Origin of the sequence: Haloarcula sp. JP-L23 (genome assembly GCF_011602445.1) — an archaeon.
GTDB classification, from domain to species: Archaea; Halobacteriota; Halobacteria; order Halobacteriales; family Haloarculaceae; genus Haloarcula; species Haloarcula pellucida.
This window is the reverse complement of the sequence record NZ_CP050014.1, coordinates 1,895,580-1,949,863: the sequence shown is the minus strand read 5'-3', so window position 1 is coordinate 1,949,863 and position 54,284 is coordinate 1,895,580. Positions and strand designations below refer to the sequence as shown.

Below are 54,284 nucleotides of genomic sequence, written 5' to 3'. Positions count from 1 at the left end.
GCCACTCCGAAGACGAGTGCGGGGACGACCAGCACACCGAGCGCCACGAGGTTCCCCTGTGGCGACCCGCCGCTGAGCGCGAACCAGTGGAGGCCGGCGAAGATGACGCTCGGGATGAGGACGCCCGGAACGGGACTGAACACCTCACGGATACGGCCCTGAACGACGCCGCGGAACAGCATCTCCTCACCGGGGCCGATGACCAGAATCGACGCCGGTATCAACAGGAGCAGGACTTCGGGGTTTTCCATCCCTATCTGGGCAGCCTGATTCGTCCCGGTCTCTAACTCCGTGCCAGTGACTCGCTGGGCGAGCGTAATCGCGGCCGACCCCAGCAGCGCGCCGCCGATGGCGACGAGGTAGCCCGCGACGATTGTGGCCGCGTCTCTCATGCTCGGGACGGCGGCGGAGATGTCGAACCTCGGAACCGTCTCGGACAGTTGCAACAGATCACGAACCGGTCCCGCGAGATACGGTCTGACCTTGAGGTAGCTCAGGGCGACACCGGCACACCCGATTCCTTGCACGAAGACGAGGCTGAGGACGATACTCAGGGCCGGCGAGAGTTCGAGTCCGATACCGACGATGAGGAGTCCCGCCACCAGGAACGTCAGGGCGAAGCCGAGGAGCAAGCCGCCGGCACCGAGGACGAGTGCGGCGACCAACGCCACGACCGACTGGAGGAACGGTCGCTCGCGCGTCACGTGAGACATACCGGCTGGTAGCGGCGACAGCCTGAAAACAGTTCGCTCCGCGGCCAGTTCGTCAGCGGGTTCGCTCGCCGGCCTCGACGGTCGTCTCCAGCCAGTTCGTCTCGGGCGGGAGCGGGCAGGAGAAGGTGTCGCTGTACGCGCAAAACGGGGCGTACGCGAGATTGAAGTCCAGCGTGACGGCGTCGCCGTCGGTCAGTTCCTCGTCGGCCTCCAGTTCCATGTAGCGGCCTCGGTGGTAGGTCTGCTGGCCGCTGGTCTTGTCCCTGAAGGGGACGAAAAACGTCGCGGGGTCGTCGCCGGCCTGACGGTAGCCCGCGAGCTCGTAGGACTCGCCGTCCAGTTCGAAGGCGAAGGTGACGACGTGGAGATACCGGACTGTCCGGCCGTCGGTCGTGTCCATCTCGACGGGCTCAGGTTCGTCGTGTCGCGTCACCGTGGCTTCGACGCGGTAGTCGGGGTCCGGGTCGAAGTAGGCCAGACCGTCGAAGTCGTCTCGCTCGTCCGGCGGGATGGGTGACTGCGGGTGTTCCGCGAAGAACTCGTCTTTCTCGGCGCGGTTCTGTCGGAGACGGTCGTCCCAGGCGTCGCTCATGGGCTACGTAGCGAGGCGAGCAGTTTGAGTCCGGCGGTCCACCGACTCACTTCCACGACCGTCGTCACCGGAGTGACTGACGCCCCGAAACAGTTACAGCCAACGGTATCACCCCTCGAAGCCCGTTATCTCGAACCGTGCACCGCCGAGTTCGCTCTCGGTGACGCGTATCTCCCAGCCGTGGGCCTCGACGATCTGGTCGACGATTGCGAGACCGAAGCCGTTGCCGTCGTCCGAGTGAGTGTACCCCGAGGTGAACACCGCCTCGCGTTCGTCCTCAGGGATTCCCGGACCGTCGTCCTCGACGAAGACACCGGCCCCGTCGTCGAGGTCGCCGACGCGGATTGTCGAACCGTCGCCACCGTGTGAGACGGCGTCGTCGGACTGCGTCTGACTGCTCGTGGCGCCGTGCTCTACGGCGTTGCCGAGGAGGTTCTCGAACACACGTCGGAGACGGTCACGGTCGGCCTCTACCGTCTGGGCCGTCGTCACGGTGAGGTCAGCGTCCTCGGCCTGTATACCCAGCCAGCACTCCGCGACGAGGTCCGGGAGCGACACCGGTTCCGTCTCCTCGACGGTCACGCCCTCGCGGGCCCACGCGAGGACGTCGCTGACGAGGTCCGACATCCGGTCGTGTGCCGCTGCGACGCGGTCGAGATGCTCCCGGTCGACCTCGCCGTCGCCCTCCGTCGCCAGTTCGAGGTGGACGGCCGCGAGGTCGAGCGGCGTCCGAAGGTCGTGTGAGACGATAGAGGCGAACTCGTCCAGCCGTTCGTTCTGTCGAGCCAGGGCCTGTTCTCGGTTCCGGAGGGTCTGTTCTCGCGCCACCTGCTGGAGCGCAGACTGGATGTTCGCCGCGAGGACGCTCCCGAGTGAGCGGTCCGCATCGTCGAAGGCTCCCGGGTCAGTCGAGGCCGGCAACAGGACGCCGCGGTCGCCGAGCGGCACCACCATCTCCGACCGAATCGGGGTTTCGGGGCCCAGCACGCCCGCGCCCTCGCGCACGTCCTGTCTGACGATAGCTTCGCCACGTTCGAACGCTCGCCACGCGATGGAGTCGCCCTCGGTGAACGTCGGCAGTTCACCGAACAGTTCGTCCGTACACTCCGTCGTCGCCGCGGGGACCAGACCGCCGCGCTCGTCGTCGTAGAGGTGGATGGCGTTGATGTCGTGACCGAGGATGTCTCGGGCCGCAGCTAGTCCGATGTTCAGTACCTCGTCGGTCGACTCGGCGGCCATCAGGTCGCGTGCAGTCTCGTGGAGCGCCGCCAACCGTTCTTCGTAGGTCGTCCGTTCCGTGATGTCCGTGTAGACGCCGTAGGCGAGCACTTCGCCGTCTTCGTGTTCGATGGGGACGTTTCTGAACAGGAAGTCCCGCTGCTCGCCGTCGGCCGTCTCTCGGCGTACCTCCCGGGAGACGCACGCACCGTTCAGGACGGCGCGGTCGATTTCGGCGGCCCCGTCGGTGCGGTCAGCGGGCACGAGGAGGTCGTTTACCAACTCGCCCACCACGGCCTCGGTATCGTACCCGAACACCGCCTCGAAGGCGTCGTTGGCCCGCCGAATCCGCGGTTCGCCGTCCTCGAAGTCGGTGACGACCGTCGGGTCGGGGAGGTTGTCGAACAGCGCCCGGTATCGGTCTCTGGCACGCTGACGGTCACTGACGTCCCGGACGGTACCGGCGAACACCTGTTCGGGGCCGGGGAGCGTCTCCAGTCGCCCCTTGACCGGAATCGTCTCGCCGTCGACGTGTACTTCTCTCTCGTAGGTGAAGTGGTCGGCGTCCTCGCTCTCCGAGAGGCGCACGAACGGGTCGCAGTTGCCGACGGTATCGGCCGGGGGTGTCAACTCCGAGAAGTGCGCCCCGAGGATGTCGGTCGGGTCCCGCCCGACCAGTTCGCCCAGTCGCTCGTTGGCGAAGACGTACTCGCCGTCGTCGTCGAGCGCGAACACGGGGACAGAGAGCGCCTCGAGGAGTCGGTCCGCGGAGACGTGGTCGCCGCTGTGGTCCGATTCGCTGACTCGGCCGCCGTCGGCCGCTGGCAGCGACTCGTCGTCGAGCACTCGGAGGATGCCGACCGACCCACGGAACGACTCGCCCTCGTACGGCAGGACGCCCATGTGGTCGCGGCACTCGACCGTGTCCCCGTCCGCCGTCTCGATGGTGGCGCGGAACCGGGTCGTCTCCGGCCCGGAACTCGACAGCAACCGACCGAGTTCGGCTTCGGCGCGCTGGACGGTCTGGTCGGGCTTGACGAACGACGTGGGTCGGCCGAGTATCTCCGCCCGGTCGTACCCCGTCATCGCCGCGAACGGTTCGTTGACGAACTTGAACGTCCCCGTCTCGTCGACGACGTACACCGGGTAGGCGAGCGCGTCGATGACCGTCTCGTAGCGGTCGGCTTTCACCTGCGCGCGGTACTGATCGGTGGCGTTGTGGACGCGGTTCGCGAGCAGGTCGTACTGTTCGGGGCCGCCCTTCTGGAGGTAGCCGGTGACGCCGGCGTTCAGTGCGTCCGCGGCGACGGTCTCGCTCCCCCGACCGGTAAAGAGGATAAAGGGGAAGTCCGCGTGGTCGAACTGCTGGGAGAGCCGTTCGTACAGTTCCAACCCGTCCAGCCGCGGCATCTCGTAGTCGCTGACGACGCAGTCGAACTCGCCAGCATCGAACCGGTCGAGTACCGCCTCCGGGTCGTTGACCGTCGAGACGCGGATGTCCGAGTCCCGTTCGAGCATCGTCGCCGCGAGATCGGTGATGGAAGGGTCGTCGTCGACGTGGAGAACGTGAATATCACCGGCAGCCATTGGGATGTATTCGCGGACCAACCACTTCAACGCGACGGGTCCGTTATCAATTCAGAAACCGATGGCGGGCGAACGCGTGTCCATCCACGCCGACGGTTTGGTCAGTTCCCGCCGTCGTAGTCGTCGCCGTATATCTCACCGAGTTTCTGCTCGAACGCCTCGCGGATGTTCCGGCGTTTCTTCTTCATCGACGGTGTCAAGAGGTCGTTCTCGGCGGTCCAGTCACTCGGTACGAGTTCGAACCGCTTGATTCGCTCTAGTTTCTCCAGTTCGGCGTTGGTCTCGTCGACGGCGTCTTGCATCCACGCGCGGACCCTGTCGTCCTTACAGCGGGCGTCGTCGTCCGCCGGCAAGTCGATTCCCTCGGCGTCGGCCCACCGCTCTAGTTCCTCGAAGTTGGGGACGATGAGCGCGGCCACGAACTTCTGGTCGTCGCCGACTACCATTATCTGTTCGACCCTGTCGTTCGTCGAGAAGCGGTCCTCTATCGGCTGTGGCGCGACGTTTTTCCCCGTCGAGAGGACGAGCAACTCCTTCAGTCGGTCGTGATAGACGAGGAAGTCGTCGGCTCGCCGCTCGACGATATCTCCGGTCCGAAACCACTCCGTGCCGTCGATTTCGGTGAACGCCCGCTCCGTGGCCCCCGGTTCGTCCCAGTAGCCGTCCGTGACGTTCGGGCCGTCGACGAGGAGTTCGCCGAGAGTGCCGCTCACGTCCTCGAACTCCGAGTCGTCGACCACGTGGGTATCGAGGCGGACGTTCATCTCGTCGACCGGCACCCCGAGCGTCCCCGGTCGGACGTCCTCCGGTGGATTGACAGAGATGACCGGCGACGTCTCGGTGAGTCCGTACCCCTCGACGATGGTCAGACCCATCCCGAGGAACGTCTCACAGAGCCGCTTCGAGAGGCTCCCGCCGCCGCTGACCATGAACTCTATCTCCCCGCCCAGTTTCTCCGCGACGGTGCTGTAGACGAGTCGGTCGGCGAGTCCGTGTTTGAGTTCTAGGAGCGGTCCCGGGTTCTCGGCTCTGGCGTAGTCGCGGGCGACGTCCATCGCCCACTCGAAGATGCGCTTTTTCGCCGCCGAGTCGCTGGCCTGTTCGCGCATGTTGGCGAAGATGCGTTCGTACACTCGCGGGACGCTGGCCCCGGTGTTGGGTTGAATCTTCTGGATGTCGTCTGCAAGCGTGTCCGGGTGCTCGACGTAGCCGACGGTCGCACCCGACCCGAACATGAAGAAGTGCCCGGACAGGCGCTCGAAGACGTGCGCCAGCGGGAGAAACGCGATAGAGGTCGTCTCGGGCGTGATGGCCGGGACGTCGGGGTGTTTGTCGGGTCTTGGAGCGAGTCGTTTCCGCGTCTGGTTGACGTTCGACCGGAAGTTCTCGTGCGTGAGTCTGACGCCCTTCGGTTGGCCGGTGGTACCGGACGTGTAGATGAGACTCGCGAGGTCGTTCGGGTCCCGGTGGGCCAGCCACGACCGATATCTCTCCTCGTCGAACGTCTCTCGGCCCCGCCGGTACACGTCGTTGAGCGAGTGGACGTCCTCGCGGTCGGCGTTGTACTCGTCCATCACGACGACGAACGAGAGCGAGAGGTCGTCTTCGACGTCGAGGACTCGCTGGAGCAGTTCCTCGTTCTCGACGACGATTGCCTCGGCGTCCGGGTCGTCCAGCAGATACCGAACTTGCTTCGGCGACGACTCCGTGTACACCGTGGTCACGACGGCGCCAGCCGAGAGCAACGCGAAGTCGGAGAGCGCCCACTCCATCCGCGTACTCGAAAACAGGCCGACCCGCGTGTCGGCCTCGACGCCGAGGTCACGGAACCCCGCGGCGAGGTACTTCACGAGGTCGTGCATCTCCTTGTAGGTGATGCTCGCGTACTCACCCGGCGGCGCCTCGGGAATAGCGTCGGCAGTCAGCGAGCGGTCGTACACCCCACCCTTGTACAGCTGTGCCTCGCTGTCGGCGTTGCGTTCGGCGCTCGCGGCGAACAGTTCTCCCAGTGTGTCGTCGCCGATCACCTCGTCCGTGTACGACGCCTCTGCCGCACGCCAACCCGGTGTCCCTGCCATGGGACTCCGTTCAACAGCGGCCGTCAAATATGTCAGGGATGTTCACAGGTAACACGTTTGCAAAAGTTTCCGGACCGAACGCAACCAACTGGGGACCCGGGTGAATCACTCGATGTCGATGTTCGAGCCCGTTATCTCCTCGTCCTCGTCGACGGTGAAGCGGACTTCGAGGACGCCGTTGCGGTAGGTCGCGCTGGCGTCTTCGGGGTCGACGTGGGCCGGGAGCGTGATGGACTCCGTGACCGTTCTGCTGCGGTAGCCCATCCCGTCGCCCACCTCGTGTTCGCCGCTCAGGTGGAGTTCGTCGTCGTGGAGGCGCAGGGAGAGTTCGTCGCGTTCGAACCCCGGAAGGTCCGCGAGTACCACGAAGCCGTCGTCGGTCTCCTCGATGGAGACGCCGGCGTCCCACCCGCCCTCGTCTTCGAAGCCGGTTTCGTCTCCGAAGGCGGGTGTGTTCCACGAGCCGAACATGTCGCTTCGCATCTGGTCGAACAGTCGGTCCATGTTGTCGAAGGGGTATCGTCGTCCTCTCATAACACATCCTAATACGTCGGGCGAGATGATAAAGGAGTATGGACACGTGATAGCAAACGCCCGATAGAGGACGTGATACGCACGATATCGCTATTTTGCCGTCCGTTTCCGAGTCCTGCCCGCCCAACCGCGGGGCTTTTTCGCGTCGGGTGCACACCGGAGAGTATGACAGACGGGTGGTTCGCCGGCGTAGAGTCCGGTGACGAGGCGGCCGCGGCCGAGCGTATCAGAACAGGCCGGGCCGACGGGCCCGAGGTGTGGCCCCAGCAGGCCGTCGACGCCGGGTTCGCGAGCGACGAGGACGACTACTACGACCAGTTGCACGCGGCGACGATGACGGCGACGCGGGCCGCCGTCGCGGAGCGTGAGACCGCCGACGACCAGCAACTCGTCCACGCGATTCGGGCGATGGCCGACTGCGAGCGGACGGCCAACGAACTCGCCGAACGGGTCGCGGAGTGGGCGGGCAGTCGGTACGGCGAGGGCGGCAGCGGCGTCGACTTCGCACGGGACGTCGTCGAGCGCGAAACCGTAGACGAAGGTGACGTCGCCCTCCAGTCGCTCGCCGAACGGACCGTCGCCGTCGCCGACGAGGCCGACAACCTGCGGACGTACATCGAACAGACGGCGCCGGCCGTCGCGCCGAATCTCTCGGCGTTGGCCGGGCCAGTGCTTGCGGCCCGTCTCATCTCGCTGGCGGGTGGCCTCGAATCGCTCGCCAAACAGCCCAGCGGCACCGTACAGGTGCTCGGGGCGGAGGACGCCCTGTTTGCCCACCTCCGGGGCGGCGCGCCGTCGCCGAAGCACGGCATCATCTTCACACACGAGTACGTCAGCGGAACCCGTCCCGAGGAGCGGGGGTCGGCCGCGCGAGCGCTGGCCGGGAAGTTGAGCATCGCTGCGCGCGTCGACCACTACAGCGGTGACCTGCGGCCAGACCTCGAAGCGGAGCTCGACGAGCGCATCGAGCGTATCCGCACGCGCGGGGGTGACGGCGAATGAGCCTCCCCGACGGCGTCTCTCGACACGACTTCGACGGGACGACCAGCATCGCCACGCGTGGCCACCCCGAATACGGCGAGCGAACCGACGGGGAGTGGCGCCGCTGGGACCCACACCGCTCGAAACTCGGCGCGATGCTGGAACTCGGGATGGAGACGGGGCTGACCGCCGACCAGACCACGCTGTATCTGGGCGCCGCCGCCGGCACGACGGTCAGCCACGTCGCCGACTTCGGCGGCCCCACCTACGCCGTCGAGTTTGCTCCCCGACCGACGCGTGACCTCCTTGACGTAGCCGAGCGCCGCTCCAACCTCTTTCCCCTCCTGAAGGACGCCAGAAAGCCCGAGACGTACGCACACGTGGTCGAACCGGTCGACGTACTCGTACAGGACGTCGCCACCCGGGGACAGGGGCGCGTCGCGACGCTGAACCGGCAGTTCCTTGCCGACGACGGCTATCTACTGGCCGCCATCAAGGCCCGGAGCGAGGACGTGACCGCCGACCCCGAGGACGTGTTCGACGAGGTACTGGCAGACATCGACGCGGCCTACGACGTCGTGGCGACCGAACGACTCACGCCGTACCACGACGACCACCTCGGCGTCGTCGCTCGACCGGAGCGGTAGTGAGCGGTCGTCGGGCCCGGACGGAAGGCTTTAGCGCGTCGGTTGCCATGCACCAGTCGATGGATGAGACGGGGTCTCCCGAGAACTTCACCCGGATGAGTACGTTGGGCATCGAAGAGGAGTTCTACGTCGTCGACGACTACGGTCGGCCGACGTCCGGGACGGACGAACTCGTCTACGAGGCAGCGCCGCCGGAACTACTGGAGGGTCGCTTAGACCACGAGCTATTCAAGTGCGTCATCGAGACGCAGACGCCGCTCATCGAGGACCCGAGCGACGCCCGCGAGCAGTTACTCGCAGTACGGGAGGCACTGGCTGACCACGCCGACCGGAACGGGTTCGGCATCGCCGCCGCCGGCCTCCACCCGCTCGCGAAGTGGCGGGAACTCGAACACGCAGCGAAGCCCCGCTATCGGGCCCAACTGGACCGCATCCAGTACCCGCAACACCGGAACACGACGGCGGGCCTGCACGTCCACGTCGGCGTCGACGACCCGGACAAGGCGGTCTGGGTCGCGAACGAACTTCGGTGGTACGTGCCCGTCATGCTCGCGTTGTCCGCGAACTCACCGTACTGGAACGGGTTCGATACGGGTTTGCAGTCCGCCAGAGCGAAGATATTCGAAGCACTGCCCAACACCGGGATGCCGACGGCCTTCGAGGACTACGAGGCGTTCGAACGCTACGAGCGGTGGATGCTCGACAGCGACAGCATCGACGACCGGGGCGAACTCTGGTTCGACGTGCGACCCCACTCTGGCCACGGCACCGTCGAGGTCCGCGCACCCGACGGACAGGCCGACCCTGATACCGTCCTCGCGTTCGTCGAGTACGTCCACGCCCTCGTCGAAGACCTCACGGACCGCTACGAGGACGGCGAACCGTCGACGCGACTCCGTCGGGAACTCCTAGACGAGAACAAGTGGCGCGCCATTCGGCACGGCCAGTCGGCCTCTCTCCTCACGCGAAACCCCGGCGAAACGCTCCCGCTAGAGGACATCGTCGCACGCGAATGCGATAGACTAGACGTCGATGGCCTGTGGGAACTCCTCGACGGAGAGAGCGGGGCGACCCGGCAGCGGCGAATCCGTCGTGAGGAGGGTGTCGCCGCGCTCTGTGAGTCGCTGCTGCTCGACTATTGACGCCGTATCCGGTTGCTGTACCGGAACGCCACCGACACCGTGACGAAGGGCTTTGGCTGCCACCACTACTCCAGGTGCCCCCACACCCATCAGGAGTGGCATCCTCGACCGTGGCCTCGTCCCACAGCCCGATGTCCCGTTGTACACGCAGATATCGTTCGCGGGTCGCCGACGATAACGGTTACTCGGTCTTGCTGTGCGACGATGTATTCTATTGAGTACTGTACTAAAATAGTAGTGGGTCACTCTCACCGGCGATAGTCAGACCGTGTATTCGGTGTTGTTTAAGTGCGCTCCTCGTCGATCTGTAGAAACGCACATCGTTCCTGCACGTTTGAGATGAATGGTTCTGGTTGGTGCAGACTCGCGTCGCTCGACGACTCGTCCGGTCGTCGCCGTAGTGCAGTCGCCGCCGCTCACTACCCCGAGGCAAGGTTTTTATCCGAAAGTCACTTTCGTCCTCACAGAGACAACGCATGTCTGCAGACGACCCACACGAAGAAACCGAGGAGACAGGAGACGTGCGCGAACGAATCGAGCAGGAAGCCGACCGCGCAGTCGAGCAGTTCGACGAGGGCATCGTCGACTTGCTCGCCTGGCTACTGGACACCGAGACCCGCGCGCGGATTTACGTCAGTCTGCGTCAGAACCCCGAGAGTACGAGCGACGAAATATCCGAGGCGACCGGCCTCTATCCGAGTACCGTTCGAGAGGCGCTCGCGGCGCTGCACGAGGAGGGGACGGTCACCCGCCAGAAACGCGAGAGCGACGGCGCTGGCAACAACCCCTACGAGTACAGCGCGATTTCGCCGAGCGAACTCGTCAACACCGTCGTCGGGGACATCCAGTCGGAACTGAACACCGTGTTCAACTTAGACGACCACCTCGGGGGCGACGACGAACCGCTGTCCGGTGACGAACCGGTCACCATCTCCGTCGAAGACGCCGACGACGAAGACGACGAAGACGCCGACGAAGCGTAATCGGAGACTGGGTCGCTGTCTGGACCCGTGTGACGTTTTCTCGATGGTTGGGGAAGACGACACCACTAAATCGGACGACGCCGTTGCCGGGGATATGATGGTCGCACTGGGTGGGACGTTCGATCCCATTCACGATGGACACCGCGCGCTGTTCGAGCGTGCGTTCGAACTCGGTGACGTGACAGTCGGGCTCACCAGTGACGACCTCGCACCGAAGACCCGCCACGACGAGCGTCACGTCCGCTCGTTCGCCGACCGACGTGCCGACCTCGACGCGGAACTGTCGACGCTCGCCGAGGAGACGGGACAGGACTGGGAGATTCGCGAACTCTCCGAACCGACCGGTATCGCGACAGAACCCCAGTTCGACGTCCTCGTCGTCTCGCCGGAGACGGAGACCGGCGGCAAGCGTATCAACGAGATTCGACGCGAACGCGGCTACGACCCGCTCGAAATCGAGGTCGTCCCGCACGTCCACGCCGACGACGGCGACATCATCTCCTCTACTCGCATCGTCAACGGCGAAATCGACGAGCACGGGAACCTGACGCCCGAACGCGAAGGCCGCGGGCAACCCTCGTAGTTACCAGTCGGGCGCTTCCAGCCCAGCATGCTCTAGCAAGTCCTTCCAGCGCTGTTGTATCGTCAACCGGGAGACGTCGGTGGCGTCGGCGACGGCTGACTGGGACCGTTCCTCGCCGGCGACGAGTGCGCCGACGTAGACGCTGGCTGCCATCGTCGCTCGCTTCGAGCGGTCTTCGTCCGGAAGCGTCGATAGAAAGAGGTCGACGGCGTGGGACCGCGCCTGCGTCCCGAGGTCTAGCGTCTCTGCGGCCGTCTCGATCTCGGACAGCCACGCGTCCTGTTCGACTCGGTCGCTGGCGCGATACATGGCGTGGGGTTCTCGCTGAGCCTACCTAAATCTTCGTCGCCATCGGTCACGTCTCCGGTCGGGGCTACCGTTTTGCGACTCGGCGATTGGCTGCCGCCGAGCGCTCGTAGACTGTCCCGCACGATTTACACTCCCAGACGTACGCGCCGAGGTCTCTGAACGCGTCCTGTCCAGTCCGAGAATCGTCGCACCCGGTGCATGCTTCGGGACGGTACTTCGACTCCGTGACAGCGGATTCGATCGGTTCTCCATCAGCCTCGTCGACGAGCAAATCCAACACCTCACGACGCTCGTCGGCCGTCAGTTTGGCCCCCAGACCATTGACGACAGACGATAATGCCTCGGCAGCCGCTTCGATCTCGTCGCGGACATCGTCACTGACCGTGGAGTCGAGTCGTATCCCGGCGAGGTGTGTCGTCCGCCGATAGTATTCGGCCAGCGCCACCGAGTAAACAGCGATTCGTGCCTGTCCGAGGACGGCATCGCGTAACAGCTTTCTGTCGATGGGCTCTGACAGATGGACCTGCGCCGTCGGCGTCGTATTATACACGGGGAGGTGGCTGGACGTGGCAAACACCACACGACTCTGTGGAGCCAGCCGCCACAACAGCGTCGCTAGCCGCTCACGCAACTCCGTGGAGAGTTCGTGCCGGACGATAGCGACGGCCGTCGTCTCGCTGATGGCTTCTTTCGCCTCGGCACACGACGTAGGGGTATGGACGGATATCGTATCCGCGAGCCACTTCTCGTAAAGCTCCCGGCGGATGGACTCGTCGAATACCACGACCGACGGAGCGTCGATAATCGGGTGTAGTGACGACTGACCGTTTGGTTCGGACGGCGTCGTGCGGTGGCGAGTCGGGTGAGACATCCTCTTCGCTCTCGATACGGCATACACTCTCCTGTCGGGGTATAAATGTTATCCAACATACATCATATTTAATAATTTGGTTCGGTGCGCCACCAGCCGTCGGCTGACGGGAGCAACACGGGCGGCGTCCCGGTCATCGCTACCCTGACCCGGCAGCGAGAGAGAACGGACATCGCTATCGGAGTTGACCCGTCGCTGTTGGGACGCGACGGTAGCCGGGCACGGCGCGACGTCGGGATGGCCTCGCTAGCGTTCCCGACGGTCACGTCCCGGCCCGCAAACGAAGGGTTCTTGATGACCTCGCCGGAACGAGTGACTGCGCGCGGGTTGCCGAGCCAGGAAAAGGCGTAGCGCTTAGGACGCTATCCCGTAGGGGTCCGCCGGTTCAAATCCGGTCCCGCGCATGAGCGAACGATACCGTGAGCAGCACTCGTGACGAGCGGTGTCGAACGACGCGAGACGACCGGAGTGAGTCTCGCTGTCGAGTGCAACTCCGATCCCCACGTTCGGCCCCGGGTCCGTGTCGTGGTGTTTTCGCCGGAACGAGCGGCGTATCCGTGGTGTCGACGACGGGCAAACGAGCGGTCACTCGCGGACCCAACCACAGGGTTATGGTTGTCGGGCGACTAACATTGCGGATGGCTGACGATAAGCGCGGTCGAGACAAGCAAGCACGGGACGTCGAGAAACGCCAGCGCGAGCGGGCTATGGGCGTGGCACTGGAGCGCGCGGACGAGACGGAGCCACCGATCGAGGATCCAGAGCTCGACGAGATAGAGACGGAACTCGACGCGCTGTCGTTCCCCGCGACGGGGTCCGACGTCGTCTCAGCGATCGGTGACCGGGACGTCGAGGCAGACGACGGAACCTACACCGTCGAGGAACTGGTCGCGGACACGGAGACGGAGGTGTTCGACTCGCCCACTGCCGTCCGCGTGCTGGTCCAGCGCCCGACAGTCGCCACAGCGATAAAACGCATCGTAGAAGCGACCGACTCGCTGCAAGGCGTCGACCTCGATGGTTCACAGCGGGAGGCCTACGAGAAGACGTTCCGGGCGCTCAAGGGAATCGACGCCGACGACGAGGACGAGGGGGTAGAGGCCATCAGGGACTGGGTTCTCGAACAGATACGGGACGACGGGACGCTCCCGGGGTCCCGGGCAGTCCGCCGGCAGGCCGCGAAGTTCTGTCGTACCAACGGGTATCAGGTCCGGAACGACGAGTGGCTCGGGATATAAACCGCCGACGACCGGCAGACGGGATGCAGTCGACAGCGGGGACTACCCGGCGAACGTCGGCCGGGATCAGCTCTGCGTTCGACGGAGAAACTCGTCGAGTTCGTCCTCGATGAGTGTGGCGACGCGCTCGCTGTACCGCCAGAGGGCCGCGTTGAGCCGTTCTTCGGTCTCGTCGTCTAGCTCGTCGGTGCCACTGAGGACCGAGTCCTCGGTAATCTGAGGGTGATACACGCAGACGACGCCGAGTGCGGCGTCCGAACTCGTGGCCCCGCCCGTGTAGATTCCGTACTGGTCGGTCCCCCAGACGCCGTCGCCACCTTGTCTCTCCAGTGCCGAATCGAGCGAGTCGAGGAGTTGTCGTTCGTCAGCAGTGAGCAGCGGGTCCGCTCCCTCGAACAGTTCCGCGTATGCCTGTGCCCTGGCACTTGCTGTCCACTCTTCGAGGTGGGAGCGCGCTCTGAGGACGGTCTGTCTCTCGTCTGGAAGTTCGTCCATACATCTACGGGGTGCCGCAGACAAATCAACGTTGGTACAAGTTCCTGACGAGGACGCCCGCAGTCACCGTCCCTCGGTGGGCTACTTGTGCGTAAACAGCACGACGTTGTCGTCGTGGATGGCCGTACAGAGGTCCATCTCGAAGTCGAGGTTGAGGGACGTACGCTCCTGTTTGCAGACGACCATGTCGTCGAACGGTTTTTCGCAGGCCGGGCAGGCGACGGCGGTAGTGTTCTGGTACGACTTGATGGCCTCGTTGTCCTCGCGCGGCGTCAGCGACGACACGAGTTCTTCGAAGTCCTCCATACCGGGAGTCACGGCCCCCGTCGCTTAAATCATGCGCCGGGGAGGACGACACACGGCCCCGACGGCGGCACCGGTGGGATAAAGTGGGATTGCACTACTCCAAGCGAGTATGGAACGCTCGCCCGACGGAACGCGGTTCGTCCTCGTCGCGGGGACGACGGCGACAGCGGAGAGAGAGGGTATCAGCGCCGCCGGTGCCGACCCGGACCTGATGACGACGACGCCGGCAGCCGATTCGGAACTACTCGCGTACGGGCGGCCCGTGCGGACGGAGACGGTGCCCGTGAGTCCGAGTGGGTGTCCGACGCCGGCGTTGGTCACGCGCGCAGTGCGCGAGGTGCTTGGCTTCGAGGTGACTGTCGTCGACGGCGGCCTTGCGGAACCGACCGCCGCGCCGACGGTCACTGTCGGCGCCGGGCCGGGGCGAGATATCGCCGAACAGGACCCGGTGCCGACGGCCCACGGCGCCTTCGAGGCGGCCAGACAGTTCGGCCGGAAACTGCCCGCCGACGAACTGTGGCTGGCGGAGACGGTTCCCGGCGGGACGACGACTGCGCTGGGCGTGTTGCGAGCACTGGGTGAAGACGCGACGGTCTCCTCCTCACTGCCGGAGAACCCCGTCGAACAGAAAGAACGGGTCGTCGAGACCGGACTCGAAGCCAGTTCGCTCGCACCCGGCGACGCCGCTGGGCAACCGAAGCGGGCCGTCCGACGGATGGGCGACCCCGTGTTGGCGACGGTGGCGGGCCTCACCGCCGGTGCCGTCGAGACGGACACGGCAGTGACGCTGGCCGGCGGGACACAGCAACTCGCCGCTGCGGCACTGGTCCGTCACGGCGGCTACGAGGGGCGACTGGGGCTGGCGACGACGACCTACGTCGCCGACGACGGGACGGCGAATCTCCGGGAGAGCGCTGCCAGACTCGACCTCGGCCTGACCGTGACAGACCCCGGATTCGCGGGTTCGGACCACGTCGCGATGGAGCGGTTCGTCGCGGGCGAGGCCAAAGAGGGCGTCGGGATGGGCGGCGCGCTGGCGCTGGCAGACCGGGCCGGCGTCCCGATGGCCGACGTTCGCGAGCAGTTCGCCGCGGTGTACGACGACCTCGTGGACGAGGCGACCGTCGGCGGTGCGCCATGACCGGCGGTGACCGATCGTGAAGGGCGTCGTCCTCGCGGGCACGTCCTCGAACGTCGGGAAGACGGTGGCGACGCTGGCGACCCTCTCGGCGCTGGAGCAGGCGGGCTACGACCCACAACCCGCGAAGGCCGGGCCGGACTTCATCGACCCGAGCCACCACGAGGCGCTCGTCGGCAAACCCTCGCGGTCGCTGGACCCGTGGCTCGCCGGCGAGGAGGGGACGCGACGGACCTACTGGCGCGGCGAGGGCGACGTCTGCGTCGTCGAGGGGATGATGGGCCTCTACGACGGGACGAAGGCGTCGACGGCCCGCGTCGCCGAGGTGCTGGACCTGCCCGTCGTCCTCGTCGTCGACGCCAAAGCCGGGATGGAGAGCGTCGGCGCCACGGCGCTGGGCTTCCAGCAGTACGCCGAGCGTATCGGTCGAGACATCGACGTGGTCGGGGTGCTCGCGCAGCGTGCCCACGGCGGCCGACACGCCGAGGGCATCCGCGACGCACTCCCCGAGGAACTGCGGTATCTCGGTCGGATTCCGCCGACGCCGGACCTCGACATCCCCGACCGGCACCTCGGTCTCCAGATGGGGAGCGAGGCGGCCATCGACGAGGCGGCACTGGCCGAGGCCGGTGAGACTATCGACGCCGAAGGGTTCGCAGAGATAGCACGCGACCCACCGAGCGCCTCGCCCGCCGACCCGTCGACGACGGGCGCCACCGTCGCCGTCGCCCGCGACGCGGCGTTCTGCTTCGTCTATCCCAGCACCGTCGAGCGAGTCCGTGAACGGGGCACTGTCGCGACGTTCTCGCCGCTCGCGGGCGACCCGGTGCCGGAGGCCGACGCCGTCTATCTGCCGGGCGGCTACCCGGAACTGCACGCCGCCGACCTCGCCGAGTCGTCGACGCTCGACGAACTCGGGACGCTGGCGGCCGACGGCCTGCCGGTGTACGGCGAATGTGGCGGCCTGATGGCCCTCTCGGAGACGCTGACGACAGCCGACGGCGACACCTACGAGATGGCGGGCGTGTTGCCGGCCGACGTCGAGATGTGCGACCGGTATCAGGCGCTCGACCACGTCGAACTAGAGGCGTCTCTCGACACGCCAGTCGCCACCGCAGGCACCCGGCGCCGCGGCCACGAGTTCCACTACTCCTCGGCGACGGTCGACGCGGACGCACGGTTCGCGTTCGAGGTGGTTCGGGGCGACGGCATCGACGGCGACCACGACGGCCTGACGGAGTACCAGACGGTCGGGACGTACTGTCACGCCCACGCTGCGAGCGGGGCGTTCGACCGGCTACTGTCAGTCTGAATATACGACGGGCGACGACGAACGCGTCGTCCGAGTGGCAGACGACCGGCTGACAGCCCACAAACTTTTTTCCTGTCTGCAATCGTGATACGTACAATGAACGAGTTGCGCGACCTGTTGGGAGACGTGGTCGCAGACGCGAACGCGGTGTTCCTCTTCTCGCCGAGTTCGGCGGACTTCGAACGGTTCGCCGATGCCGAGGAAGCCGTCGTCGTGGTCGGTCCGGAGAACGCCGTCGAAGCGGAATCCTTCGTCGAACTCCCCATCGACTTCACCGACCTCGAAGGCCGAATCCGGTTCGGTATCGAGGGCGCTCTCGACAAGGAGTTCGTCGGGGAAGACGACGAAGTCGTCTGCGTGAGCGGATTCATGGGCGGGACGTCGAATACGATAGCGCGCATCCAGACGAGCGACTTCACGCCCTCGGGCGTCTACGACCTGTTCGTCAACTCCCGGGCCGAACCCGGCGTCGTCAGGGACGTCTTCGAGGTGGCCATCGAACTCGGGAAGAAAGGCCAGAAGGGCAAACCGGTCGGTGCGCTGTTCGTCGTCGGTGACGCCGGCAAGGTGATGAACAAGTCCCGACCGCTCTCGTACAACCCCTTCGAGAAGTCTCACGTCCACGTCGGCGACCCCATCGTCAACGTGATGCTAAAGGAGTTCTCGCGGCTTGACGGCGCGTTCGTCATCTCCGACGCCGGAAAGATAGTCTCGGCGTACCGCTACCTCGAACCATCCGCCGAGGGCGTTGACATCCCGAAGGGCCTCGGGGCCAGACACATGGCTGGCGGTGCCATCACCCGTGATACGAACGCGACGGCTATCGTCCTCTCGGAGAGCGACGGACTCGTACGAGCGTTCAAAGGCGGGGAACTCGTCCTCGAAATCGACCCCGAGGAGTACTGAGTATGCAGTTCGGATTCGACTGGCCGGACTTCATCCGGACCCTGTTCTCGCCCGAAGGGACACTCGTCATCTCCTTGCTCGTGTTGGGGCTTGGAATCCTCGTCGGGTTCCTCGTTTGGAGAGCGTCGCGGGAGTTCATGCGGGAACTCGGCGTGCCCGAGACCGTCGAAGGGACGCCGTTCGAGCGAACCGCCCGGAGTCTCGGGACGTCGACGGTTGGTATCGTCTCGAACCTCGCGGCGCTGTTCGTCTACATCCTCGCGATCACCATCGCGCTGAACATCGCCCAACTCGTCAATCCCGAGGCCTACTGGACCCGCTTTACCGGGTTCCTTCCGGACCTGTTCATCGCGGTCTTTGCCATCATCATCGGACTCATCGCCGGCGACAAGGCCAGACTCGTCGTCTCCGAGCGACTCCGGAGCGTGAAACTCCCGGAGGCCGGCGTCCTCCCGGAACTCGTCAAGTACAGCATCTTCTTCCTCGCCGTCCTCGTCGCGCTGGACCAACTCGGCGTCGAGACGATGGCCCTGCTCATCCTGCTCGCGGCGTACTCCTTCGGCATCGTCTTCCTCGCGGGACTGGCGTTGAAAGACCTGCTCGCGGCCAGCGCGGCCGGCCTCTATCTCCTGCTGACGGAACCCTACAGCATCGGCGACGAGGTGGTCATCGGCGACCAGCAGGGCATCGTACAGGAGGTCGACATGTTCGTCACGCACGTCGAGAGCGAGGGCAAGGAACACATCATCCCGAACCAGAAGGTCATGCAGTCCGGCATCGTCCGGGTCCGCGATTAGTCGGTCGCCTCGACCGGTTCCGCGGGAACGCCCGCGACGGTGGTCTCGGGCGGCACGTCCTCGGTGACCAGCGAGTTCGCCGCGACCTGCGCGTCGGCGCCGATCTCGACGCCCGGGAGGACGACGGCGCCGGCGCCAATCATCGCTCGCTCGCCGACGACGACTTCGCCGGTCCGGTACTCGTCCTGTAAGAACTCGTGACAGAGCAGCGTGGCGTCGTAGCCGACGATGGCGTCGTCACGCACGGTGATGAGTTCGGGCCAGAACACGTCCGGGGTCGACTCTAACCCCCACGCGACGCCGGTGCCGACGGTCGTACCGAGGCGTCGCAACAGCCAGTTCTTCAGTTGCAGACTGGGCGAGACTCGGCAGATCCAGATGACGACGTAGTTGACCATCACGCGGAGCGGGTGCTTCGCGCTCGGCCACGAGAACAGGGAGTTGCGGGGACCGGGCGTCGGATGGCGGTCGAGGTCGTCGTGTCTTGGGCCGCTCACGCCTGCCGGTTGCGTCCCGGTCGTAATCAAACCACTCGGAATCGGCGGCTCACGGTCGCCGCCAGAACGTCGGCGTCAGTAGGACCATCACCGGGATTATCTCGATTCGACCGACCCACATCAGGAGGACCATCAGGAGTTTACTCGACCGTGCGAACCCGTCGTAAGTGCCGTACGGCCCGGCCTGTCCGAACGCCGGGCCGATGTTGAAGAACATCGACGCCGCGGCGGAGAGCGCCTCGAACTCCGTGATGGGGTCGCCGACCCGTTCGGCGTCCGCCACCAGCAGGACGGTGCCGACGATGAAGATGACCAGCGCGACCAGCGTGTAGGCGTAGACGTCCCGAATCGTGCTCTCGCTGACGACGTCGCGACCGACTCGCACCGCGCGGACGCTCCGCGGGTGGGCCGAGACGTTCAGGTCCCGCCAGAAGGATTTCGTGACGATGAGCCACCGGAGCGTCTTGATAGAGCAGGTCGTAGAGCCGGCCATCCCGCCGCTGAACATCGCCACGAAGAGGACGTTCTTCGCGGCCGCGGACCACGTGTTGAAGTCCGTCGAGGCGTAGCCCGTCGTCGTCACGATGGAGGCGACTTGAAACGTCGCGTGCCGGGCCGTCGTCTCGGGGTCGGCCGTGAACCGGGGGTCAGCGACCAGCAACCCCCCGATGAGTAGCGTCCCGGCCCCGAGGATGCCGAGGTAGAAGCGAAACTCCTCGCTCCGCCGGAGCCTCGTGGCGTTGCCGCGCAGGAGCGCGTACAGCAACACGAAGTTCGTCGCACCGATTATCATGAACAGGGTGACGGCCCACTGGACCGCCGGCGAGAACGCGCCGACGCTCTCTGCTCGGGGCGAGAAGCCGGCAGTCGCGATGGCTGTCAGTGCGTGGGCGACGGCGTCGAAGGCGGTCATCTCCGGCGCGAGTCCGAGGAGGTGCAGGGAGAGGAGGACGAGCGTCGCACCGACAGTGAGCAGGAGGTAGACGAGCACCAGTAGCTTCGCCGTGTCCTCGATGCCCGGCGTGAGTTTCGTGACGTCCTTCGTCCGCGTCTCCGTCTCCATCAGCTGCGCGCCGGCGACCGAGAGGCGCGAGAGGACGGCCGTCGCCAGTAGCAGGACGCCGAGACCGCCGAGCCACTGGAGGACCTGCCGCCACATCAGCAGGGCCTGCGTGTGGGCGTCGAAGTCGCGGATGACCGTCGCGCCCGTGGTCGTGATGCCGCTCATTCCCTCGAACAGCGCGTTTACCGGACTCGCGAACACGCCCGTCCCCTCGACGTACAGCGGGATGGCGCCGACGACGGCGATTCCGAGCCACACCAGCGAGACGGTGAGGAACGCCTCCCGGTCGTGGATGCGGTCCCGTTCGAACTGCACGAGCGCGGTGCCGACCACCAGCGTCACGCCGATGGCGACGAGATACGGGACGGGCGACTCGCCGTAGGCGAGCGCGACCAGTACCGGTACCGCCAACGGGACGACGAGCAACTGGAGTATCCGGCCGAGGACGTTCAGCGACGACCGGACGTCGACCGTGGTCAGCGCCACCGGCGATCACATCCCGTCACTCCGACTGTCTCGACGCACACGGCGTTACAGAGAACGGCTGTCGGCTTCAATCCTCCGCGAAGTCCGGCGAGAGAAAGCGGTTCGCGAGCCTCAGTCCGTGCCGCTGCGAATCTCGTCCATGTGGTCGATGCGCTGCTGGACGAGGTCGGCCGTGCCGATGTCGTGGCGGACGCGCAGGCCCTCGGTTCCGGCCCGCTCTAGCGCGCCCTCGGCTATCTCCTCGGCCTCGCTGATGGTGTCGGCGACGCCGACGACGGCGTACGAGCGAGAGGTGGTCGTGTAGATGCCGTCCTCGCGCTGGTCGACGCTGGCGTAGTAGAGGATGGCCTCTCCGGCGTTGTCCTCGTCGATGGTCACCTTCGCGCCGGACTCCGGTTCGGTCGGGTAGCCGTCGGGGACGGCGTACTTACAGACGGTGGCCTTCGGGCGGAAGGACAGTTGCGGTAAGGAGAGGTCGTCCCGGGCCGCCGTCAGCACGTCGAGGAAGTCCGTGTTCAGGACCGGGAGCGTGTTCATCGCCTCGGGGTCGCCAAAGCGGGCGTTGAACTCGACCACGCGCGGCCCCGTCTCGGTCAGCATGAACTGGCCGTAGAGGACGCCCTTGTAGCCGTCCAGTGCGTCCACCGTCGCGCGGAGGACGTCGACGGCGTCGTTGTAGTCGTCCTCGGTCATGAACGGGAGTTCGAGGCTGGCGTCGGTGTAACTCCCCATCCCGCCGGTGTTCGGTCCCTCGTCGCCCTCGTAGGCGCGTTTGTGGTCCTGCACGGCCGGCGTGACGCGGAGCTGGCCGTTGGCGACGAACGCCTGCACGGTGAACTCCTCGCCGACGAGGCGCTCTTCGAGGACGACGCGGTCGTAGTCCGAGTCGCGGAGGTACGCCTTGGCTTCCTCGGCGGTACACTGGTCGCCGATGACGCGGACGCCCTTGCCGCCGGTGAGGCCGGCGGGCTTGACCGCGAGGTCGCCGTCGTACTCGTCGATGTACTCGCAGGCGGCGTCCATGTCCTCGAACGTCTCGAAGTCCGGACAGCCGGGGATGTCGTGCTCCCGCATGAAGCGGCGCTGGAACGCCTTGTCCGTCTCGATGCGGGCCTCGTCGGCCTGCGGGCCGAACGCGTAGACGCCGGCGTCGTCGAGGGCGTCGGCGACCCCCGCCGCGAGCGGTGCCTCGGGGCCGACGACGGCGAGCGTCGCGTCGATTTCGCGAGCGTAGGTCGTGACGGCCTGCGGGTTCGTCGTGTCGAGCGTCTCGAACCCGTCGGCCAGCGCGACGATGCCCGGGTTGCGGTTGCCCGCACAGGCGTACAGGTCGGCGTCGGAGTCGGCGAGCGAACGAGCGACGGCGTGTTCTCGGCCACCGCCGCCCACCAGCAGCACTGTCTCTGTCATACCTCAAGGCCGGATGGGCTCGGATGTAAGTATTGCTCTCTCACTCCGTCGTCGTCTACCGAGTAGCGGCGGTCCCATCGGCCCCGACGCGGTCGGTGACGACGGACACCATCGGCGTGAGTGTGACGAACAGCCCGGTGACGGAGACCTATCCGGCGACCGTCGGCCCAGTGAGGACCAGCGACCGCGACGCTATCGTCGAAGAGGCGCGGCGGGCTACGCCGGCATACACCGCGACGGTGCCGGTAAACAGGCTCATACTGGTGGCTGTAAGTTCGTAAAGATATTCGCCACCCCGGGGTGGCGAATTACTTCAGTTTGTTACAGCCACCAGTATCAGTCTGACGTCGGTCAGGACGGGCGAGCGTCAACTTTCTGCCCTACATCTGGCCGTGCTCACTCGGCTCTCTTCCCGCCCCTCACCGCTCGATAGGCCACGAACCGTGGTTGTCGAGGTCGTCGCGAGCATCTGCTCTGAGGTACGGTTCCAGTTGCGCCAGTCCCGTATCTGGCGACAGCGTATCCTCGGACTGGTCGTAGTCGACGACGCCAGCGGACGCGAGTTTCGGGACGTGCGTGTGATACAGTCGCATGTACACCGTCAGTCGCTCGTCGGGAATCGTCTCGGCGGGGACGCCGTGTTCGAACTCGGCGACGGTGTCGGCGACGGTCGCGAGCGAGACCGGCGTCGTATAGACGAACAGGCAGTAGAGAGTGTACCGTCGCCAGCGCGACGCGAGCAGCGAGTACACCACCTCACGCGAGAGCGACGTATCGCTGCCGCCGTCCGAAGCCGGCGACATCATCGCGGTGACCGCCGACTGGACTGCCGTGTGTCGGTCGCCTCGTCTGTGGCGTCGAGTTCGGCCAGCACCGCGTCGATGTCCTCGCAGATCGCCTCCACGTCGTCGGTCAGGTCGTCGGCGTCGAGTTGTTCCGTCGCATCGTCGAGGAACACGCGCGCTTCGAGGAGTCGGGTCCGGACAGATGGGCTGTCGGTCGTCATCATTCGGCCCCGACGGCCGCCGAATCGGTCACTGGGTCCTCGGATGCGGTGTCACGAATCGCCTCGTAGAAGTCCTCGACCGTGTACACCACCCCGTCGTGTCGGGCGGGGAACACGCCTTCGAGCCCCGCATCGCCGTGGATGGCCAGACAGACGATAGGGAGCGTGACCTCCTCGCGTCGGCGACCCGACAGGGGCGAGCGGACGACGCGTCGCTGGAACGCCGGGGCGAGGCTGTAGCCGTTCTCCGACGCCCACGTCTCCATCTCCCGAACCGCCCGGTGGACCGGACCCGACACAGCCTCTTGGTCCGGGTCCCGAAAGAGCCGCGTCGGCCACGTCCGAATCGTGACGTCCGCGACCTGTTGGCTCGTTTCGAGCGCCGTCGTCTGCTGTCTGTACTGGGCCTGCACGTCGCGCACGGTGTGTCCGGTCCCCTCACGGAGCCAGAGTTCGATCGTCACTGCATCTGTCGACTGGTCGAGGAACTGGTCGGGACGGGCACGTTCGTCCGTCTCCTCGGACTTCGCTGGCGCTTCGCTCGAACCGTCCGCACGATAGTGGTCGTCACCTGTCATATTTGTGCTTTGCATTGTTCGATGTTAGCAGCGTCTCTCCGGAGGGTTGCAGTTGCCCACGAACCACCGAGTTAGCCGTCTCGTTCCGCGAGAGCGTACAGTAGAATCGGTGCGTGCCGTCCGACAGAAAGGTTCCCTAGAAGTGTCTAGACCGATCCAGTCAGGACCGTGCGCGTCCCCTCGGGTCGCGACAGGGACGCAGGCGGTGCAGCGATGACGACCGGTTACGCCTCGGTCCTGTAGCGGTCCTCCTCGTAATAGGTCTCGAGAAGGGCCCGCAGTGCGTTCCGGAGGTGGAAGTGAATCGTCGACGAGGAGACGTCGAACGACGCGGCGATGTCTTCTGCGGTGCTCTCGCGTGGCCACTCGAAGTACCCGGAGAGGTACGCGCTGTGGAGGACGTCGACCTGCCGGTCGGTCAGCCTATCGGCGAGCGACTCCCGGAACTGCTGTACGGTCCTGACGGGCCGGTCCAGTTCGCTTTTCCTGACGAGTGTCGCCCCCGGACAGGCGTCTTCGAGGGTCGAGACGAGCGGTCGTACCTCGGTGTCGGGCGCGACTTCGGCGACGATGCGGGCGACGCCGCCGTCCGCGGACGCGGACCGTATGGTCGCGCCGTACGCGGCGAGGACCTGTATCGCCGACTCCCCGACGACGTGGAACTCGAACAGGCCGCCGTCCGCACCCCCGGCAATCGTCCTGACGGAGGTGATTCCCGGTGATCCCTCGGCGCGTTCGACCAGCCGCTCGGCTGGGATGCCTTCGACGTCGACGTAGAAGACGAGTTGGTCCGACTCGGCCGGGACGAGCCCTTCGAGGTCGAGTCGGCAGTCGAACTCGGCAGAGATGGCGTGAAAGAACATCTCCGAGTCGTCGACCTCGAACTCCAGTTCGGTCGCCGTATCGGTCAGCAGCGTCTTGCGGGTCTCAGCGGCGCGAATCGCGCGACCGATCATCTGTCCGAGTTCGCCGAGGACAGTCAGGAACTCCTCGTCGAACACCGATGGGTCGTCAATAAACAGCAGGAGGACGCCGTAGGCGACGTTTCCGGACGTCAGCGGGACGGCGACGACGGCCCGACAACCCGCGTCTCGGAACGTATCGTACCACGACCCGGCGTCGCCGCGCGCGTCGGTGTCGCGGTCGACCCGGACAGTCCCCGTCGCGGTCGCCGTGTCTATCAGGTCGCTGATGAGCGGGGCGTCGACGTGGTCGCTACCGTCGAGGTCGGTCTGGCTCTCGGTGGTGCCGGCACGCTTGCGTATCCGGACGCTGTCGCCGGACGACCGGCCGCAGATACAGGCCGCGAGGTACGACTCCTCGACGGCGAACCGCTCACAGACGTTGTGCTCGATAGCGTCCCGGTTCGTCGTCGTGGCGACCTCGGTGTTGATGTCCCTGATGACGGCGTTGAGTCGAGAGAGATCGGATAGCCGCTCGTTCTGCCGTTCGAGTCGTGCTTCGCGTTCGGTCTGTCCCAACCCCGCCTCGGTGATGGCCGTCAGTATGCCGGCGTATCTGTCGGTCCGGTCGTCGAAGGCAGCATCGGAGCGAGTCGCGAACACCAACACGCCGTATTCGTCGAGCGCTTCGACCCAGCCACGCTGGACGTGCGACGGGACCGGCAGTCGGTCCGCGAACGAGGCGTCGAACGCCGTCGATTGCCCGCTCGCGAACGATTCCCAGAGCGGGTTCGCCGAACCGGTGACAGCGGCGAGGTCGTCCGGTGTCTCTCCGTCGGCGGCGCACGCTATCGGTCGGAGGGTCCCGTCCTCCTCGCCGGGTACGTAGACGCAGGCGAAGGTCAGCCCCAGTGCGTCGATGGCCGTCTCGACCGATATCTCGGCGACCGCTTGGCTAGTGGTCGCCCCGAGCATCGCCTGTGCGGCCTCGTTGAGCGTCCGCCGCAACTGCTCGCGTTCCTTCCGTTCGGTGATGTCTTCGGCGATGCCGGCGACGCGGACGACGTTCCCCCCGTCGTCGGTGATAGACACCGCTCGGTCCCGAATCCACCGCGTCGTCCCGTCCGGGCGCCGTATCCGGTACTCCTCGTCGTACTCGCCAGTCGGCTGTCGGTCGAGTGACGAGCGAACCCGTGCCCGGTCCTCGGGGTGGACGGCGTCGAGAAACGCAAGGGGGTCCTCGGAGAGGCGTTCGCGGGGCTGTCCCCAGACCGCCTCGTAAGCGGGATTGACGTATATTATCTCCTCTTTGTCCGGGTCGCTCATCCAGACGACCTCCTCGATGTTGTCGAGTATCTGTCGGAACGGCGGGTCACCCTCGAACGCGCCCGGTGAACCAGTGGTACCGTCGTCTGCCGTCGCTACGGTGCCGTCTGCTCGGCAGTCGACGCCCTCGCTCCGGTAGACCCGTGGCGAGAGGTCGGCGTCCCGGCACGCATCGAGAAAGTCCGTCAGCGCAGCACTGTCGGGGGCCCGGAGTCGGAAGACCCACTCACAGGCCGTGGCGTGGGCACGCTGGAGGACGACGCCGTGCCCCCGCAGCAGCGAGAACACGTCGGTCTCGTCGAACGACCACGTGACTCGGTACCGGACGGTGCCGTCGTCGTCCCGGTGACGCTTCGCCGTCTCGACGGCCCGGTCCGCCCGGAGCGCCGTGTCGAACGCATCGGGGTCGTCAGTCTCGACCCGGAGATACGGCGCCAGTCCGCCGTCGGTGTAGACACACGGTTCGAGTTCGACGCGGGTCGATTCGCCGACGGCGACCGCGTCGGCTATCCCGACCGTGTCTGTCGGGAGACCGATACGCACGTCGACGGTCATACCACCATCGTCGAAGACGACGGCACAGTGGTCCGAGTCGGTATCCCGGGTGCTACCGACCGCAGTTCGACCCCGAAAGCGAGTGTACGTAGTGCTGTAGTTCGAAGCATAGGTATCGGTTGGTAGTTCCCCACTCGACCGTAGTGACGACAGCGGGGAGAGGGCCGGTCAGAGGTCCTTCGCCGGCATCGCCACGCCTTCGTCGAGGAGTACAATGTCAGATTGATGTGTAATAATTTGGCACTTTTCAGTCTTTTCATCACTGTCAGTGATCAAGGTGGCCGCTTTTCAGTTCGGCCCCCGGACCGTCTAGCATGAGCGACGACATCGACCCGACGAGACGGAACCGCCTCGACGCAGAGGAGAGTCCGTACCTCCGGCAGCACGCCGACAACCCGGTAAACTGGCAGCCGTGGGACGAACAGGCACTCGAAGCAGCACAGGAGCGAGACGCCCCCATCTTCCTCTCGATCGGCTATGCCGCCTGTCACTGGTGTCACGTCATGGAGGAAGAGAGCTTCGAGGACGAAGCGATCGCCGAGACGCTGAACGAGCACTTCGTCCCGGTGAAAGTCGACCGAGAGGAACGCCCGGACCTCGACTCGGTGTACATGAGCATCTGTCAGCAGGTCACCGGCGGCGGCGGGTGGCCGCTGTCGGCGTGGCTCACCCCCGACGGCAAGCCGTTCTACGTCGGGACGTACTTCCCGCCCGAGGAGAAGCGCGGGCAACCGGGCTTTCACGACCTGCTGCAGCGACTCGCGAACTCGTGGTTGGACCCCGAACAGCGCGCGGAGATGGAGAACCGCGCCCAGCAGTGGACCGACGCCATCGAGAGCGACCTCGAAGCGACGACCGGCGACCCGAGCGACCCCGAAGAGAACCTCGTCCAGACGGCGGCGACCATCGCACACCGGGGTGCCGACCGAGACAACGGTGGGTGGGGTTCGGGCGGTCCGAAGTTCCCACAGACCGGGCGCGTCCACGCACTCTTGCGCGCCTCTGCCGACGAGGGTCAGGAGGACTACCTGAACGTCGTCGAGGAGACGCTGAACGCGATGGCCGACCGGGGCCTCTACGACCACGTCGGCGGCGGGTTCCACCGCTACTCGACGGACCCGCAGTGGGGCGTCCCCCACTTCGAGAAGATGCTGTACGACAACGCCGAGATTCCACGGGCCTTCCTCGCCGGCTATCAGGCGCTGGGCAACGAGCGCTACGCCGCCGTCGTCCGGGAGACGTTCGCGTTCGTCCAGCGGGAACTCCAGCACGAGGACGGGGGGTTCTTCAGTACGCTGGACGCCGTGAGCGCGCCGCCCGAGAACCCCGACGGCGAGACGGAGGAGGGCGCGTTCTACGTCTGGACGCCCGAACAGGTCCACGAGGCCGTCGCCGACGAGACGGCCGCCGAGGTCTTCTGTGAGTACTACGGCGTCACAGAACGCGGCAACTTCGAGGGTGCGACCGTGCTGGCGGTTCGCAAGCCCGTGCCCGTCCTCGCCGAGGAGTACGACCTGAGCGAGGACGAGATTACCGAGAAGCTACGGCAGGCGCTCGACGAGACGTTCGAAGCCCGCGAGGACCGCCCGCGACCGGCCCGAGACGAGAAGGTGCTGGCCGGGTGGAACGGGCTGATGATTTCGACGCTCGCCGAGGGCGCCGTCGTGTTGGACGACGACTACGCCGACGTGGCCGCCGACGCGCTGGAGTTCGTCCGCGAACACCTCTGGGACGAGGAGTCACAGCGTCTCCAGCGCCGGTATAAGGACGGCGACGTGGCAATCGACGGCTATCTGGAGGACTACGCGTTCCTCGCTCGCGGCGCGTTCGACCTGTTCGAGGCGACGGGCGAGGTGGCCCACCTCGACTTCGCGATGACCCTCGCGGAAGCCGTCACCGAGGCGTTCTGGGACGACGGCGAGGAGACGCTGTACTTCACCCCCACCGGCGGCGAGGCGCTGGTCGCCCGGCCACAGGAACTCACCGACCAGTCGACCCCGTCCAGCACGGGCGTCGCCGTCGAACTCCTGCTGGAACTCACGCACTTCAGGGACGACGACCGGTTCGGCGACGTGGCCGAGAAGGTCCTGCGCACGCACGCCGACCGCGTCTCCGCGAACCCGCTCCAGCACGCGTCGTTGACGCTCGCGGCGGACTCCTACGAACAGGGGTCGCTGGAACTGACCCTCGTGTGTGACCCGACGAACCCGCCCGTCGAGTGGACGGAGACGCTGGCCGAGACGTACGTCCCCCGGCGGTTACTGGCGTGGCGGCCCGACGACAGCGAGACGTTCGACGCGTGGCTCGACGCGCTGGGGGTCGACGACGCCCCGCCGATCTGGGCGGGTCGCGACGCGGCCGACGGCGAACCCACCGTGTACGCCTGTCGGAACTTCGCGTGTTCGCCGCCGAAACACGACCTCGAATCGGCGCTCTCGTGGGGCCAGAACTAGTTATTCGAGTTTCGATTCGATTTCGCCGGCGAGGTAGACGGCGATAGGGACCGGTTCCTCCTCGACGAACCGGGCGACTTCCTCGCCGTCGCGTTCGACGACGACGGTCGGGATGTACTCGATGCCGTACTCCGCTACCTTCGGGCCGGTCTTCGAGCCGTCGTCTTCCTTCTCGGTCGGGTAGTGGTGAATCTTCGATTTGGGGACGTCGGCGGCTTCAAGCGCCGCACCGAAGTCCGGCAGTTGTGCTCGACAGTCCTTGCACCAGTCGCCGCCCCAGACGTGGTACTCCAGTTCGGCGGCGTGGCGGGTGAGGACGTCGACGGTGTCGGAGTAGGCGTCTTTCACCCAGACCGGGTTCGGTTCCATCGTTTCGAGCGTTCCGCTCTCACTCATAGCACCCCGTAGCGTGGCGAGTGGCTTGAACCCCCCGACTGTTCAGTACCGTTCGAGACGGGAACGGAGGCGTTCGCGGAGGAGCGTCCGATGACAGCGCTTGCGCTCGCCCTCGAAGCAGACGAGTACGACGGTTTCGCCGTCGCGAACCCGCGTACAGAGGTCGTCGACGGCACGCTGGGCTGCCTCGCTCTCGTCTAGGTGGGTCCGATAGCGGTCGGCGAAGTCGGTCTCGTCCCACGCCGCGTTGTGTGCGCCCTCCTCGCAGAGGCCCTGCATCTGTAGGTCCTCGGCACGCCGTTTCGTCTCGTCGAGGAGGTCTGCCGGCGGGCCGAGTTCGGGGACGTTCTCGTCGACGGCGGCGTGGAACCATCCGGTCGGTTGGCGGACGACGCCGACCAGCGTCTCGTCGCCGGAGAGGTCGGCGAGGTCGTGCTGAATCGCCGCGACGTACGTGTCGCTGACAGCACCGCTCATGTACGACCAGTCGCGCAGACGGCGGAAAAGCCTGCCGGGAACGAGCACCACCCACAGGAATCGGGGGCTCCACTAGGGGTTTAAGCGGGGGTGGCGTACGCGACAGCAATGCACGAGACACTACACGCGTCTATCACCGACGCCATCGGGTCGCCGCTGGTGTCGGTTCGCGCCCCCGAGGGCGCGACAGTCGCCGCGAAGGTGGAGTCGTTCAACCCCGGTGGCTCCGCGAAGGACCGCCCGGCGACGTTCATGATAGAGGCCGCCGAGCGAGACGGTGCCCTCGAACCGGGCGATACGCTCGTGGAACCGACCAGCGGTAACACCGGCATCGGCATGGCGATGGTCGGGGCCGCGAAGGGGTACGACGTCGTGCTGGTGATGCCGTCCTCGAAGTCCCCGGAGCGCCGCGAGATTATGCGGGCCTACGGCGCCGACATCGAACTCGTCGAGGGCGACATCTCCGACGCGAAGGACCGCGCGGACGAACTCACCGAGAAGAGCGGGTACGTCCAGTTGCGCCAGTTCGAGAACGCGGCCAACCCGCAGGCCCACTACGAGACGACGGGGCCGGAGATTCTCGAACAGGTCGGGGACCGCACCGTCGACGCCCTCGTGGCCGGCGTCGGCACGGGCGGCACCATCACGGGCACCGGCCGGCGACTCCGTGAGGCGTTCCCCGAACTCGACGTCGTCGCCGTCGAACCGGCGGACAACGCCGTCCTCTCGGGGATGGAACCGGGCACCGGCGAGGACAGTTTCCAGGGGATGGGGCCCGGGTTCGTCAGCGACAACCTCGACGTGGACCTGATAGACGACGTGCGAACGGTCGAACTCGACGACGCCGAGGCGGAGTGTCGCCGCCTCGCCCGCGAGGAGGGCATCCTCGTGGGTCAGTCCTCGGGTGCGTCGAATCTCGCGGCCCGCGAGGTTGCCGGGGAACTGGTCGAGGCGGGCGTCGACGACCCCCTCGTCGTCACCGTCTACTGGGACAGCGGCGAGCGCTACATGTCGACCGGGATGTTCGACTGACGAAAGCGCCGAGCGTCGGTTGTGAACTGCTCGCTCGCCCACTCGCTCACCGCCCCGGTGTCGTTTCGACGACGATGTGGCTGACCGTCGGGGTACACGTCCGAAAGCGTCTCGACGACCGGTGTCCCGTCGAGAACTGCGGAATCGATGTCCACGTCGCCGGGGTTCAGCACGCACCGGTTGGGCCTGCGTGAGTGTGTCGGGTCCGTCCGGTCGAACCGACCGTCCCTCTGACAGCCACTCACACCGAGGACAACCGGACACCCACCACGCCTTTCGCCGCCTCAGGCGCCGAACTCCGACTCGGTGACGCGCACGACCAGCGTATCGTCCACCTCTCGCAGGTCGTACTCGGGGATTGTGTCGCCGGTGCGGGTCAGTAACATCGGTTCGACGAGGCGTGGGGGGCGTTCCTGTGCCGGTTCGACCGCCGAATCGCCGTCCGTGTCGGATTCGCCGGTGGTCGACTCGCCCGCTTCGTCCGTCTCGCTCTCGACGACGCCGTACACTTTCAGGAACCGATCGGTGTCGGCAGGGGCAATCTCGTCGTCCCTGACCGCCGTCGCGAGGGCCCGCGAGAGCCACTCCGTCTCGCTGATAGAGGGCTCTCTGACGAAGGCGGCGTCGACGAACCGGACGAGGTACCAGTTCAGGTCGTTCAGGAGGGCGACGGCGGCACCGAGGCTCACCGTCTCTAGCCTGAGTGCGTTCTCGAACGGTTCCCGCAGATCGTAGGTCGCGAGCGCGTTCCGGGCGGTCTCTCGTGAGAGCAGTTCGTACTGGAGGTTCACGTCCTCGCTCCCGACGAGACAGACCTGCGTCATGGCTCGTCCGTGGCCCGCCCCGGAGATTTAGCTTTCGATAGCCACGACCGTCCGACTCCGCGCACGCTCCCGCGCACGCTCGAACAAGGTATCGGGTTCCACTGCCCTGAGTGCATCTAGCGACGCGTTCGTCTCGGGGAGTTCCGGAGCGACCCGGTTACATCCGGTGTCGACCGTCGAGTCCTCGAACGTGCCGATGTCCCGAGCGAGGGTCGTTATCTCGGCCTTATCGAGCGTCAGGTTGGGTCGGTGGACGGGTAGGTCCGTCGCCACGTCGGTAACGGCGACGTTCGCGCTGGTCTGACTCGACTTCTGTCCGATGGCCTCGCCGGTGACGACGCCGACGGCGCCCTCGTCCTCGGCGACGGCTTCGGCCGTCGCGAGCATGAACCGGCGCAGCGAGAGCATCCGCAGGCCGTCCAGTTGCTCGGCGAGGTCCGCGACCACTTCGCCCACGTCGACGACGTGCATCGCCATCGACTCGTTCGGGGCGTACGAAGCCAGCGTCTCGACGGTCGCTCTCGCCCGGGCCCGGTGGTCAGGGCCCCCGTAGTCGCCCAGGTCGACGTACACCGGGACCACCGGACAGCCACGTCGCATCAGCTTCCACGCGGCGACCGGCGAGTCGATACCGCCGCTTATCAGCGCAACCACTGGCCGTTGCGTCCCAAGCGGCATCCCGCCCGGCCCCGCCCGCTTCTCCAAGAAGACGTACGCCTCCTCGGTGCGACACTCGACGAACAGACGGAAGTCGGGGTCGTCGAGGTCCACTTCCGGAGTCTCGCCGAGCGACTCGATAGCGTCCCAGACGACGGCACCGCCCGCCGACTCGATGTCGGTACTGGCGAAGGGGTGGGCGTCGCTGGGACCGGCGCGTCGGGCGTCGACGGCGAAGGTCCCGCCGTCGTAGTTGGCCGCTGTCGCCGCCCGCAGTGCGTCGCCGATGGCGTCGAGCGTTGGGTCGACGGAGACGGCCGCCGACGCGGAGACGACGCCGAAGGTGTCGGTCGCGGCGTCGGTGACTCCCTCGGGGTCGTCGGTGTGGACGAACAGTCGGTTCCGTCGCTGCTCGACGTCGCCGGTGAGCCCTCGGGCGTCGAACATCGCGGCGAGGTTCTCGGCGAGGCGGTCCTCCATCTTCCGGCGGACCTGTTCGCTCTTGACGCCTATCTCACCGTGGCGGACGATGACGACGTCGGCGTCGGGCGGGTGCATACCCGCCCTTGCCGAATCGCGGATAAATGGGTGTCGGCTTCGCCGACTCAGTCGTCTGCGGCCTGTTCTTCGAGGTGGTCGGCCACCTGTGCCATCTTGACTTTGAACTCATCGAGGTCTGTCTCCTGAGCGTGTAGCATGGCGCTGTACCGCGACGTGAGACTCGCCAGCGAGGTGGCCTCTGCGAGTTCCTCGTCGGTCGCCCCGTGCATCGCCGCCGCCTTGCGGTGGAAGTGGATGCAGTACGGACACTTGATGTTGGCCGCGACGGCCAGCCCCATCAGTTCCCGATACTTCGGCGGAATCTCGGACTCGCCGACGGTGTACTTGTGGAAGAAGTGCCACTCGCCGACCATGTCGTCCTCGGGAATCGTGTCGAGCGGTGGTGGGACCATCCCAAACGTTTCCGTAATCTCTTCTTTTACGTCTGCGGGTTGTTGTTCTGTTGCCATGATTGGTGGTCGTCGCTGTTTGGTCGTGCGGTACTGCGGTTCGGGGTCGGTATCGCTCGTAGAAGTTGCCCGGCCGACGATATAGTTATGTGTTGACATTTCCCACTACAGGCGGAGTCGGGTCGGCCTAGCCGCCAGTATATGACAGTAGTTCGTTACGTCCACTGTCGCCGAACGACGCTCGCGGTCGGTGGAAACCCTCGGAGAAACGGGCCGGTACAGTCAGCTATCGGACGAGACCTCAGAACGTCGAGACGTCGCCCTCGATGACCTTGCGGGTCACGTCGGTGACGCTCGCGAGTTCCGCGTCGACGGCCTCGCGTACCTCGGCTTCGATGTCGCTCACGGCGACCCCCTCCTCGGTGACGAGCATGGCGTCGGCGACGTGTGGTTCGTCGATGGGCGAGCCGATCTGAGAGAGGAGGCGAAGTTGGAGCTGGCGGATGCCGTCCACTTCGTCGACGACGGACTCGGCGATTTCCGTCGAGAGCAGGTTGTAGATCTTCCCGATGTGGTTCACGGGGTTCTTCCCGGAGGTAGCCTCCATGCTCATCGGACGGTTCGGCGTGATGAGGCCGTTGGCGCGGTTGCCGCGGCCGACGGAGCCGTCGTCGCCCTGTTCGGCGCTGGTGCCCGTGGTGGTGAGGTAGATGGACTCCTCGTCGTAGTCGTCGGCGGTGTTGACGTGGACGGTCACGTCGCGGTCGGTGTACTCCGTCGCCAGCGCTTCGACGTACTCACGGACGTCCTCGACGGCCTCCTCGTAGGCCAGCAGGTCCTCGACGTGTTCGTCGACCATCGCGACGGCGACGGTGACGTCGATGTGGTCGCCCTCGCGCTTGCCCATCACCTTCACGTCCTGTCCCACGACGGGGTCGTCGGCGGCGTACTCGCCGGTGAGTTTCCGCTCGGTGTTGTAGACGATCTGTTCGGTCTCCGAGAGCGGCGCGTGGCCGACGCCGTAGCTCGTGTCGTTCGCCATCGGGACGGCCCCCTCCTCGCCGAAGACGCTCTGGAGGTCACCGGACCCCTCGCCGAGTTCCACGTCGACGATGATGTCGCCGCCCACGTCGAGATACGGGAAGTTCTCGTCCAGATACTCGCGGGCGGCCTTCAGCGCGATGCTCTCGGCGGGAATCCGCTGCCCCTCGTACTCCTTGGTCGCGCGGCCGACGATGAGGAGGTAGATGGGTTCGAGGACTTCCCCGCCGCCGTAGGCTGGGGCCGCGGTGCCGGCGACGAGTTGCGTCTCGTCAGTGTTGTAGTGGAGGACCTTGCCCACGCGGTCGAGGTACGTCTGGGCGAGCGCACGGGAGACGCTCTCGGCGACGCCGTCACAGATGGAGTCGGGGTGGCCGATACCCTTTCGCTCGACGATTTCGACGTTCTGGTCCTCGACTGCCAACCCGCTCTCGGGCTGGACGTGGATGTTCCGGTCGGTCATTGCTCGGACCTTCGCTGTGCCCGCTTCTATAACTTACGGGAACCGCTCGCCGAAGAAAGATTACCTTCACGCATCATCGAGCAGTAAGCCGAGGTACGACGTCCGGGTCTGGTCCTCGGGGTCCAGTCCGAGCGCTCGAAGCACCTCGTAGGCGCCCTCCCGTGCCGCTTCGACCCCGCTCGCGTCGGTCTCCGTCTCGACCTCCACGAACTCGCCGACGCCTTCGACGTCGTCAAGCGTGATCGTGTAGCCCTCATAGCGGTAAAAGCAACGGTCCTTCCGAACTGTCGCGGCGGGGTCGAACCCGAGCTGCTCGAAGATGGCGTCGGCCTTCTCGCCGTCGGTAACGCCGGTCTCGACCTCCTCACGAGTCTTCGACTCGGCCTCGACGAGCGGTCCCTTGTAGGTGATGCGGGCCGCCGTCTCCCCATCGCTGGTCTCGCGGCGGACCCGAAGCGCCTCGTCCGTCTCGGCGAAGTCGCGGTGCGGTGCGTCGTAGTAGGTGTCGACCTGCAGGACGTCGCCGGTCTGTTCGGCCCCGAGTTCGTCCAGTCGCTCGGCGACGGCCGCGAGGTCGGCGGCGACCTTGACTTCGACTTCGTACATGGCTGTGTGCTCTGTCGGGGCGGGCAAAAGCGATTGCATCCGTCGTCGACACCCGGTGGACATCGGGCTACTGTGACGGGCGAGGGGAGTAACGACCACCTACCGTGGACCGCGAGTTTTAGTGTCCTCGCCCACCGGGTAGGGGTATGGACGGTCGCTACGACCCTATCGAGTCCCCCGACGAGACGACCGTCTTCCCCTATCACGACCTGACGCCGCCGACGACGGCCGACGTGGCTCGCGCGCGCAAAGTCGTCCGTCAGCACCTCCCGACGACGCCGCTCGTGCGGAGCGAGACCCTTTCGTCCGACCTCGACGCGGAGGTCTACCTCAAACGGGAAGATACGCTCCCCACTGGCGCGTTCAAAGTTCGGGGCGGCGTGAACCTCGTCTCGTCACTCTCCGCGGAGTTCCGCGAGGCGGGCCTCATCACCGCGAGTTCGGGCAACCACGGCCAGTCTATCGCGTGGGCCGGCCGGGAGTTCGGCGTCCCCGTGACAATCGGCGTCCCAGCGGAGGCCAACGACGGGAAGGTGGCCGCGATGGAGCGACTCGGCGCGGAGGTCATCAGACACGGCCCGGACTACGACGCGGCCCGAGAGCGCATCGAGCAGTTGGCCAGCGAGCGCGGCGCCCGATACGTCCACTCGGGCAACGAACCAAAACTGGTCGCTGGCGTCGGTACCGCGGGGCTGGAAGTCGTCGACGAACTGCCCGAGGTCGATCGGGTGTTCTGTCCGGTCGGCGGCGGCACCTCCGCCGCGGGCTACTGTCTCACCGTCGGCAAACTGACCGACGCCGACGTGGTCGGCGTCCAGTCCGAGGCCGCCCCGGCGATGCACCGCGCGTGGACCGACGGGTCGCTCGAACCCCACGACCGAATGGAGACGACGGCCGAGGGCGTGGCGACGCGCGTCCCGTTCGCGCTTACCATGGACCTCCTCGGCGACGGACTGGCGGACTTCCGTCTCGTCTCGGAAGCAGACATCCGAGACGGCGTCGCGCGCCTCTTCGAGGACGAACGCATCGTCATGGAGGGCGCCTGCGCGACGGCCGTCGCCGCCGCCGTCGAGGCACGGGCCGAAATCGCCGGCGAGACGGTCGTCATCCCCGTCTCCGGCCGGAACATCGACCTCGCGAAACTCGACCGGATGCTCGAAGCGAGCGATTACTCGGCGTGAGGCCCGACGGGAAACGTTGTTCTTAAGAGTGCCACGACTGACGAACACGGTATGAGCAACGACTCCGAGGCCGAGGACGTAGAAGAAGAAGTAGAAGCAGAGACGGCCGACGAAGAGACCGAGAGCGGCCTGCAGGAGGGCGACGTCGTCAAACTCGCCTACACCGCCCGCACCGTCGAGGAAGGCCAGCTCGTCGACACCACAGACGAGGACGTCGCCGAAGACGAGGGCATCGACACCGAACAGCAGGAGTTCGGTCCCCGCGTCATCGTGCTCGGCGAGAACCACATCTTCCCCGACGTCGAGGAGGACATCTACGGTAAGGAGGTCGGCGACGAGGGCAGCGTCACCATCGCCGCCGCCGACGCCTTCGGCGAGTACGACGAGAGTGAAGTCCGCACCGTCTCGAAGGACAAGATTCCGGAAGACGACCGCTACCCCGGCGCACACGTCGACGTCGACGGCGAGCACGGGCACGTCGAGACGATCATCGGCGGCCGCGCCCGCGTCGACTTCAACCACCCGCTGGCCGGTGAGGACGTCGAGTACGACTACGAAATCGTCGCGGAAGTCACCGACCGCGAGGAGAAGGCACAGGGCATCATCGAGATGATGCTCGACATGAAGCTCGACCTCTGGTTCGAGACGGACACCGTCGAGGAAGAGCAGGTCGTCGAGTCCGACGACGACGAGGAGGGCGAACCCGAGTACGAGACCGTCGAGGTCGAGAAGGACACGCTCTACATCGAGGCCACGCCCCAGCTAACGATGAACCAGCAGTGGATGATGGGCAAACAGCAGATCGCCCAGCAGCTCACGCAGCTTCTGGACGTCGACCGAATCATCGTTCAGGAAGAGCTCGGCGGCGGCATGGGCATGGGTATGGGCGGTATGATGGGCGGCATGGGCGGTGCCGGTGGCGCCGACATCGAGGAAGCGCTCGAAGACGCCGACGTCGACGCCGAGGAGATCGTCGACGAGATCGAAGGCGCCGAAGAGTAACTCGACAGTCGAACTTCTCCGTATTTTCGACCCCCGTAGTGGCGCCTATCGGGGGATTGCCCTATCCGTCATTCGACCGCCACATTTCGGACAGCTGAGACCCCGGCTGGGCGCCGTCGTCCTGAAAGAACAGCTGTCGCACTCGAACTGCTTTTGCTCTTTGGCGAGCGGGTCTCGACCACTCATGTAGATTTAGTAACACCTCTTGCATGATAAGCGTTAGCACTGAATTATCATGGTCGCCGGACGAGGCGGTGAGCGCACTGTCGGCGGAGAGGGCCACAGGCCGCGAGCGTGGCCGTCGTCAGGCGATGTCCCGACTCGTGTCGATGCTGACCTCTTCGACGAGGTCCAGTTTGATGACGTCGTTGGGCGCCCGGCCACCCCGGAACTTCGGGATGGCCAGCCGATTCTCCACCTCGTCGGTGTTCGTCGTCGTCTTGAGCTGGAACACCACGTCGGCGAAGTGTTCGGTCGTGTCCCGAAGCGGCGGGACGTCACGCCCGTCCAGACAGTGGAGGATAGCCAGACTACCGGTGTTGACGATGTGGTTCTGCAGGTCGTTCATGAACGCGCGGAAGCGAGAGTGGGGTTCTTGGGCCTCCAGCACGTCGAGCGGGTCGACGATGAGGTTCGACGTCTCCGGGAGCGCCGAGACGAGTTTCCCTGCGTTGTCCAGTGGCGCCTCGCCGGAGATGTGTCGGACCGTCGGGTCGCCGGTGTTGGCCGGCGTCTGTTCGATGCTGGCGACGACGGACTGGGCCGTTCGGTCGAGCGAGAGCCACAGCGTCCCGCGCGTGGCGGTGAGTTCGTAGAGGAACAACTCCGCCTGGCTGGCCGGCTGGGCGGTGAGGGCGACGATACTTCCCGCTGGAATACCCCCGTCGAGTTTCCGGTCGAGAACGTCGATGCCCGTTCGGAGCCGGTTCACCATGCCGTTTTGAGACAAGCATACCCACCTGATTAAATATTCCGCTTGGACAGGATTTTCGCACATTTCAGGTATCGAGACGCCGATTCCTCGGTTTCGAGTGGAGGTTCTGGAAGCTCCGGAACGTGTACGACGTGCTCACAGTCGAACAACGGCGTTGGGTCCGTCGTGCCGTCGCTTCTGGGAAGCAGGAGTACTGACGGGGTCGCGTCGAGTTGGCGAGCCATCGCTGACGTCTTCGTCGTGTCACGCATACTCTGTGCTACTGGCGTCGAGACGAGGAGCGTCCGGTCGGCCGCGCGAAGTGGCACAACGGCGTCGGGCCCGGCCCCGGCCGCACAGTCGAGCACGACGGGACGGTCACACTGCCGGAGACGGCGGAACGCCGACGCGGCAGTCGACGGGTCGGAACCCCGACACGGAAGGACGTCCACGCCGACGAATCGAGGCGAGCGCTGTGCGACGGCGGCAGGTCGCTGACCCTCGGCGACGGCGGTGAGTCCCGCGACACGGTCGGTCTCGGCCCGGTGATGGACGTCGGGCATGTCGAGGTCCGCGTCGACGACGAGCGGTCGCTCGCCGAGAGTCGCCAGGGCACGGGCTAGTCCCAGCGCCGTCGTCGTCTTCCCACAGCCACCTTTTCCACCGGCGATAGCGAGCATGGCGGGGCTGGTTCCGTCTCGGGATTTGAACCTTCGCCTCCCCGTGTCGGGAGATTCAAGAGCGTCGGGGGCGCGGTACCGAGTAAGATGCGGCACGACCACATCATCAGCGCGAAACAACTGTCGCGGGCCGACATCGAGGAGGTGCTCGACCACGCGGCCGCCATCGCAGCGGACCCAGGTGCCTACGCGGACCGGCACGCCGATACGTTGCTCGGGATGCTCTTTTTCGAACCGAGCACGCGGACCAAGATGAGTTTCACGACGGCGATGAAACGGCTGGGCGGCGACATCGTCGACATGGGTTCGGTGGAGTCGTCGAGCGTCAAGAAAGGCGAGTCACTGGCCGACACGGTGCGCGTCGTCGAGGGGTACGCCGACGCGCTGGTACTCCGGCATCCGATGGAGGGGTCGGCGAAGATGGCCAGCGAGTTCGTCGACGTGCCGCTGGTCAACGCCGGCGACGGCGCGGGCCAGCACCCGACACAGACCCTGCTCGACCTCTACACGATCCGGGAGAACGCCGGGTTCGACGACCTGACCATCGGTATCATGGGGGACCTGAAGTACGGTCGCACCGTCCACTCGCTGGCCCACGCGCTGACGAACGTCGATGCGCGCCAGCACTTCGTCAGTCCCGAGTCGCTCCAGTTGCCGCGGTCGGTCCGGTACGACCTGCACCAGGAAGGTGCCGAGGTCCGAGAACACACCGAACTCGACGAGATTCTGCCGGAACTGGACGTGCTCTACGTCACGCGCATCCAGCGCGAGCGGTTCCCCGACGAGAGCGAGTACCGCGAAGTCGCGGGTCAGTACCAGATAGACAGCGAGACGCTGGCGGCCGCGAAAGACGACCTGACGGTGATGCACCCGCTCCCGCGAGTGGACGAAATCGCCCACGACGTGGACGACACGGACCACGCCAAGTACTTCCAGCAGGCCCACAACGGGGTGCCGGTACGGATGGCACTGCTGGACCTGATGCTCGGAGGTGAGCCCGAATGACCGACGACGACCAACAACTCCGCGTCTCGAAGATTCGCAACGGCACCGTCATCGACCACATCACCGGCGGGCAGGCGCTTAACGTCCTCGCCATCCTCGGCATCGACGGCACCAGCGGCGACGCCCTCTCCGTCGCGATGAACGTGCCCTCGGACCGCCTCGGCAAGAAAGACATCGTGAAAGTCGAAGGCAAAGAGCTCTCACAGAACGAAGTCGACGTACTCTCGCTCATCGCCCCCGCCGCCTCTATCAACATCGTCCGCGACTACGAAGTGGTCGAGAAACACCGCGTCGAGCGCCCGTCGGTGGTCGAGGGCGTGCTCGAGTGTCCGAACCACAACTGCATCACGACCGAGGACGAACCCGTCCAGTCCCGCTTTGCCGTCGTCGAGGACGGCGTGCGCTGTGAGTACTGCGACACCATCATCCGCGACAATCTGCCCGCGCACATCCTCGCGGACTGAGTCTCCCGATTTCGAGCGCCGTTCTCAGGGGACGACCGTCTCTAACACCCAGTCGTCCGGCGTCGCTCGCCGAACGTCGAACGGGTCGAACGCCTCCCGAGGGGCCTCCGCGAGGCGGCCGAGGAAGGGGCCGACCGGGTTCGGGTCCCGGTCGCTCACGAGGACGAACTCGTCGCCGCTGTCGAGGCCGGTGAACGCCTCGCGGACGCGGTCTTTGCGCTCGTCCGGCGGCAGGCCACGGATGTCGACGGCGTAGTCCGGCACCGCCACCTCGCCGGCCGTCTCGATGGACTCCGTAACGGCGTCGCCGAGGTCCGCCATCGCCTCGGGGACGTCGCCGAGCGCGGGCGTACCCTGCAACTCGTGGGTGAACGGGAGTTCCGCCAACACGGGGGCGTCGAGGTCACCGAGGGCGTCGTCCTCGAAGAGGTCGTTCGGTTCGCCACAGCAGTCACAGACGTACTCGGCCATGTTGACCACCGTTCCGAGGACCGGCACGCCGTTGTCGCGGAACAGTTCGACGGTGCGACTGGTGTCGCTGACGCTGGCGTGGAACGGCGTCGTCACGACGACCACGCCGTCGACGGGCACCTCCTGTAAGGTCGTCAGGACGACGTCGCCGGTTCCCGGCGGGAGGTCGACGACGAGGACGTCGTCGTTGCGCCACGCGGTGTTCGTAAAGAGGTCGTCCAGCGCGTCGTGAGCCATCGCACCCCGCCACGCGAGCGGTGCGCCGTCCTCCATCAGGCCGACGCTCATCACGTCCATCCCGTCGGTCCGAATCGGGAGGGGGTCGCCCTCGTCGCTGGAGTGAACCGGCCCCGAGACGTCGAGCAGACCCGGCACGTTCGGTCCGTGGATGTCGGCGTCGAAGAGGGCCACGTCGTTGTCCGCGGCCAGCGCACACGCGAGGTACGTCGCCGTCGTGGACTTGCCGACGCCGCCTTTCGCGCTGGCGACGGCGACGATGTGGTCGAACGACTCGACGCTCGCCCGGTCCTCGCTGGACGGGGTCGCGCTCTCGACGTGGACGCTCTCGACGCCGTCCACGTCGTCGACGGCCCGCAACATGGCCTCTATCACCTGATTGCTCGTATCGCTGTCCAGCGACGTCAGGTCGGCCTCGACGGTCACCTCGCCGTCGTCGACGGCGACGTTCTCGACGAATCCCGCCTCGAAGACGGAGAGGTCGGCCTTCGGGTCGCGAACCATGCGTAACTGTGCTTCGACGCGGTCGGTCAGGGTCGTTCGGGCGTTCTCGGTCATCGTGGTAGGATGGGAATCATAGGTCGGGCATCCGGTTCAGTCGGTCTTCGCCGGGGAGGAGGCGGGCGTCGGCTTCCAGTGTGCCGCCGAACTGCCGGCGGAAGCGGCCGGGGTCGGCCTCCAGCGAGCGCTCGGCGGTCTGTCGGACGACGGTCGCCGGGTCGTCGGTCAGTTCTCCGAGTCTGTCGCGGGCAGCCTCGGAATCGACGCCGGCTAACATGTGGGCGGCCCACTCGCGGAGGCGTTCGCTCTCGTCGCGGCTCAGGTCCAGTAGCGTCTCGGCCATCGCCTCCCCGCGGAGCTTGAACAGCGAGATGGCTGCGTTCCGCCGGACAGCGTGATGGTCGTCCGCGTCGAGCGTCTCGGCGATGTCGTCCTCGTGGGCCTCTCGCGCGAGGTTGTCGAGTGCGACCACCGCCTCGGCACGGACCCACGGGTCGGGGTCGTCGAGGAGTTCGACGGCGACGGCGGCGGCCCGTTCGTCGCCGTGGCCGGTCAGGGCCTCCACGGCGAACTGCCGGACGTCGCTGTCCTCGTCGGTCGTCGCCGCCTGTGCGAGGCCAGCGACCACCGCCTCCTCGGTGGGGACGTCCTGCAACGCGAGGGCGGCCCGTCGCCGGTCGACGTGGCTCCCGTCGGCGAGGTCCGAGAGCAGGTCGGCGGCGTCCGAATCCTCGACCGGTTCCGTATCGGCGGCCGCCAGCTCTTCGGGCGTGGCCTCACCGATAGTCACGTCCTCGCGGCTCACCTCGATATCTTCGAGGGCGTCGATGTCGGTGTGCATCCCCGGACTGCGCTCGGGGTCGAGTTGCGGGTCGGGGTCCTCCGCGAGGTGTTTCTCGAACTCGTCGTCGCCACAGCCACCGTCACCGCAGCCACAGTCGTCGCTCATCGGCCCACCTCCAGCGAGACGAGCGCCGCGACGCCGAGGGCGAAGGGCACCGCCCGTCCGAGCGTCACCGGGACGCCGGCGAACGCGAGCAGTGCGACGGCCGCCAGTAGCGCCCAGCGTCGCTCGCGACCCGCGGCGCTGGCCGTCGTGACCGCGCCACCGGCCGCGAGAGCGACGACGGGGAGGGAGGTGCCGACGGCCCCGGTGCCGACCAGCGTCACCGCGCCGGCGACGAACGGCATCGAGAGGCCGACGACGACGACGGCGCCGAACGCGAGGCACCGCGGACGAGCGCCGAGGTGTCGGTGGCCGCGAGGACCGGCGTGACGCCGATGCCGGCCAGCGCCAGCGTCGACGCGAGCGGTCGGAGCGACGCGACGCCCCCGACGCCGCTCGCGAGGCCGACGGCGAGGGCGAGACCGAGCAATCCGGCGACGGCGCCGGTCCCGGCGTCCAGCTGGTCGCGGTGCGCGACGGTCACGACGGCGGTGCCGGCCACCACGGCGACGGCGGCGGGCGTGGTGACCGCTGACGAGACCAGCGAGAGCAGGCCGAAGACGCCGACGAACAAGAGGCCGACGCCGGCCATCGGGTTCCGTTCGGTCAGACCGACCACGAGTGCCGCCACCGCGGCCAGCGCCGTCGCGGCGGGCGTCAGCACACCGACGGGAGCCGTCGCGGGCGCCGTCGGGACGTTGACGGTGAGCGCCGCGAGGAACCGCCCGGCGAGGGTCGCGGCCGCGAGTGCAGTCACCGCGACGGCGGCCCGGCGGTGGTCGACGCTCGCCACTCTCGGCAGGACCGCCCGGAGCGTCGAGCGAGTGCTCATCGCTGGCCCTCCAGTCGGTCCGCGAGGTCGTTTCTGTCGGCGCGGACGAACGCCTCCAGCAGTTCGCCGAGCGCGCCGTAGACGTCGGTCCCGGGTTCCTCGGCGAGACGGTCGGCGACGCCGGCGGCGGCGTGGCCGAGGTGGCGGTCGTGAAAGTCCAGTCGCGCCGTCGCGGCGTCGTCACCGACGGCGGCCTCCCGGCGGGCGAGGTAGCCCGCGAACTCCAGTTCGTAGGCCAGCGCGTCGTGGTTGTCGCGCTCGTTCTGGTCGATTTCGAGGCCGTAGTGGCGGTAGGCCCGCGCCAAATCGAGGTTCACGTCGTTCCAGGACTGGTCGGGGCGGTACTTCGACTCGTACAGCGGCACCGGCGGCCCCTCGGCGTCCAGCGACCCGTCGGTCCGGTCGGTGTACTCGCTGTAGCCCAGTTCGAAGACGTCGTTGTACCGGGCCGCGAGCATCTCGTAGTCGTCCTCGGTGGCGAGTTCGGGCACCGTCACGTCCAGCGGAGTCTGCTCGATGCAGGCCCGCACGTCCGCGTCCAGCGACCCCTCTGCTGCCGCGGCGTGGAACGCTTCGTCGGGGTAGCGGAACGCCGCCGCGAGCACCCGGTACACCGTCCCGCGGGCGGCCGCGTCGGGGTCGACGTCCTCAATCCCGTCGCTCGCGGTGGCCATCAGCGCATCCCCCCTCTGGCGCGGTGGACGCCGAAGGCCGTCACGGCGACGACGCCGACGATGGCGATGCCGGCGACGGTCCACAGCAGCGTCTCGTAGGGCGGCCCCTCCGGTCCGGGCCCGAACGGGAAGTAGTGCCACTCGCTGACGGCCTTCCGACCGGCCCGCTCGCTGTTCGAGCCGTTCCAGACGGCGAAGGCCACGTCCACGTCGCCGTCGTCGGCGATAGTCGTCCGGTTCGCGCCGGACGCGTCCACGTCGCGGGTGTAGACGACGGTCCACGTCGCGTTCTCGCCGCTCCCGCGGTGGACGGCCGTCGCGTTCACCGACGGGTTCTGGAACCGCGTGGTCGACCCGGCCCCGCCGGCTAACAGTTCCTCCGTTCCGGTCGCACCGCTCCAGTACCAGACGTTGACGCGGTTGGTCGGGCCGCCCATCGCTATCGGCGGCCGGGAACTGGTGTTGACCGGGAACTGGACGGCGACGGAGTCGGCGAATCGCCGCGTCTCGTTGGCCGATACGTCCCGCGTGGCGTCGTGCCACTGGAGACGGAGGTGCAGTTGACCGTCGCCGCGGGCCGCCTGCACGTGGACCCGTTCGACGCTCGTCTGGTCGGCGTTGGGGACGCTACTCGGGGCGCTGGCCAGCGGCACCGTCGCCGCCGGCACGTCCTCCCAGCCGTCGGTAGTCGGCCCGGAGAGGTCACCGGTGGCCGGTGCGACCGGGATTTCGTGTGCCGGGCGTGCGCTCGCCAGCGGCGCCGCCACCGCCGAGAGCGTGACGAGGACGGCGACGACGGCCGCCGCCAGCAGGGTTCGCCGTCGTTTGCTGGTGGTGTCAAGCATCGTCGAACACCTCCAATCGGTACTGTTTCGCGGGATTCTTGTGCTGGAGCAGTTCCATCAACTCGCTCTCGCCGCCCTGCCGGACGCGCTGGCGCTCGCGCTCGATGGTGTCCAGCGCGTCGTGGACGCGCTCGCCGAACAGTTGCTCTAGGTACTGTCGGGGGATGCGCTCTACGTCGACCGTCTCCCCCTCGTCGGTGTGCTGTGGCGGCGCGTAGGGCGGGATGTAGTAGACGTTCGGTTGCGTGTGAAACTCCGGGTGCAGGGGCAGGGCAACCTCGTACTCCTCGACGAGTTTGTAGATGGGACCTGCCTCGTCGTCGAGGAAGCCCACGAGTCGTAACTGCGGTGGGCACTCCTCGGCGCAGGCCGGCGCGTACGTCTCGCCGTCCGGCCCCTCACCTTCGAGCCGCGGATAACAGAAGATGCACTTCTCGGAGTTCTTCGAGACGGTGTTGTAGTACACCTTCTTGTAGGGACACCCCTCGACGCAGTAGCGATAGCCCCGACAGCGGTCCTGATCGACGAGGACGATGCCGTCCTCGGCGCGCTTGTACAGCGCCGAGCGCGGACACGCCTCGACACAGGAGGGGTGCGTGCAGTGGTTGCAGATGCGCGGGAGGTAGAAGTAGTAGCTGTTGGGGTACTCGCCGGCCCCTTGGTCCTCGTCCCAGTTGGGGCCCCACTCGGCGCCCTCGCGGGGGCGCAGGGGTTCGTCGCTCCCCTCGTACATGATCTCGGAGTGGTTGAACTCCCACGGCCGGCCGTACTCCTCCTCGGACGGAATCTCACCGGTCTTCCGCTCTTTGTGCTCGCCGGACTCCCACCCGCCGCCGGAGTCCTCCCAGCCGCGGGGGTACCCCTCGCCGGGTTTGGTCTCGACGTTGTTCCAGTACATGTACTCGCGGCCGCCGCCCTCCGTCCAGAGAGACTTACAGGCGATGGTACAGGTCTGACAGCCGATGCACTTGTTCAGGTCCATCACCATCGCGACCTGATGGTCGACGCCGTCGGCGACGTTGATGTGCGTGTCCTCGGACTGGGATTGGTCGTTCTGACTACTCATCGGAGTCACCTCCCGCGGGCCGCACACCGGCAGACTCGCGTTGCTCGTCTCCCGAACCCGACTGCCCGTCGGCCAGTCGGACGTCGACGTTGACGTCGCTGTTGACCCCGGTCGGCCCCCAGTAGTTCGGGAAGAAGTGGAGGTGCTCGCCCGTGTCCTCGGGGTACTGCACCAACTGGGTCGGCTTCATGTACATCGGAACGAGCGTGTTGAAGTTGTCGTCGTCCGGGTACTGGAACTTCTCCCACGCGAAGTACTGCCGGGCCGTCCCGGGTTCGCTGGACGGGTAGATTTTCGCCTGCACCTCCACGCTCCCGAGGTCGTTGAACACCTCCACGGTGTCGCCGTCCTCGATGCCCCGTTCTTCGGCGTCGTCAGGGTTGAGGTAGACGACGGGTTCGCCGCGTTGGAGGCGGAGCATCTTCTCGTTGTCCCGCCACGTCGAGTGGATGGACCACCGGCCGTGGGGCGTGTTGTACGACAGCGGGTAGTCGCCGCCGGTGTTTTCGGGCCCCTGCTTGTGCGTCGGCAGTTCCTCGCCGAGTTCGAGGAACCAGTCGTGGTCGACGTAGTACTGCTGGCGGCCGGTGAACGTCGGCCACGGCTCCTTGTCCCGCACGTAGCTCTGCCACGGGACGTAGGCCTCGCCGTCCTCGATGTCGGAGGTCCAGTGGCTCCCGGCTTCCAGCAACCGCTGTGGCTGTTCCTCGGTGTCCGCGAAGGTGATCTGTTCGTCGCTGTCGCTGGGGTTAGACTCCTCGGAGTGTTCGAGGATGAACTCCGAGGCGGCGCGGCCGTCCTCCAGTGCACCCTCCTCGCCGGTCTCCCAGTCGCGGACGTAGTCGTCGTGGATGGTGGTGAGGTCGATGGTGCGGTCGAACGTGCGGTCCTCGACGGGGTCGACGCCGCGTTCTTTGGCCCGTTCCTGTATCTTCCTCGCCAGCAGGCGGAATATCTCCCAGTCGGTCTTGGCCTCGCCCAGCGGTTCGACGGCGGGCGTGAACGGATGCACGTAGGTGTGCATGTCCGTCATGTTCAGGTCGTACTTCTCGTAGTGGCTCGCGGCCGGCAGGACGATGTCCGAGTACATCGCCGTCGAGTCCATCCGGAAGTTGATGTCGACGACGAGGTCCAGTTTGGGCCACAGTTGCTCCTCGACGGCGACGTTGCCCTTGGCCTGGTTGAAGTAGTTGCCGCGCCAGACGAACATCGTCGAGGGGTCCGGCCGACTGCCGTCGTCGCGTTCCTCGGGGTACAGCGGCATCCACCCCTCGTCGATGGACTGCTGTATCTTCTCGGCGGTGTCGGGGTCGGTGTTCTCCAGAATCCCCGCGTGGTAGTAGGTCCACAGCGTCGTCGGCACGCCCCGGACGCTCCCCGTCGGGAAGGAGAGGACCTTCCAGCCGTGGAACGTCCATATCTTCTCCTGACCGACGTAGTGGTCGAGGCCGGTGCCGGGTTCGCCGAGGTTGCCCGTCAGCGTCACGAGCAACTGGATGGCGCGGTTGCCGAGGTCGTTGTGGTACCAGTCGTTGACGCCCTTGCCGTGGATGATCTTGGCGGCGTCGGCCTCCGCGAACTCGCGGGCGACTCGCTGGTACGTCGACCGGCCGACGCCGGTCTCCTCGTGGACGTACTCGGGGGTGTACTGGGCGAGTTCGTCCCGCAGGTTCTCCCAGACCGAGCGGACCTCCACCTCGCCGCTATCCGTCGAGACGGTTCGCTCGACGGAGAGTTGCGGGTCGAAGTCGAGTTCGATGCTCGCCGACGGGTCGTGCTGGCCGTCGCGTTCGCCCAGCGACCCCGGCGCGCGCCGGAGGGTACCGTCTGCGTCGACCATCACGAACACCTTCTCGGGGTCGTCGGCGTCCCCGGCCAGACCGACGTCGCTGGCCCGCAGGAACTTCCCGGTGTCCTCGCGGACGAGCAGCGGCATGTCGGTCTGTTCCTTGAGGTGGGCCTCGTCGTAGAGCCCCTGATCGACGATGGTCTGGGCCATCCCAAGCGCGAGGGCGGTGTCGCTGCCGCCGTGGGGCGAGAGCCACTCGTCCGTGTGGATGGCCGTCTGGGAGTAGTCGGTGAAGATACCGACGCGTTTGGTGCCGTCGTAGCCCGCGTCTAAGAAGTACTTCGCGTCGGGGATGCGCGTGACGTTGATGTTCGACCCCCACGCGATGATGTAGTCGGCGTTGTGCCAGTCGGCGGATTCCGCGTTGTCCGTCTGGGTCCCCCACGTAATCGGCTGACCCGGCGGCAGGTCGGAGTACCAGTCGTAGAAACTGTGGGAGACGCCGCCGAGCAGGTTGACGAGACGACTGCCGCTGGCGAAACTCACCGGCGACATCGCCGGGATGGGGGTGAACCCCGAGATGGCGTCGTACCGACCCGCCTGCACCTCGTCGATGACGTGGTCCGCGATTTCGGTCAGTGCCTCGTCCCAACTGATGCGCTCCCACTGCCCCTCGCCGCGTTCGCCGGTGCGTCGGAGGGGGTGCAGGACACGCTGGTCTGCGTTGACGTAGTCGGTGTAGCAGGCCCCCTTCTGACAGCCGCGGGGGTTCGGGTCCGGGAGACTCTCGTCGAAGGTCGGATAGTCGCCGGCCTGCTCCTCGCGCCAGACCTGCCCGTCCTTCACGAAGACGTTCCACGAACAGGAGCCGGTGCAGTTGACGCTGTGGGTGGATCGGGCGATGTCGTCCCAGTCCCACTCCTCGCGGTAGAAGTCCTCCCAGTCGCGGTACGGGTAGTTGCCGATCGGGTCGTCGACCGCTTCCAGTCCCTGCATGCCGTCGTCGGCAAAGGAGAGGCCGGTCGCCCCCAGCAGCGAGGCGGCCCCGAGGCCGCGGACGAAGTCGCGTCGACTGATTCCGGAACTGTCCGTCGCGTCGTCGGTGGGGTCGTGTCTACTCATGGGTGAGGAATACGGTCGCAGTCGCACAGGCGACGCCGGCGAGAGCGAGGGCGAGACCGGTCGGGGTCGACCCGCCGGCCTCCAGTCCGCCGGCGACGAGCGCGACGCCGAGCAGTTTGCTCGTGGTGTCCAGCAGGCGGTACTGGCGGGCGGAGAGAGTCGCGAGGTCAGTCATCGGACTCACCTCCGGTGGCGTCCGCAGCGGCGTCACCGTCGGCGGCTATCTCCTGCTCGTCGGTCGGGGACTCGTCGTCGCCGTTCCGGAGCAGGAGGTACGTCAGACCGCCGACCAGGGGCGGGACCAGCAACAGCGCGGCCTGCAAGATGGGGTTGACGACGCCGGTGGTCGTCTCCAGCACCTTGTCGGCGAGGATGTTGTTCATCCCCGCGATAGAGGCGATCATGACGAAGGCGACGGCGGCGACGCCGACGCCGGTCTGCCACGGGCGGGAGAGCGGGTCGGCGGTGAAGTGCGTCGGTTCGGGCGTCCGGTCGATGAAGGGCCAGACGGCGACGGCGGCGAACACCAGCCCCGGAAGGACGACGCCGCCGATGAACTCGCCGCTGACGTGGACGGGGCCGACGCTGAAACTCGCCCACTTCGGGAGCAGTTTCAGGAACCCGTACACCCACATCAGGAACCAGTCGGGCATGATGAGTCCCGGCGTGCTCGCGGGGTCGTTCGGGCCGTAGTGGGCGATGTTGTGAACCGGCAGGAGGCCCGCGAGCGCCGACAGCGTCGCCGCCGTAAAGAAGAACACGACGGCCGAGACGGCGGCCTGATTCGGGAAGGCGGGCAGGCCGACGATGACGCTGTCGTCGTCCTTGTCTACCTCCCGGCCGCCAGCGGTCAGGTCGTCGTCCCGCGGCGCCTCGGTGTGTTTCTGCCGGACGAGGATGGCCATGTGGAGTGCCAACCCGCCCGCGATGAGCATTGGGATGACGAGGACGTGCAGGAAGTACAGACGCGGGATAGTCGCGCTGGACGGGAACTCGCCGCCGAATATCACCTGCCCGAAGAAATCCCCGACCAGCGGCACCGAGATGGTGAGGTTGTAACCGATGCTGGTCGCGGTGGCGGCGAACTCGTCGAAGGGGAGCGCGTACCCCGTATACGCCGCGCCCATCGCCAGCGCCGCGAGTCCGGTGCCGACTATCCAGTTTGGCTCCCGCGGGTTGCGGTAGGCCCCGGTGAAGAACACCCGCAACATGTGCAACCCGATAGAGGCCACGAACAGGTGGGCCGCCCAGTGGTGGAGTCGGCGGATGAACATGCCGAAGGGCACGTCGTAGGTGATGTGCAGCACCGAGACGAACGCCTCGGGCATCTCCTCGCCCTGGAACTTCTGGACGCTCCCGTCGTACTCGACGTCGGACGTGGAGGGTTCGAAGAAGAACCCGAGGAAGATGCCAGACAGCACGAGCAGGAGGAAACAGAACAGCGCCACCTCCCCCAGCAGGAACGAGTCCTCGGCCGGGAACGCCTTTCCGAGGAACGTCTGGCCGTTCTCGACGTCGAGTCGCGTATCGAACCAGTCGTAGAGCTGTTTCGCGCGGGACATTCACTCGCCTCCCGGGCCGACCGGCCCCTCGAAATCGCCGGTTGCGACGAGATAGCCGTCGCTCGTGACGGTGATGGGTAGTTGCGGGAGCGGCCGCCCCGGCGGTCCGTCCTCCACCGACGCGCCCTGCAGCGGGTCGAACTTCCCGAAGTGACACGGGCAGACGAGCAGGGTCCCCTCCTCGTTGGCGACCATACACCCGGCGTGGGTACACACCTTCGAGAACGCGGCGTAGCCACTGACGGTGAACCCCATCTCGATGTCGCCGCCGTACTCGGACTCGGGGTACCGGACCAGCAGCGTCGGCGCGTCCTCGATGCCGGGCCGTGGCTCCGGGAAGACGGTCATCTTCTCGCCTTCTGAGAGGCGGTTCTCCTGGATGCGTTCGCCCTCGTCGTCGACGAGGAACACCCCATCGGAGTAGACGGGGCCCTCGTAACTGCGCTCGAACACCTGCGTGGTGCTCGCGAGGGGGGCCGTGAGGCTGGCGATGGCGGTCAACCCGCCGACGCTCGCGAGGAACTTCGCGAAGTCTCGACGGCGTAGTTCCGCCCGGGCGTCGCCGTACAGCGTGGGCGACACCTGCGGGGAGTCGCTACACGGACAGTCCTCGGTGTCGTCGCCGTCGTCTGGTTTCGGATAGTCCATGGTCAGTGTCCCCTGATTTCCGCGACTTCGATGTGTGGCATGAACCAGGCGTAGTACGCGACGGTCGAGAGTGCCAGCGAGACGAACATTCCCGTCGCGTAGAGGCCGAAGTACTGGGTGCGGGCGAGCGTGAGGTACTCGCCGGTAAACAGCGTCGCGAAGACGATGGCGAGCACTGTCAGGCCGCCCATCGCCACGAGGCCCTCGATGGCGTCCGAGGCGTCGTGGTACTCGACGACCCAGCGCGTCTCGGTGTCGAGCCACGGGAGCGAGACGGTGCCCCCGTCGGCCACCGTCTGGGCGTCGTCCGGTGGCCGAACCGCCCTGTTCATGAACTGGTGGACGGCCGCCAGCACCCCGACGAGGGCGAACAGCGCCACCCAGACGATGACGCCGACCTGACTGGGTGAGAGTTTGTTCGGGGTGTCGACGAACCCCTGCAGCGGCCGCTGTTCGGTGACGCTCTCGTCGATGGCTATCTCTTCGGACGGTGGCTCCCCGTGGAGGGCGACGTACCACATCGGGAGCAGTACCGCCGTTATCAGCAGGCCGATGAGTATCGTGTTGCGTCTCATGGTTGCGGTCCACACCCACCCGGCGGAGGCCGGACGAGTGGTTCGCGTGTTCGGTCATTAACGAACCACTCCCCTGAACCACCAGCCAGACATCTTAGGTGTTTTATTAAGGGACTTGAACCACGAACATATTCGGGGCCAACTATAACGGGGCACTCGGGCGAACGGGGTATCATGGCCGACCGTGTCCTTGCCGAAGTGGAAGTGTTCGACCCGCGGTCGTGTCAGGTGGCCCCCCACGCCGACGAGGCGTGGAGCATAACCGACGTCTCCCGGAGTGCGCTCGGCGGTGAGGGCGGAACGGTCGTAGAGGAGTTCACGCTCACGGGGAGCGAGGACGCACCGCCGCCCGACGCCGACGCGCGCGAGCGAGTCGAGAAGGTGTTCTCCTTCGACAGCGAGTTCGTCTATCGCTTCCAGCGGACGGCGAATCAGGGCTGTGTCTGCGAGCGTATCGAGCGCCTTGGCTGTGTGGTACAGGACGTCAGTGCCGACGAGGACTCGATGGTCGTCACGTTCCTCGTCGAAGACATCGAGACGCTGCGGGACGTCATCAAGGACTTACAGGGGGAAGGAGAGAGTATCAGTCTCCGCCGACTCGTCGAGAGTTCCGAGAGTTCCAGCGGCGGACAGCCCGCTATCCTCGACCGCGACGCCCTGACCGACCGGCAGGACGAAGTGCTGGAACGGGCCTACGAGATGGGCTACTTCGAGCATCCGCGGGACGCGACCGCCGGGGAGGTGGCCGAGGACCTCGGTATCGCCACCACGACGTTCACCGAGCATCTGGCCGCCGCCCAGCGCAAACTGCTCGACGACTTGCTCGGCGCCTGACCCCCGACGGTTTACTGCCGGCGGCCGCGTGGTACGGGTATGGACCGCGATCATCACTCCCACAGCGATGAGAGTCACGACCACGACGACCACCACGCACACGACGAGGACGCGGTCGCCATCGCGGTGGTGACCGTCTCCTCCTCGCGCACGCTCGACGACGACCCCGGTGGCGACGCCATCGAGTCGGCGTTCGAAGCAGCGGGCCACGACGTCGCCGACCGGTCGCTCGTGACCGACGACGCGGCGGCTATCGCCGACGCCGTCGCCGCTGCGATGGACGACGGCGCCGACGTGGTGGTGACGACTGGCGGGACGGGCCTGACCGACGACGACGTGACCGTCTCGGCGGTGAGCGCGCTGTTCGACCGCGAGATTCCCGGATTCGGCGAACTGTTCCGCTGGCTGTCCTACGAAGAGGTCGGGCCGATGGCGATGGCGTCGCGGGCGACGGCCGGCGTCGTCGACGACCGGCTCGTGTTCTGCCTGCCCGGTAGCGAGAACGCCGCACGGATGGGGAGCGAGGAGCTAATCGCGCCCGCCGTGGGTCACTTGCTCGGCCTCGTTCGTCGCTGACCGTCGCCAGACCCGCACGGTTTTGGGCGGCGTCGCGCTATCGTCGGGTATGCCCGACGAGTTCACACACGTCGACGAGGACGGGGACGCACAGATGGTCGACGTCGGCCAGAAGGCCGACAGCCAGCGTCGCGCGGTCGCACGCGGCGAGATTCGCCTCTCGGAGAGCACGCTCGACGCCATCGCCGCCGACGACGTGGAGAAAGGCGACGTGCTGACGACGGCCCGCATCGGCGCGATTCAGGCCGTCAAACACACGTGGGAGACGATTCCGATGTGTCACCAGATACCCATCACGAACGTCGAGACCGGTTTCGAGGTGGGCAAGGGGTGCGTCGAACTGACCGTCGCCGTCGAGACGGTGGGGAAGACTGGCTGTGAGATGGAGGCTCTAGAGGGCGTGACGACGGGGCTCAACGTCGTCTGGGACATGGTGAAAGCCAACGAGAAAGACGAAGACGGAGAGTATCCGACAGCGGCTATCGAAGATGTGCGGGTCGTCGAGAAGTCGGTCGAGCGAGCCGAGTGAGTTACGCGTCGGTCGCGTTGCCGCCGGTCGTCGTCTCCTCGGTGTAGCGCACCTCGGTCTCCGAGGCGACGGGTTGGATGATGTAGCCAGTATTGCCCTTCTTCACGGGCGTGAAGTCGGCGACGAAGTGGGTCCGCTCGTCTTCCCGTATCTCGAACGACTGGTTGAACTTCAGTGGCGCCTCACCGGGCGTCGTCACGTTCGCGTCGCTGCCGTCGGAGAGCGTCCCCTCGATGCCCGTGACGTCGAGTTGGAGGAACTCGTACTCGCCCGTCTCGACGGACTCCTCGCCGACGAGTTGCGACTTCTCGCCCTGCAGTTCCGTCAGGTCGGCCTCCTGTGGCTCGTCGAACTCGACGTACTCCCGGTCTTTGCCCTCGCCGGTCGTCGTCTCCTCGCTGGCTGGCTTGACCCACAGGCCGGCCATGGTGACGATACAGGATTCGAAGTCGCCGATGTCGCCGGGTTGGTCGCTGACGCTCGTCGCGAGCGTGCCGGTCGCCGTTCCGCCGCCGGAACAGCCAGCGAGCAAGCCAGTCGCGAGGAGCGTCCCGGTACCACTCAGGTAGGTTCGTCGGTCCATACGTTAGTGTCTGGAGTCCCCGATATCGGGCTGGTGGCCAACTAGTAAGGTATGTGCTAGTGTGACAACTGACCGGAAAGTCCGATTGCCCGGACCT

60 protein-coding genes and 1 tRNA gene (1 of these 61 only partly in view) are annotated in these 54,284 nt (G+C 66.4%); 22 read left to right on the top strand and 39 right to left on the bottom strand.

Going from position 1 to position 54,284, the window contains the following annotated elements:
* The 5 genes from G9465_RS10055 to G9465_RS10035 all read right to left on the bottom strand — a co-directional run.
* Nucleotides 1–713, bottom strand: partial view of a CPBP family intramembrane glutamic endopeptidase gene (locus tag G9465_RS10055; RefSeq protein WP_166969543.1) — the 5' portion only. 130 nt of this gene lie to the left of the window's left edge; 713 of the gene's 843 nt are visible here — the first part of the coding sequence; the start codon lies at nt 711–713; its stop codon lies off the left edge, out of view.
* A 52-nt stretch (nt 714–765) separates the two neighbouring features.
* A complete protein-coding gene (locus G9465_RS10050) occupies nt 766–1,305 on the bottom strand; it encodes a DUF1684 domain-containing protein (RefSeq protein ID WP_166969541.1) in 540 nt (179 codons plus the stop codon).
* Between the two features lie 108 nt (nt 1,306–1,413).
* Nucleotides 1,414–4,110 (bottom strand): PAS domain S-box protein, encoded by a 2,697-nt coding sequence (locus tag G9465_RS10045; RefSeq protein WP_166969539.1) that lies wholly within the window; start codon nt 4,108–4,110, stop codon nt 1,414–1,416.
* Between the two features lie 101 nt (nt 4,111–4,211).
* Nucleotides 4,212–6,188, bottom strand: coding sequence for a long-chain fatty acid--CoA ligase (locus G9465_RS10040; protein ID WP_166969537.1), 1,977 nt, complete (start codon nt 6,186–6,188; stop codon nt 4,212–4,214).
* Nucleotides 6,189–6,293: 105 nt separating this feature from the next.
* On the bottom strand, nt 6,294–6,722 hold the full coding sequence (locus G9465_RS10035; RefSeq protein ID WP_166969535.1) for an Hsp20/alpha crystallin family protein: 429 nt from the start codon (nt 6,720–6,722) through the stop codon (nt 6,294–6,296).
* Between the two features lie 165 nt (nt 6,723–6,887).
* On the opposite strand from G9465_RS10035, the gene G9465_RS10030 reads away from it, so the two are divergent.
* From G9465_RS10030 to G9465_RS10010, 5 genes are all read left to right on the top strand, one after another.
* Nucleotides 6,888–7,724, top strand: coding sequence for an NOP5/NOP56 family protein (locus tag G9465_RS10030; RefSeq protein ID WP_166969533.1), 837 nt, complete (start codon nt 6,888–6,890; stop codon nt 7,722–7,724).
* Nucleotides 7,721–8,350, top strand: a complete 630-nt coding sequence (locus G9465_RS10025; RefSeq protein WP_166969531.1) for a fibrillarin-like rRNA/tRNA 2'-O-methyltransferase — start codon at nt 7,721–7,723, stop codon at nt 8,348–8,350. The genes G9465_RS10030 and G9465_RS10025 overlap by 4 nt, the downstream gene beginning before the upstream one ends.
* 59 nt (nt 8,351–8,409) lie before the next feature.
* Nucleotides 8,410–9,492, top strand: coding sequence for a glutamate--cysteine ligase (locus G9465_RS10020; protein WP_166969529.1), 1,083 nt, complete (start codon nt 8,410–8,412; stop codon nt 9,490–9,492).
* A 476-nt stretch (nt 9,493–9,968) separates the two neighbouring features.
* Nucleotides 9,969–10,475: a helix-turn-helix domain-containing protein gene (locus G9465_RS10015; RefSeq protein ID WP_166969527.1), complete on the top strand. Its 507-nt coding sequence runs from the start codon at nt 9,969–9,971 to the stop codon at nt 10,473–10,475.
* Between the two features lie 94 nt (nt 10,476–10,569).
* Complete coding sequence (locus G9465_RS10010; RefSeq protein WP_166972996.1) at nt 10,570–11,058, top strand: phosphopantetheine adenylyltransferase; 489 nt, start codon at nt 10,570–10,572, stop codon at nt 11,056–11,058.
* Here G9465_RS10010 and G9465_RS10005 read toward each other — a convergent pair whose 3' ends face one another.
* On the bottom strand, nt 11,059–11,367 hold the full coding sequence (locus tag G9465_RS10005) for a transcription initiation factor IIB family protein (RefSeq protein WP_166969524.1): 309 nt from the start codon (nt 11,365–11,367) through the stop codon (nt 11,059–11,061).
* A gap of 64 nt (nt 11,368–11,431) precedes the next feature.
* Nucleotides 11,432–12,151, bottom strand: a complete 720-nt coding sequence (locus G9465_RS10000; protein WP_166969522.1) for a hypothetical protein — start codon at nt 12,149–12,151, stop codon at nt 11,432–11,434.
* A gap of 171 nt (nt 12,152–12,322) precedes the next feature.
* Here G9465_RS10000 and G9465_RS09995 point away from each other — a divergent pair, with 171 nt between their 5' ends.
* The 3 genes from G9465_RS09995 to G9465_RS09985 all read left to right on the top strand — a co-directional run bounded on the left by G9465_RS09995 (nt 12,323) and on the right by G9465_RS09985 (nt 13,476).
* On the top strand, nt 12,323–12,589 hold the full coding sequence (locus tag G9465_RS09995; protein WP_166969520.1) for a hypothetical protein: 267 nt from the start codon (nt 12,323–12,325) through the stop codon (nt 12,587–12,589).
* A tRNA-Leu gene (locus G9465_RS09990) sits at nt 12,559–12,642 on the top strand. The genes G9465_RS09995 and G9465_RS09990 overlap by 31 nt, the downstream gene beginning before the upstream one ends.
* A gap of 234 nt (nt 12,643–12,876) precedes the next feature.
* A complete protein-coding gene (locus G9465_RS09985; RefSeq protein ID WP_166969518.1) occupies nt 12,877–13,476 on the top strand; it encodes a hypothetical protein in 600 nt (199 codons plus the stop codon).
* A 66-nt stretch (nt 13,477–13,542) separates the two neighbouring features.
* Here G9465_RS09985 and G9465_RS09980 read toward each other — a convergent pair whose 3' ends face one another.
* Nucleotides 13,543–13,971, bottom strand: a complete 429-nt coding sequence (locus G9465_RS09980) for a hypothetical protein (protein WP_166969516.1) — start codon at nt 13,969–13,971, stop codon at nt 13,543–13,545.
* Between the two features lie 81 nt (nt 13,972–14,052).
* Nucleotides 14,053–14,277 (bottom strand): hypothetical protein, encoded by a 225-nt coding sequence (locus G9465_RS09975; protein ID WP_166969514.1) that lies wholly within the window; start codon nt 14,275–14,277, stop codon nt 14,053–14,055.
* Nucleotides 14,278–14,386: 109 nt separating this feature from the next.
* On the opposite strand from G9465_RS09975, the gene G9465_RS09970 reads away from it, so the two are divergent.
* The 4 genes from G9465_RS09970 to G9465_RS09955 all read left to right on the top strand — a co-directional run bounded on the left by G9465_RS09970 (nt 14,387) and on the right by G9465_RS09955 (nt 18,430).
* On the top strand, nt 14,387–15,418 hold the full coding sequence (locus G9465_RS09970) for a nicotinate-nucleotide--dimethylbenzimidazole phosphoribosyltransferase (RefSeq protein WP_166969512.1): 1,032 nt from the start codon (nt 14,387–14,389) through the stop codon (nt 15,416–15,418).
* A 16-nt stretch (nt 15,419–15,434) separates the two neighbouring features.
* The gene (locus tag G9465_RS09965; RefSeq protein ID WP_166969507.1) at nt 15,435–16,727 is read left to right on the top strand and encodes a cobyrinic acid a,c-diamide synthase; all 1,293 of its coding nucleotides are present in this window, start codon (nt 15,435–15,437) and stop codon (nt 16,725–16,727) included.
* 96 nt (nt 16,728–16,823) lie between these two features.
* A complete protein-coding gene (gene dacZ / locus G9465_RS09960; RefSeq protein ID WP_166969505.1) occupies nt 16,824–17,633 on the top strand; it encodes a diadenylate cyclase DacZ in 810 nt (269 codons plus the stop codon).
* Nucleotides 17,634–17,635: 2 nt separating this feature from the next.
* On the top strand, nt 17,636–18,430 hold the full coding sequence (locus G9465_RS09955) for a mechanosensitive ion channel domain-containing protein (protein ID WP_166969503.1): 795 nt from the start codon (nt 17,636–17,638) through the stop codon (nt 18,428–18,430).
* On the opposite strand, the gene G9465_RS09950 is transcribed toward G9465_RS09955, so the two are convergent.
* The 3 genes from G9465_RS09950 to purD all read right to left on the bottom strand — a co-directional run bounded on the left by G9465_RS09950 (nt 18,427) and on the right by purD (nt 21,886).
* Complete coding sequence (locus G9465_RS09950; RefSeq protein ID WP_227015518.1) at nt 18,427–18,927, bottom strand: DapH/DapD/GlmU-related protein; 501 nt, start codon at nt 18,925–18,927, stop codon at nt 18,427–18,429. The genes G9465_RS09955 and G9465_RS09950 overlap by 4 nt on opposite strands.
* A gap of 49 nt (nt 18,928–18,976) precedes the next feature.
* Complete coding sequence (locus tag G9465_RS09945; protein WP_166969501.1) at nt 18,977–20,476, bottom strand: TrkH family potassium uptake protein; 1,500 nt, start codon at nt 20,474–20,476, stop codon at nt 18,977–18,979.
* A 111-nt stretch (nt 20,477–20,587) separates the two neighbouring features.
* Complete coding sequence (purD, locus tag G9465_RS09940; protein WP_166969499.1) at nt 20,588–21,886, bottom strand: phosphoribosylamine--glycine ligase; 1,299 nt, start codon at nt 21,884–21,886, stop codon at nt 20,588–20,590.
* Between the two features lie 95 nt (nt 21,887–21,981).
* Here purD and G9465_RS09935 point away from each other — a divergent pair, with 95 nt between their 5' ends.
* Nucleotides 21,982–22,167, top strand: coding sequence for a hypothetical protein (locus G9465_RS09935; RefSeq protein ID WP_166969497.1), 186 nt, complete (start codon nt 21,982–21,984; stop codon nt 22,165–22,167).
* Between the two features lie 138 nt (nt 22,168–22,305).
* Here the strand turns inward: G9465_RS09935 and G9465_RS09930 are convergent, their stop codons facing one another.
* From G9465_RS09930 to G9465_RS09915, 4 genes are all read right to left on the bottom strand, one after another.
* Nucleotides 22,306–22,692 (bottom strand): hypothetical protein, encoded by a 387-nt coding sequence (locus tag G9465_RS09930; protein ID WP_166969495.1) that lies wholly within the window; start codon nt 22,690–22,692, stop codon nt 22,306–22,308.
* Nucleotides 22,689–22,892 carry a hypothetical protein gene (locus G9465_RS09925; RefSeq protein ID WP_166969493.1) on the bottom strand — a complete coding sequence of 68 codons (204 nt, stop codon included), beginning with the start codon at nt 22,890–22,892 and terminating at the stop codon, nt 22,689–22,691. The genes G9465_RS09930 and G9465_RS09925 overlap by 4 nt, the downstream gene beginning before the upstream one ends.
* Nucleotides 22,892–23,470 (bottom strand): HTH domain-containing protein, encoded by a 579-nt coding sequence (locus tag G9465_RS09920; RefSeq protein ID WP_166969491.1) that lies wholly within the window; start codon nt 23,468–23,470, stop codon nt 22,892–22,894. Before G9465_RS09920 ends, G9465_RS09925 begins: the two co-directional genes overlap by 1 nt.
* 224 nt (nt 23,471–23,694) lie before the next feature.
* Complete coding sequence (locus G9465_RS09915) at nt 23,695–26,253, bottom strand: bacterio-opsin activator domain-containing protein (RefSeq protein WP_166969489.1); 2,559 nt, start codon at nt 26,251–26,253, stop codon at nt 23,695–23,697.
* Nucleotides 26,254–26,567: 314 nt separating this feature from the next.
* On the opposite strand from G9465_RS09915, the gene G9465_RS09910 reads away from it, so the two are divergent.
* Complete coding sequence (locus G9465_RS09910) at nt 26,568–28,706, top strand: thioredoxin domain-containing protein (RefSeq protein WP_166969487.1); 2,139 nt, start codon at nt 26,568–26,570, stop codon at nt 28,704–28,706.
* On the opposite strand, the gene G9465_RS09905 is transcribed toward G9465_RS09910, so the two are convergent.
* Nucleotides 28,707–29,102 (bottom strand): thioredoxin family protein, encoded by a 396-nt coding sequence (locus tag G9465_RS09905; RefSeq protein WP_166969485.1) that lies wholly within the window; start codon nt 29,100–29,102, stop codon nt 28,707–28,709. It lies immediately after the preceding gene.
* A 42-nt stretch (nt 29,103–29,144) separates the two neighbouring features.
* The gene (locus tag G9465_RS09900; RefSeq protein WP_166969483.1) at nt 29,145–29,579 is read right to left on the bottom strand and encodes a DUF488 family protein; all 435 of its coding nucleotides are present in this window, start codon (nt 29,577–29,579) and stop codon (nt 29,145–29,147) included.
* Between the two features lie 108 nt (nt 29,580–29,687).
* On the opposite strand from G9465_RS09900, the gene G9465_RS09895 reads away from it, so the two are divergent.
* Nucleotides 29,688–30,611 carry a PLP-dependent cysteine synthase family protein gene (locus G9465_RS09895; RefSeq protein ID WP_166969481.1) on the top strand — a complete coding sequence of 308 codons (924 nt, stop codon included), beginning with the start codon at nt 29,688–29,690 and terminating at the stop codon, nt 30,609–30,611.
* On the opposite strand, the gene G9465_RS09890 is transcribed toward G9465_RS09895, so the two are convergent.
* The 6 genes from G9465_RS09890 to cyaB all read right to left on the bottom strand — a co-directional run bounded on the left by G9465_RS09890 (nt 30,584) and on the right by cyaB (nt 35,152).
* On the bottom strand, nt 30,584–30,766 hold the full coding sequence (locus tag G9465_RS09890; protein WP_166969479.1) for a hypothetical protein: 183 nt from the start codon (nt 30,764–30,766) through the stop codon (nt 30,584–30,586). The genes G9465_RS09895 and G9465_RS09890 overlap by 28 nt on opposite strands.
* Nucleotides 30,767–30,895: 129 nt before the next feature.
* Complete coding sequence (locus G9465_RS09885; RefSeq protein WP_166969477.1) at nt 30,896–31,435, bottom strand: DUF5804 family protein; 540 nt, start codon at nt 31,433–31,435, stop codon at nt 30,896–30,898.
* A gap of 27 nt (nt 31,436–31,462) precedes the next feature.
* Nucleotides 31,463–32,650: a tRNA sulfurtransferase gene (locus G9465_RS09880; protein WP_166969475.1), complete on the bottom strand. Its 1,188-nt coding sequence runs from the start codon at nt 32,648–32,650 to the stop codon at nt 31,463–31,465.
* A 47-nt stretch (nt 32,651–32,697) separates the two neighbouring features.
* Nucleotides 32,698–33,102, bottom strand: coding sequence for a carboxymuconolactone decarboxylase family protein (locus G9465_RS09875; RefSeq protein ID WP_166969473.1), 405 nt, complete (start codon nt 33,100–33,102; stop codon nt 32,698–32,700).
* 241 nt (nt 33,103–33,343) lie between these two features.
* Nucleotides 33,344–34,546, bottom strand: coding sequence for a methionine adenosyltransferase (locus tag G9465_RS09870; protein ID WP_166969471.1), 1,203 nt, complete (start codon nt 34,544–34,546; stop codon nt 33,344–33,346).
* A gap of 66 nt (nt 34,547–34,612) precedes the next feature.
* Nucleotides 34,613–35,152, bottom strand: a complete 540-nt coding sequence (cyaB, locus tag G9465_RS09865) for a class IV adenylate cyclase (RefSeq protein WP_166969469.1) — start codon at nt 35,150–35,152, stop codon at nt 34,613–34,615.
* A gap of 146 nt (nt 35,153–35,298) precedes the next feature.
* On the opposite strand from cyaB, the gene G9465_RS09860 reads away from it, so the two are divergent.
* Nucleotides 35,299–36,333 (top strand): threonine/serine dehydratase, encoded by a 1,035-nt coding sequence (locus G9465_RS09860; protein ID WP_166969467.1) that lies wholly within the window; start codon nt 35,299–35,301, stop codon nt 36,331–36,333.
* Between the two features lie 51 nt (nt 36,334–36,384).
* Nucleotides 36,385–37,335: a peptidylprolyl isomerase gene (locus tag G9465_RS09855; protein WP_166969465.1), complete on the top strand. Its 951-nt coding sequence runs from the start codon at nt 36,385–36,387 to the stop codon at nt 37,333–37,335.
* 304 nt (nt 37,336–37,639) lie between these two features.
* Here the strand turns inward: G9465_RS09855 and G9465_RS09850 are convergent, their stop codons facing one another.
* Both G9465_RS09850 and G9465_RS09845 read right to left on the bottom strand, forming a co-directional pair.
* Nucleotides 37,640–38,269: a transcriptional regulator gene (locus G9465_RS09850; protein ID WP_166969463.1), complete on the bottom strand. Its 630-nt coding sequence runs from the start codon at nt 38,267–38,269 to the stop codon at nt 37,640–37,642.
* Between the two features lie 29 nt (nt 38,270–38,298).
* The gene (locus G9465_RS09845) at nt 38,299–38,928 is read right to left on the bottom strand and encodes a P-loop NTPase (RefSeq protein WP_166969461.1); all 630 of its coding nucleotides are present in this window, start codon (nt 38,926–38,928) and stop codon (nt 38,299–38,301) included.
* A gap of 87 nt (nt 38,929–39,015) precedes the next feature.
* Here G9465_RS09845 and pyrB point away from each other — a divergent pair, with 87 nt between their 5' ends.
* Both pyrB and pyrI read left to right on the top strand, forming a co-directional pair.
* Nucleotides 39,016–39,933 (top strand): aspartate carbamoyltransferase, encoded by a 918-nt coding sequence (gene pyrB / locus G9465_RS09840; protein WP_166969459.1) that lies wholly within the window; start codon nt 39,016–39,018, stop codon nt 39,931–39,933.
* On the top strand, nt 39,930–40,397 hold the full coding sequence (gene pyrI, locus G9465_RS09835; RefSeq protein ID WP_166969457.1) for an aspartate carbamoyltransferase regulatory subunit: 468 nt from the start codon (nt 39,930–39,932) through the stop codon (nt 40,395–40,397). The genes pyrB and pyrI overlap by 4 nt, the downstream gene beginning before the upstream one ends.
* Before the next feature lie 24 nt (nt 40,398–40,421).
* Here the strand turns inward: pyrI and G9465_RS09830 are convergent, their stop codons facing one another.
* The 12 genes from G9465_RS09830 to G9465_RS09780 are packed head-to-tail and all read right to left on the bottom strand — an operon-like array spanning nt 40,422 to nt 51,665.
* Nucleotides 40,422–41,663 carry a P-loop NTPase gene (locus G9465_RS09830; RefSeq protein WP_166969455.1) on the bottom strand — a complete coding sequence of 414 codons (1,242 nt, stop codon included), beginning with the start codon at nt 41,661–41,663 and terminating at the stop codon, nt 40,422–40,424.
* 16 nt (nt 41,664–41,679) lie between these two features.
* Nucleotides 41,680–42,555, bottom strand: coding sequence for a HEAT repeat domain-containing protein (locus tag G9465_RS09825; protein ID WP_166969452.1), 876 nt, complete (start codon nt 42,553–42,555; stop codon nt 41,680–41,682).
* Nucleotides 42,552–42,797, bottom strand: a complete 246-nt coding sequence (locus G9465_RS26265; protein WP_349674900.1) for a hypothetical protein — start codon at nt 42,795–42,797, stop codon at nt 42,552–42,554. The genes G9465_RS09825 and G9465_RS26265 overlap by 4 nt, the downstream gene beginning before the upstream one ends.
* A complete protein-coding gene (locus G9465_RS09820; RefSeq protein WP_349674899.1) occupies nt 42,773–43,384 on the bottom strand; it encodes a hypothetical protein in 612 nt (203 codons plus the stop codon). The genes G9465_RS26265 and G9465_RS09820 overlap by 25 nt, the downstream gene beginning before the upstream one ends.
* Nucleotides 43,381–44,058 carry a molecular chaperone TorD family protein gene (locus G9465_RS09815; RefSeq protein WP_166969450.1) on the bottom strand — a complete coding sequence of 226 codons (678 nt, stop codon included), beginning with the start codon at nt 44,056–44,058 and terminating at the stop codon, nt 43,381–43,383. Before G9465_RS09815 ends, G9465_RS09820 begins: the two co-directional genes overlap by 4 nt.
* Nucleotides 44,058–44,903: an ethylbenzene dehydrogenase-related protein gene (locus tag G9465_RS09810; RefSeq protein ID WP_166969448.1), complete on the bottom strand. Its 846-nt coding sequence runs from the start codon at nt 44,901–44,903 to the stop codon at nt 44,058–44,060. The genes G9465_RS09815 and G9465_RS09810 overlap by 1 nt, the downstream gene beginning before the upstream one ends.
* Complete coding sequence (locus G9465_RS09805; RefSeq protein WP_166969446.1) at nt 44,896–45,969, bottom strand: 4Fe-4S dicluster domain-containing protein; 1,074 nt, start codon at nt 45,967–45,969, stop codon at nt 44,896–44,898. The genes G9465_RS09810 and G9465_RS09805 overlap by 8 nt, the downstream gene beginning before the upstream one ends.
* Complete coding sequence (locus G9465_RS09800; RefSeq protein WP_166969444.1) at nt 45,962–48,880, bottom strand: molybdopterin-dependent oxidoreductase; 2,919 nt, start codon at nt 48,878–48,880, stop codon at nt 45,962–45,964. Before G9465_RS09800 ends, G9465_RS09805 begins: the two co-directional genes overlap by 8 nt.
* The gene (locus tag G9465_RS09795; RefSeq protein WP_166969442.1) at nt 48,873–49,055 is read right to left on the bottom strand and encodes a hypothetical protein; all 183 of its coding nucleotides are present in this window, start codon (nt 49,053–49,055) and stop codon (nt 48,873–48,875) included. The genes G9465_RS09800 and G9465_RS09795 overlap by 8 nt, the downstream gene beginning before the upstream one ends.
* Nucleotides 49,048–50,442, bottom strand: a complete 1,395-nt coding sequence (locus tag G9465_RS09790) for a cytochrome bc complex cytochrome b subunit (RefSeq protein ID WP_166969440.1) — start codon at nt 50,440–50,442, stop codon at nt 49,048–49,050. Before G9465_RS09790 ends, G9465_RS09795 begins: the two co-directional genes overlap by 8 nt.
* Complete coding sequence (locus tag G9465_RS09785; protein ID WP_166969438.1) at nt 50,443–51,090, bottom strand: ubiquinol-cytochrome c reductase iron-sulfur subunit; 648 nt, start codon at nt 51,088–51,090, stop codon at nt 50,443–50,445.
* Nucleotides 51,091–51,092: 2 nt separating this feature from the next.
* The gene (locus G9465_RS09780) at nt 51,093–51,665 is read right to left on the bottom strand and encodes a hypothetical protein (protein ID WP_166969436.1); all 573 of its coding nucleotides are present in this window, start codon (nt 51,663–51,665) and stop codon (nt 51,093–51,095) included.
* A gap of 174 nt (nt 51,666–51,839) precedes the next feature.
* Here G9465_RS09780 and G9465_RS09775 point away from each other — a divergent pair, with 174 nt between their 5' ends.
* The 3 genes from G9465_RS09775 to moaC are packed head-to-tail and all read left to right on the top strand — an operon-like array spanning nt 51,840 to nt 53,604.
* Entirely contained in the window at nt 51,840–52,499 is a 660-nt protein-coding gene (locus G9465_RS09775) for a helix-turn-helix domain-containing protein (protein ID WP_166969434.1), read from the top strand.
* Between the two features lie 39 nt (nt 52,500–52,538).
* Nucleotides 52,539–53,075, top strand: a complete 537-nt coding sequence (locus G9465_RS09770) for a molybdenum cofactor biosynthesis protein B (RefSeq protein WP_166969432.1) — start codon at nt 52,539–52,541, stop codon at nt 53,073–53,075.
* 49 nt (nt 53,076–53,124) lie between these two features.
* Entirely contained in the window at nt 53,125–53,604 is a 480-nt protein-coding gene (moaC, locus tag G9465_RS09765; RefSeq protein ID WP_166969430.1) for a cyclic pyranopterin monophosphate synthase MoaC, read from the top strand.
* A 1-nt stretch (nt 53,605) separates the two neighbouring features.
* Here the strand turns inward: moaC and G9465_RS09760 are convergent, their stop codons facing one another.
* Nucleotides 53,606–54,187: a DUF4382 domain-containing protein gene (locus G9465_RS09760; protein ID WP_166969428.1), complete on the bottom strand. Its 582-nt coding sequence runs from the start codon at nt 54,185–54,187 to the stop codon at nt 53,606–53,608.
* Nucleotides 54,188–54,284 lie beyond the last annotated feature (97 nt).

Bases quoted from the DNA above. Each gene is read 5' to 3' on its own strand.
- G9465_RS10050 (WP_166969541.1), bottom strand. From the start codon at position 1,305: ATGAGCGACGCCTGGGACGACCGTCTCCGACAGAACCGCGCCGAGAAA.
- G9465_RS10045 (WP_166969539.1), bottom strand. From the start codon at position 4,110: ATGGCTGCCGGTGATATTCACGTTCTCCACGTCGACGACGACCCTTCC.
- G9465_RS10040 (WP_166969537.1), bottom strand. From the start codon at position 6,188: ATGGCAGGGACACCGGGTTGGCGTGCGGCAGAGGCGTCGTACACGGAC.
- G9465_RS10035 (WP_166969535.1), bottom strand. From the start codon at position 6,722: ATGAGAGGACGACGATACCCCTTCGACAACATGGACCGACTGTTCGAC.
- G9465_RS10030 (WP_166969533.1), top strand. From the start codon at position 6,888: ATGACAGACGGGTGGTTCGCCGGCGTAGAGTCCGGTGACGAGGCGGCC.
- G9465_RS10025 (WP_166969531.1), top strand. From the start codon at position 7,721: ATGAGCCTCCCCGACGGCGTCTCTCGACACGACTTCGACGGGACGACC.
- G9465_RS10020 (WP_166969529.1), top strand. From the start codon at position 8,410: ATGGATGAGACGGGGTCTCCCGAGAACTTCACCCGGATGAGTACGTTG.
- G9465_RS10015 (WP_166969527.1), top strand. From the start codon at position 9,969: ATGTCTGCAGACGACCCACACGAAGAAACCGAGGAGACAGGAGACGTG.
- G9465_RS10010 (WP_166972996.1), top strand. From the start codon at position 10,570: ATGATGGTCGCACTGGGTGGGACGTTCGATCCCATTCACGATGGACAC.
- G9465_RS10005 (WP_166969524.1), bottom strand. From the start codon at position 11,367: ATGTATCGCGCCAGCGACCGAGTCGAACAGGACGCGTGGCTGTCCGAG.
- G9465_RS09985 (WP_166969518.1), top strand. From the start codon at position 12,877: ATGGCTGACGATAAGCGCGGTCGAGACAAGCAAGCACGGGACGTCGAG.
- G9465_RS09980 (WP_166969516.1), bottom strand. From the start codon at position 13,971: ATGGACGAACTTCCAGACGAGAGACAGACCGTCCTCAGAGCGCGCTCC.
- G9465_RS09975 (WP_166969514.1), bottom strand. From the start codon at position 14,277: ATGGAGGACTTCGAAGAACTCGTGTCGTCGCTGACGCCGCGCGAGGAC.
- G9465_RS09970 (WP_166969512.1), top strand. From the start codon at position 14,387: ATGGAACGCTCGCCCGACGGAACGCGGTTCGTCCTCGTCGCGGGGACG.
- dacZ (WP_166969505.1), top strand. From the start codon at position 16,824: ATGAACGAGTTGCGCGACCTGTTGGGAGACGTGGTCGCAGACGCGAAC.
- G9465_RS09955 (WP_166969503.1), top strand. From the start codon at position 17,636: ATGCAGTTCGGATTCGACTGGCCGGACTTCATCCGGACCCTGTTCTCG.
- purD (WP_166969499.1), bottom strand. From the start codon at position 21,886: ATGACAGAGACAGTGCTGCTGGTGGGCGGCGGTGGCCGAGAACACGCC.
- G9465_RS09930 (WP_166969495.1), bottom strand. From the start codon at position 22,692: ATGATGTCGCCGGCTTCGGACGGCGGCAGCGATACGTCGCTCTCGCGT.
- G9465_RS09925 (WP_166969493.1), bottom strand. From the start codon at position 22,892: ATGACGACCGACAGCCCATCTGTCCGGACCCGACTCCTCGAAGCGCGC.
- G9465_RS09920 (WP_166969491.1), bottom strand. From the start codon at position 23,470: ATGACAGGTGACGACCACTATCGTGCGGACGGTTCGAGCGAAGCGCCA.
- G9465_RS09915 (WP_166969489.1), bottom strand. From the start codon at position 26,253: ATGACCGTCGACGTGCGTATCGGTCTCCCGACAGACACGGTCGGGATA.
- G9465_RS09910 (WP_166969487.1), top strand. From the start codon at position 26,568: ATGAGCGACGACATCGACCCGACGAGACGGAACCGCCTCGACGCAGAG.
- G9465_RS09905 (WP_166969485.1), bottom strand. From the start codon at position 29,102: ATGAGTGAGAGCGGAACGCTCGAAACGATGGAACCGAACCCGGTCTGG.
- G9465_RS09900 (WP_166969483.1), bottom strand. From the start codon at position 29,579: ATGAGCGGTGCTGTCAGCGACACGTACGTCGCGGCGATTCAGCACGAC.
- G9465_RS09895 (WP_166969481.1), top strand. From the start codon at position 29,688: ATGCACGAGACACTACACGCGTCTATCACCGACGCCATCGGGTCGCCG.
- G9465_RS09885 (WP_166969477.1), bottom strand. From the start codon at position 31,435: ATGACGCAGGTCTGTCTCGTCGGGAGCGAGGACGTGAACCTCCAGTAC.
- G9465_RS09880 (WP_166969475.1), bottom strand. From the start codon at position 32,650: ATGCACCCGCCCGACGCCGACGTCGTCATCGTCCGCCACGGTGAGATA.
- G9465_RS09875 (WP_166969473.1), bottom strand. From the start codon at position 33,102: ATGGCAACAGAACAACAACCCGCAGACGTAAAAGAAGAGATTACGGAA.
- G9465_RS09870 (WP_166969471.1), bottom strand. From the start codon at position 34,546: ATGACCGACCGGAACATCCACGTCCAGCCCGAGAGCGGGTTGGCAGTC.
- cyaB (WP_166969469.1), bottom strand. From the start codon at position 35,152: ATGTACGAAGTCGAAGTCAAGGTCGCCGCCGACCTCGCGGCCGTCGCC.
- G9465_RS09860 (WP_166969467.1), top strand. From the start codon at position 35,299: ATGGACGGTCGCTACGACCCTATCGAGTCCCCCGACGAGACGACCGTC.
- G9465_RS09855 (WP_166969465.1), top strand. From the start codon at position 36,385: ATGAGCAACGACTCCGAGGCCGAGGACGTAGAAGAAGAAGTAGAAGCA.
- G9465_RS09850 (WP_166969463.1), bottom strand. From the start codon at position 38,269: ATGGTGAACCGGCTCCGAACGGGCATCGACGTTCTCGACCGGAAACTC.
- G9465_RS09845 (WP_166969461.1), bottom strand. From the start codon at position 38,928: ATGCTCGCTATCGCCGGTGGAAAAGGTGGCTGTGGGAAGACGACGACG.
- pyrB (WP_166969459.1), top strand. From the start codon at position 39,016: ATGCGGCACGACCACATCATCAGCGCGAAACAACTGTCGCGGGCCGAC.
- pyrI (WP_166969457.1), top strand. From the start codon at position 39,930: ATGACCGACGACGACCAACAACTCCGCGTCTCGAAGATTCGCAACGGC.
- G9465_RS09830 (WP_166969455.1), bottom strand. From the start codon at position 41,663: ATGACCGAGAACGCCCGAACGACCCTGACCGACCGCGTCGAAGCACAG.
- G9465_RS09825 (WP_166969452.1), bottom strand. From the start codon at position 42,555: ATGAGCGACGACTGTGGCTGCGGTGACGGTGGCTGTGGCGACGACGAG.
- G9465_RS26265 (WP_349674900.1), bottom strand. From the start codon at position 42,797: ATGCCGTTCGTCGCCGGCGCGGTGACGCTGGTCGGCACCGGGGCCGTC.
- G9465_RS09820 (WP_349674899.1), bottom strand. From the start codon at position 43,384: ATGAGCACTCGCTCGACGCTCCGGGCGGTCCTGCCGAGAGTGGCGAGC.
- G9465_RS09815 (WP_166969450.1), bottom strand. From the start codon at position 44,058: ATGGCCACCGCGAGCGACGGGATTGAGGACGTCGACCCCGACGCGGCC.
- G9465_RS09810 (WP_166969448.1), bottom strand. From the start codon at position 44,903: ATGCTTGACACCACCAGCAAACGACGGCGAACCCTGCTGGCGGCGGCC.
- G9465_RS09805 (WP_166969446.1), bottom strand. From the start codon at position 45,969: ATGAGTAGTCAGAACGACCAATCCCAGTCCGAGGACACGCACATCAAC.
- G9465_RS09800 (WP_166969444.1), bottom strand. From the start codon at position 48,880: ATGAGTAGACACGACCCCACCGACGACGCGACGGACAGTTCCGGAATC.
- G9465_RS09795 (WP_166969442.1), bottom strand. From the start codon at position 49,055: ATGACTGACCTCGCGACTCTCTCCGCCCGCCAGTACCGCCTGCTGGAC.
- G9465_RS09790 (WP_166969440.1), bottom strand. From the start codon at position 50,442: ATGTCCCGCGCGAAACAGCTCTACGACTGGTTCGATACGCGACTCGAC.
- G9465_RS09785 (WP_166969438.1), bottom strand. From the start codon at position 51,090: ATGGACTATCCGAAACCAGACGACGGCGACGACACCGAGGACTGTCCG.
- G9465_RS09780 (WP_166969436.1), bottom strand. From the start codon at position 51,665: ATGAGACGCAACACGATACTCATCGGCCTGCTGATAACGGCGGTACTG.
- G9465_RS09775 (WP_166969434.1), top strand. From the start codon at position 51,840: ATGGCCGACCGTGTCCTTGCCGAAGTGGAAGTGTTCGACCCGCGGTCG.
- G9465_RS09770 (WP_166969432.1), top strand. From the start codon at position 52,539: ATGGACCGCGATCATCACTCCCACAGCGATGAGAGTCACGACCACGAC.
- moaC (WP_166969430.1), top strand. From the start codon at position 53,125: ATGCCCGACGAGTTCACACACGTCGACGAGGACGGGGACGCACAGATG.
- G9465_RS09760 (WP_166969428.1), bottom strand. From the start codon at position 54,187: ATGGACCGACGAACCTACCTGAGTGGTACCGGGACGCTCCTCGCGACT.